The sequence below is a fragment of the Halopseudomonas sp. genome, from assembly GCF_041579695.1.
Lineage (GTDB): Bacteria > Pseudomonadota > Gammaproteobacteria > Pseudomonadales > Pseudomonadaceae > Halopseudomonas.
The window spans coordinates 1-56682 of the sequence record NZ_JBFGFI010000005.1; the positions used below are offsets into that span (position 1 = coordinate 1).

A 56682-nucleotide genomic window follows, 5' to 3' on the forward strand; every position below is an offset into this window, starting at 1 on the left:
TACAGAAATACCCTGGAAATTGCGCGGTCACCGTAGACCTGCAACGCCCCGACGCAGCCGCCGAGCTGCGCCTGGGCGAGACCTGGCGGGTCGAGCCGGCTGATGACCTGGTGCAAGGATTGCGTGACCAGCTGGGTAAAAGCAGCGTCTCACTGCACTACAGATAATAAGCCTGAACGGGGCGTGGCTCGACGTCGGGCCGCCAATCCCTTAAGGTAATGAAAAAAATCGTACGCCCTGTCGCGGGGCCCACGTGGATGATGGATGCTTATGAGCAAGAGCCAGAAATACTTGGAGTTCGAACAGCCGATAGCCGATCTGCAGGCCAAGATCGAGGAGCTGCGGCTGGTTGGCAGCGACAACTCCCTGAATATTACAGACGAGATCGCCCGTCTGCAGGACAAGAGCCGGTCATTGACCGAGAGTATTTTCGGCAACCTGAGCAGCTGGCAGATCGCCCAGATGGCGCGTCATCCCCAGCGCCCCTACACCCTGGACTATATCAGTCATATTTTCACCGATTTCGAAGAGTTGCATGGTGACCGGCATTTTGCCGACGATGCCGCTATTGTCGGCGGCATAGCACGCCTGGATGGCCGGCCGGTGATGGTGATCGGCCACCAAAAGGGGCGCGACGTAAAGGAGAAGGTACGCCGCAACTTCGGCATGCCCAAGCCCGAGGGCTATCGCAAGGCCTGCCGGCTGATGCAGATGGCCGAGCGCTTCAAGATCCCGCTGCTGACCTTTATCGACACCCCTGGCGCCTATCCGGGAATCGATGCCGAGGAGCGCGGACAGAGCGAAGCCATCGCCTGGAATCTGCAGATCATGGCGCGTCTGAAGACCCCTATCATTGCTACCGTGATTGGCGAGGGTGGCTCAGGCGGCGCATTGGCCATCGGCGTCTGCGATCGCTTGATGATGCTGCAGTATTCAACCTATGCGGTTATCTCCCCCGAGGGTTGCGCTTCGATCCTGTGGAAAAAGTCCGAGAAGGCAGCCGATGCAGCCGAAGCCATGGGCATCACCGCGGAGCGTCTGAAGGAACTCAAGCTGGTCGATAATCTGATAGCCGAGCCGCTGGGTGGCGCGCATCGCAAGCCGGAAGAAATGGCTGCACGGGTAAAGGCGCAGTTGCTGGTCGAGCTGGATGCGCTTGAAAAATTGCCTGCCGATCAGTTGCTTGAGCGGCGCTATGATCGCCTGATGGCCTTTGGTCTGAAGTAGATGTTTACCCCGCAGGAACTGCTCAGGCAGTTGCTGTCCTGCGCGGACGCCCCTACTTGGTGGTTGGGGCTGTCTGGCGGCCTGGACTCGATTGTTCTGCTCGACGCCCTGGTCGAACTGCGAAGCACGCATTCATTGCCCCCCCTGTACGCGATTCACGTTCATCATGGCTTGCACCCGGATGCTGACCGCTGGGCAGAGCATTGCGCGCGCGAGGCCCGTGCGCGCAATGTGCCGCTAGTAATTGAGCGTGTGCAGCTGGAACCTGGCGCCAGTATCGAGGCGCAGGCACGTGACGCACGCTATGCTGCGTTTGCCCGGCACATGGGCCGGGATGACTGTCTGTTGCTGGCCCATCACCGCGATGATCAACTCGAAACCCTGTTGTTCCGCATCCTGCGCGGTACCGGGCTGCGTGGTCTGGCGGGTATGCCGGTCAGCCGGCGACTGTCAAAGGGGCTTCTTCTCAGACCTTTGCTCGAGCAACCGCGTAGCGCGCTGCTGGAGCGGGCACGCACACGCCGGCTCGAGTGGATTGAAGATCCGGCTAACTGTGATGCCCGCTTTGCCCGCACGGCTCTGCGCCATGACCTGCTACCACGGCTCAGGAATGACTGGCCCGCGGTGGATGACAGCCTCTTGTCCCTGAGTCGGCATGCCAGGCAAGCGAACGAGCTGCTTGATGAGCGCGCCGCGGAGGATCTCCAGCTATTGAGCGCTGGCACCGAGGATCCCTGGCTCTCGGCCTGGCCAAGCCTTGCGGTTACCGGCATGCTGGGGCTGTCCTCGGCGCGGCGCAACAACCTGCTGCGATACTGGTTGCGCGCGCACGATTGCCGTTTGCCGCAGCGTCGCCTGCAGGCACTTGAAGACCAGCTGTGCAGTGCCGGTGACAGCCAGCCTGTTATCGAACTGGATGGAGGGCAGCTGCACCGTTCGTCGGGCCGGCTCTGGCTTTTGCGCGCGGCAGATCTGACCCCCGGCACAGGACAGTCAGTCCGCACGCAGGGCGAGATCCCCCTTGTCGGAACCAGCGGCAGTCTGGTGCTTCATCTGCCCCGTGTGGGGGTAGGCGCCTTGTCCGAATGGATCGTGCAATACCGAAGGGGAGGGGAGCAGATCAGCTTGCCCGACCGGCGAACCCGGTCGTTGAAGAGCCTGCTGCAGGAAAACGCCATACCGGTGTGGTTGCGGCCGAAAATTCCGTTGCTCTACCATGCCGGCCAGCTGGTTTCGGTGGGTGGCCGCTGGAACGCGACCACTTATCTGGATGCCCATGCCGGCGCGGGCTGGCAGATTCACTGGTCTCCTGTTGCAGGGCCGGCCCTTCAGGGCTATCCGCAGTCCGGTGATTAACGCGGTTAATGCTCGAGGGGTCCAGTCAAAGCCCCTTACCCGGCTCTGTTCTCCGATCTTGCGGATTGAGCAATCGGGGGGGCTCTGGTATCCTGACTTCCCATCTTGACGAGACTTTGGGAAACAGCAATTGCTTCCCCCGGCCTCCCTTCGATTCCCTGCGGCAAGGCCGCTTAACAGATCAATCAACGGGTTTTTCATGACGCGCTACATCTTCGTCACGGGTGGTGTTGTTTCTTCTTTGGGCAAAGGCATCGCCTCTGCTTCCCTGGCCGCCATCCTCGAGGCTCGGGGCCTGAAAGTCACCATGCTCAAGCTCGATCCTTACATCAACGTGGATCCGGGCACCATGAGTCCGTTCCAGCATGGGGAAGTATTCGTCACCCATGATGGCGCCGAGACCGATCTGGATCTGGGCCATTACGAGCGTTTCATTTCAGCCACCATGGGCCGCGCAAATAATTTCACCACGGGCCGGGTCTACGAGGAAGTGCTGCGCAAGGAACGCCGGGGTGACTATCTGGGCGCTACCATCCAGGTGATCCCGCACATTACCGACGAGATCAAGAGCCGCATCATCAAGGGCGCCGGCGACGCCGACGTTGCGATGGTAGAGATTGGCGGCACCGTGGGTGACATCGAGTCCCAGCCTTTTCTGGAAGCAATCCGCCAGCTGCGGATCGAAGTCGGCGCCAAGCGCGCGATGCTGATGCACCTGACCCTGGTTCCCTACATTGCCACTGCCGGCGAGACCAAGACCAAGCCGACCCAGCATTCGGTCAAGGAGCTGCGCTCCATCGGTCTGCAGCCGGATGTGCTGATCTGCCGCTCCGACCATCCTATCGACCTGTCCTCGCGCCGCAAGATTGCGTTGTTCACCAACGTTGAGGAGCGCGCGGTCATCGGTCTGGAAGACGTCGATACGATCTACCGTATACCTGCCGTACTGCATGCACAGGGCCTGGATGATTTCGTCATCGAGCGCTTCGGCATCGAATGCGCGCCGGCTGACCTGTCCGAATGGGACCGTGTGGTAGCGGGCAAGCTGTATCCCAACAAGGAAGTCACCATTGCGATGGTCGGCAAATACATGGAACTGCTGGAGGCCTACAAGTCTCTTATTGAGGCATTGAGCCACGCCGGCATCCAGAGCCAGACCAAGGTCACCATGCGTTACATCGACTCCGAAGAAATCGAGTTCAAGGGCGTTGGCCTGCTGGACGGTGTGGATGCCATTCTGGTTCCGGGTGGCTTCGGTCTGCGCGGCGTCGAGGGCAAGATCGCGGCGGTGCGCCATGCACGTGAAAACAAGATTCCGTACCTGGGTATCTGCCTGGGTATGCAGGTAGCAGTGATCGAGTATGCCCGCAGCGTCCTTGGCTGGGCTGATGCCAACTCGACCGAGTTCGACAAGACCAGTACGCACCCGGTGGTGGGTCTGATCACCGAATGGCAGAACGCCGCCGGTGATCGTCAGTTACGCACCGAGCAGTCGGACCTTGGCGGCACCATGCGTCTGGGCGGGCAGGAATGCAACCTGACGCCAGGTTCCACAGCCCATGCCTGCTACGGCAAGGATGTGATTGTTGAGCGGCACCGTCACCGCTATGAGGTCAACAACAATCTGTTGCCCGACCTCGAAGCGGGCGGCTTGAAGGTAACCGGTCGCTCCGTCGATGGTGCATTGGTGGAGGTCATCGAAGTGGGTGATCATCCCTGGTTCGTTGCGTGTCAGTTCCATCCGGAGTTCACTTCGACGCCGCGTTACGGCCACCCTTTGTTCAGTGGCTTTATCCAGGCGGCACTTGCCCAGCACAAACTCAAGAGCTGAGGAATGCAGATGCAACACAAGACGATCCAGGTCGGCGCTATCGAGATTGCCAACGACAAGCCCTTCGTGCTGTTCGGCGGGATGAACGTGCTCGAATCCCGCGACATGGCCATGCAGATCTGCGAGGCCTATGTCAGCGTGACCGAGAAGCTGGATATCCCCTATGTGTTCAAGGCCAGTTTCGACAAGGCCAATCGCTCCTCGATCAACTCCTACCGTGGCCCCGGCCTGGACGAGGGCCTGAAGATCTTTGAAGAGATCAAGCAGACGTTCAAGGTGCCCGTCATCACCGACGTGCACGAGCCCCATCAGGCTGCGCCGGTGGCAGAGGTCTGCGACATTATCCAGTTGCCGGCTTTTCTCTCTCGGCAGACCGATCTGGTGGTGGCTATGGCCAAAACCGGCGCGGTGATCAATATCAAGAAGGCGCAGTTTCTGGCGCCCCAGGAAATGCGGCACATCCTGGCCAAGTGCGAAGAAGCAGGCAACGATCAGTTGATTCTCTGCGAGCGCGGCTCCAGCTTCGGCTACAACAATCTGGTGGTCGATATGCTCGGCTTCGGCGTGATGAAGCAGTTTGGTTATCCGGTGTTCTTCGATGTGACCCACGCATTGCAGATGCCAGGTGGCCGCAGCGACTCAGCTGGCGGTCGGCGGGCCCAGGTCACTGATCTGGCCAAGGCTGGCATGAGCCAGGGTCTCGGCGGACTTTTCCTTGAAGCGCACCCTGATCCTGATAACGCCAAGTGCGATGGGCCCTGCGCATTACGGCTGGACCGTCTGGAGCCGTTCCTGACCCAGCTCAAGGCGCTGGATAATCTGGTCAAGGGTTTCCCGGAGCTGGAAACCGCCTGATCATTCGATCCGAATACATACATCAGTCTTTCAGTTAGATGGAGCAAGCAGCAACCATGGCAAAGATCATTGATATCAAGGGTCGTGAAGTTCTCGATTCGCGCGGCAATCCCACTGTCGAAGCCGACGTTACCCTGGATGGTGGCGCGTTTGGCAGTGCCTGCGCACCTTCGGGCGCTTCCACCGGTTCACGTGAAGCACTGGAACTGCGTGATGGCGACAAGAGCCGCTACATGGGCAAGGGCGTGCTCAAGGCTGTGGCCAATATCAATGGTCCGATTCGTGAGCTGCTGGTAGGCCGGGATGCCACCGATCAGGCCGGCCTGGACCGGGCGATGATCGATCTCGACGGGACCGAGAACAAGGCTACTCTGGGCGCCAACGCCATTCTTGCGGTATCCCTGGCCGCCGCCAAGGCTGCTGCCAAGGCCAAGGGTGTTCCACTGTATGCACATATCGCCGATCTGAACGGCACCCCGGGCGAGTACTCGATGCCAGTACCGATGATGAATATCATCAACGGTGGCGAGCATGCGGACAATAACGTCGATATTCAGGAGTTCATGGTCCAGCCGGTTGGCGCCAAGAGCTTCGCCGAGGCGTTGCGCATGGGTGCCGAGATTTTCCACCACCTCAAAGCCGTGCTCAAGGCCCGTGGCCTGAGTACGTCGGTAGGGGATGAAGGCGGCTTCGCGCCAAACCTGGCCTCCAACGAAGACGCTCTGGCCGCGATTGCCGAAGCTGTCGCCAATGCCGGATACACCCTGGGTGATGATGTGACCCTGGCGCTTGATTGCGCCTCCAGCGAATTCTACAAGGATGGCAAATACGATCTGGCCGGAGAGGGTCAGGTATTCGATGCCGCGGGTTTTGCCGACTACCTTGCCGGCCTGACCGAGCGGTTCCCGATCATCTCCATTGAAGATGGCATGGATGAGTCCGACTGGGCGGGCTGGAAGATTCTGACCCAGAAGATCGGCGACAAGGTCCAATTGGTCGGTGATGATCTGTTTGTGACCAACACCAAGATTCTCAAGCGCGGTATTGACGAGTCCATCGGTAATTCGATCCTGATCAAGTTCAACCAGATCGGCTCGCTGACCGAAACCCTGGAAGCCATCCAGATGGCCAAGGCAGCTGGCTTCACCGCGGTGATCTCGCACCGCTCGGGTGAGACCGAAGACAGCACCATCGCCGACCTGGCCGTGGGCACCTCGGCCGGGCAGATCAAGACCGGCTCGCTGTGCCGTTCTGACCGCGTAGCCAAGTACAACCAGCTGCTGCGTATTGAAGAGCAGTTGCAGGGCAAGGCCAGGTACAACGGCCGTGCCGAATTCCGTAGCTGAGTGATGCTGCCCATGGCCACACTCACAGCGCAACTCGCCAGTTTTAAACCGCAGACAACCCTGGCGGGGCTGTCACGGCTGAGTGCTGACTGTGGGGATGAGCTCCTGTGAAGTGGCTATGGGTCGTCGCGTTGCTGTTGCTCGCCGGGCTTCAATACCGCCTCTGGGTAGGCGAGGGCAGTCTCGCCCAAGTGACCCAGCTAAAGCAGGAAATTGCCGAGCAGTCGCGGGTCAATGAACAGCTGCTCGAACGGAACCGCGTCCTTACAGCGGAAGTCAGAGAGCTGAAACAGGGGCTGGAAACAGTTGAAGAGCGTGCCCGGCACGAGCTGGGCATGATCCGTGAGGGCGAGACGCTTTTCCAACTGAGCACCGACTGATGACTTCGCCAGTGGCTTACTGGGTGGTCATTCCCGCAGCGGGTATCGGTTCGCGTATGCAGTCCGATCGGCCCAAGCAGTATCTGCCCTTAGGCGACCGTGCACTGATAGAACACACCCTTGATTGCTTCCTTGGTCAGCCTGGCCTTAACGGCATTGTCGTTTCGTTGGCAGCGGATGATCCCTGGTGGGATCAGTTGGCGTGCGCCCGGGACCCGCGCATCATGCGCGCCACCGGCGGACGTGAACGTGCCGATTCGGTACTGGCTGGTCTTCAGCAGTTGCTGAGTCAAGGGGCTTGCGTAAACGATTGGGTATTGGTGCACGACGCAGCACGCCCTAATCTGGCAGAAGCGGATCTGCATAACCTGCTGGGTACATTGGTTGGTGATCCCGTCGGCGGCCTTCTGGCCGTGCCTGTGCGCGATACACTCAAATGTGCTGATGCCAGGGGTAGAGTGACTTCCACCCCTGACCGCTCGCTGTTCTGGCAAGCCTATACCCCCCAGATGTTCCGTCTCGGTGCGCTGCATGACGCGCTCACACAGGCACTTGCCGCTGGAGCGGCGATAACCGACGAAGCATCGGCCATGGAATATGCAGGTCAAGCGCCACGGCTGGTGGAAGGCCGGGCGGATAATATCAAGGTCACTCGGCCGGAAGATCTGGAATGGCTGGCAAGGCTGAGCCATTCACTCCCCTGACGCTATCTCCACGCCAGTCCTGCCTATCGTACTGAAAGCCCCTTTTACCGTCCCTCATTGAAACTTTGTCTCCCTTCTTTTCGCACCAAGGGTCCGCCCATCCGGCTGCTAAAAAATCCCGTTGACCGACTTCTGCTCGATGATATGCTGTACATATATACAGTATCAATTGGAGTGAAGATCATGGGTGCAGTCGTCGCTCTTGAGACCCTTTTACAGCAACGTCAAGTCTGGAGAGGGCAGTCCACTGGCTTGCCCGACAGGATTCAGCCCACCGGTCATGTATCCCTGGACGCTGTGTTGCCAGCCGGAGGCTGGCCCGATGCGGCGTTGAGCGAGATTTTGCTTGCCCGTGAAGGTATGGGTGAATTGCAGTTGCTCTGGCCCACTCTGGCCCGGCTGAGTAGCGCCGGTGAGCGTATTGCCCTGGTAGCGCCACCCTTCATTCCCTACGTGCCGTCCTGGCATGCCGCGGGGGTGGATCAACAGCAACTGGTGATGATCAATGCCAGCGCTGATCAGGCAATGTGGGCAGCCGAGCAGTGTCTGCGTTCAAGCTGTTTTGGTGCGGTATTGTGCTGGCCGCAGCGTGCCGATGACCGTGCATTACGGCGCCTTCAGGTGGCGGCTGAAACCGGGGGAACCCTGGCCTTTGCTTACCGCGCTTTGACTGAAGCCGCCAATCCTTCGCCTGCGGCATTGCGTCTGGTGCTTGATGGAGAGCCCGGAGAGGTCCGAATTCACAAATGTCGAGGTGGCCGAGCATCCCCGGCCGTCATACAACTTCAGCGCGGGCGTTGAGCACATGCGTTGGGCCTGCATTCTTTTTCCTCAACTGGCGCTCGATGGTGTCATGCGTGCCAGGGACGAGCCGGAAGCTCCGCTGGCGCTGGTCGCTGGCCCTGCGCAGCGGCGCGTTTTACAGACGCTCAACCCCGCTGCCCGTGGGCTTGGCCTGCGTCCCGGTATGACCCTGACGGCAGCGAAAGCACTGGCAGATGGCTTTGCCATGGCAGAGTACGACCATCAGCAGATTGAACGCTGGCATACCCTGCTTGCCGCCTGGGCCTATCGTTTCAGCTCCCATGTCAGCATGCATTATCCACGCGCTTTGTTGTTGGAGGTACAGTCGAGCATGGGCCTGTTTGGTCCATGGCAGCAGTTTGAACAACGCTTGCGGGGGGAGCTTGAGGCGATGGGGTTTTGTCACCGTATTGCCCTGGCCCCCAATCCTGCAGCCGCCCGGGTGTTGGCGAACAGTCATGATGGTATTGCTGTAGCGAATACGGAAAATTTACGCCAAGCGCTGGGTCAGATGTCAGTCGACAGGGTCGGATGGGACGCCGAATCGGCTTCGGCGCTATCGAGAATGGGTTTGCGCCGTGTGCATCAGGTGCTTGCCCTGCCACGCGCCACCCTGGCTCGTCGTTTCCCTGAAGGGCTTTTGCAGCATCTTGATACCTTGCTCGGGACGCGTTCTCTGGTGCTGGACTGCTATGTGCCACCGGACTTTTTCGATGTTCGACTTGAGCTCAATTTCGACGTGGAATCCAATCAGGCGCTGTTTTTTCCGGTCAAGCGACTGGTCTCGGACCTTGCAGCCTTTCTTGCCGGCCGCGATAGCGGCGTGCAACGTTTTATCCTGCATCTGGAGCACCGCAGTCAGCAAGATACCCTGGTGCCGGTCGGTCTGCTGGCTGCCGAGCGGGCTGCCGACATGCTGTTCGAATTGACCCGCGGGCGACTAGACTCCCTGCAGATACCCGCGCCAGTGCAGGCGGTGCGCCTGGTGGCGCGGGATCTGCCGCGGTTTGTGCCGCAATCATCTCAGCTGTTCGAAGAGCGACCCCAGCAAACCTTGCCCTGGGAGCAGCTGCGCGAAAGACTGCGGGCCCGGCTGGGTGATGAGGCTGTTCTGGATATATGCAGCCACCCTGACCACCGACCCGAAAAGGCTTGGCGATATCAGACGGCTGACAAATCTGTTCCGCTGGTCGATCAACCACGGCGCCCCGGCTGGCTATTATCCGAGCCGGTGGCTTTGACCGATACCGCAGCGCAGATACTGGCGGGCCCGGAACGTATCGAGTCCGGCTGGTGGGATGGCGCAGACGTGCGCCGTGATTATTACCTGATCAAAACCGGGCAGGGTCAGTTGGCCTGGGTGTTTCGTCCTGTTGGCCAGACCGGGCCATTCTGGTTGCATGGCTGGTTTGCATGACCCGGTACGTCGAGCTGCATTGCCTGTCCAATTTCTCCTTTCAGCGCGGCGCCTCAAGCGCAGCAGAGTTGTTCGAGCGTGCCGCGCAACAGGGTTACACAGCCCTGGCAGTCACCGATGAATGCACCATGGCCGGTATTGTGCGGGCCTGGCAGGCAGCACAGGAAAATCAGATGCGCCTGATCGTCGGCAGTGAAATGCGTATTGAATCCGGACCCAAACTCGTACTGTTGGCTGAAAACCTTGCCGGTTACCAGGTGCTCTGCCGGCTGATTACCCTGGCTCGACGGCGGGCAGCGAAGGGCGAATATCGTTTGTTGGCTGAGGATTTCCAGGAACCTCTCCAGGGGGTGCTGGCGCTCTGGGTGCCTGACGAACAGATTGATGAGGCCCAGGGTCGCTGGCTCAAGCAGCACTTTGGTGAGCGCGTCTGGCTGGCGGTTGAATTGCATTGCGGTGCAGACGACGCAGCTCGCTTGCAGGCCTTGCTGCGCTGTGCCGAGCGCCTGGCGATACGTCCCGTTGCGGCGGGCGACGTGCATATGCATGCCCGGGGTCGCCGAGCCTTGCAGGATACGATGACGTCGATTCGTCATCACTGCACCCTTGCCGAAGCTGGTCTGCGATTGTTTAGCAACGGCGAGCGGCACCTTCGCAGCACTCAGTTGCTGGCGCAGACCTATCCCCCCGAGCTTCTGGCAGAAACCCTGCTCATCGCCGAGCGATGTCAATTCGATCTTGGCCAACTACGTTATCAGTATCCACGGGAACTGGTCCCTGAAGGCTATTGCGCGCGCGGCTGGCTGCGGCAGTTGACCGAGGAAGGTATCGCCTGGCGCTGGCCTCGGGGCATCACACCCAAGGTACGGCAACAGATAGATAATGAGCTGGAGTTGATCAGCGAACTGGAATACGAAAGCTACTTTCTGACCGTACATGACATCGTCCGATTTGCCCGTAGCCGCCATATTCTGTGCCAGGGTCGCGGCTCGGCAGCTAACTCCGCTGTGTGTTTTGCGCTGGGGGTTACCGAAATTGATCCGGCGCGAATGAACATGCTGTTCGAGCGCTTTCTGTCACGCGAACGTAATGAACCGCCGGATATCGATGTGGATTTCGAGCACGATCGCCGTGAGGAGGTTATCCAGTATGTGTTCCAGCGTTACGGGCGCAACCGGGCGGCACTGACAGCGGTAGCCAGTTCCTATCGCGGCGCTGGCGCCGTGCGGGACGTGGCCAGAGCGCTGGGCTTGCCTGCCGATCAGGTGAGCGCCCTGGCCGAGTGCTGTGGCCGCTGGAGCAGCAAGATACCTGGCCCCGAACGGCTGCGCGAGGCGGGCTTCGATCCGGACAACGCCATCTTGCACCGAGTGCTGGCGCTGACAGAACAGCTGATCGGTTTTCCCCGGCATCTGTCGCAACATCCAGGGGGGTTCGTGATCTCCGAGCATCCTCTGCAGACCCTGGTTCCGGTTGAGAATGCCGCCATGGATGATCGCACCATCATTCAATGGGACAAGGACGATCTGGATATGGTCGGTCTGCTCAAGGTGGATATTCTGGCGTTGGGCATGCTCAGCGCCCTGCGTCGCAGCTTCGATCTGCTGCGCGACTATCGCCACCTGGATCTGACCCTGGCCACTATCCCGGCTGAGGATCCAGCTACCTACGACATGTTGGGGCGTGCCGACACGGTAGGAGTCTTCCAGATTGAATCCCGCGCGCAAATGGCGATGTTGCCACGCCTCAAACCCCGAACTTTCTATGATCTGGTGATCGAGGTGGCGATTGTGCGGCCGGGTCCTATCCAGGGCGACATGGTGCATCCCTATCTGCGTCGGCGTAATGGTGAAGAGCCTGTGGTCTATCCCTCCGAGGCGTTGAAGGCAGTATTTGAACGCACCCTGGGCGTCCCCTTGTTCCAGGAGCAGGTAATGGAGATGGCCATCGTCGCCGCAGGGTATTCGGCGGGGGAGGCTGATCAGTTGCGCCGGTCCATGGCGGCCTGGAAGCGTCGCGGCGGTCTGGAGCCCCATCAGGAGCGGTTGGCCAAGGGAATGCTGGAGCGCGGGTATACCGCGGAGTTTGCCGCGCAGATATTCGAGCAGATCAAGGGGTTTGGCAGCTATGGCTTTCCCGAATCCCACGCAGCCAGTTTTGCGTTGTTGACCTATGCCAGCAGTTGGCTTAAGTGCAATGAACCTGCAGCCTTTGCCTGTGCCCTGATCAACAGTTGGCCAATGGGATTTTATAGTCCCGACCAGATACTGCAGGATGCCCGCAGGCACCGGATCGAGATATTGCCGGTCGATATACAGTGCAGTGACTGGGACTGCACACTTGAAGCTGTCCCCGGCAAACAGTCCTCTGCGAGTGGGCAGCAAGTCCAGACGGTAGATCAGCCCGCCATCCGCCTGGGCCTGCGCATGGTCCGGGGCCTGCATGAAGAAGTGGGCCAGCGTATTGCCCTGGCCAGACAGCAAAGACTCTTCGGTGATGTGAGTGATCTGAGCGTGCGCGCTGGCTTGAATCATCGCGACCGCGAATTGCTGGCCGATGCCGGCGCACTGCTGGAGCTCGCCGGTGACCGGCACAATGCTCGCTGGGCGGTAGCCGGAGTCGAGCCGCAGTTGCCCCTGTTCGCCGGCCAGCCTTCAGACAAGGAAGAAGAAGTGGTCTTACCGACACCGACGGTAGCCGAAAACCTGTTTGCCGATTATGCAGCAGTCGGCACCACGCTGGGTCCGCATCCGCTGAAACTGTTGCGCGAGGAACTCAAGGGCCGCCGTTGCCGTAGCTCTCGTGACCTGCTGGCAGCCGAAAGCGGTCGACCCATTTCGGTTGCAGGACTGGTCACCGGTCGCCAGCGACCCGGTACGGCCAACGGCGTTACCTTCGTCACCCTCGAGGACGAGTTCGGTATGATCAATGTGATCGTCTGGCAGGATCTGGGCGAGAGGCAGCGCAAGGAGCTTGTTGGATCGCGCTTGTTGCGGGTAGACGGCCGGTTCGAGTCCGAAAAGGGGGTCAGGCATGTTATTGCCGGTCGACTTCAGGATCTCACTGCTCTGTTATCCGGTCTGGATGTGCGCAGCCGCGATTTTCACTAGCCGCTGCGCGCATCGCAGGTTCACAGGCTGTAATGCCTCAGTTCCCGGGAGATCAGCAAACGCTGGATCTCGCTGGTGCCCTCGTAGATCTGGGTAATCCGCGCATCACGATATAACCGTTCAACCGGGTAATCCTCCAGATACCCATAGCCCCCATGGATCTGAATGGCTTTCGAGCACACGTCCTCGGCCATTTCGCTGGCGAACAGCTTGGCCTGCGATGCTTCCGACAGGCAGGGTTGCCCCGCGGTGCGTAGACGCGCGGCATGCAATATCAGCAGCCGTGTGGCATTGAGTTTCATATGCATGTCGGCCAGCATATTGGCAATGCTCTGATGCTCGGTCAGCGCCTGGCCGAACTGCGTGCGCTCCCGGGCATAGACCAGCGCAGCCTCGAACGCCGCACGGGCTATGCCTAATGCCTGGGCGGCGATGCCGATACGCCCGCCCTCCAGGTTGGACAGGGCAATCGACAATCCCTTGCCGCGGGTTCCCAGTAAACCGCTTTCAGGAATCCGACAATTGTCCAGGGTGATCGCACAGGTATCCGAGCCGCGAATACCCAGCTTGTGCTCCATGCGTTCGACGCGAAATCCCGGGTTATCGGTGGGCACCAGAAAGGCCGAGAGGCCCCTCTTGCCCAGGTCCGGATCGGTGACCGCAAATACCACCGCCATGCCGGCGCGTTTGCCGTTGGTGACGAACTGCTTGGCGCCATTGATCACCCATTCCCCATTTTCCAGCACGGCTCGGGTGCGTAGGTTATGCGCCTCTGATCCCGCATGGGGCTCGGTAAGGCAAAAGCAGCCAATCGTCTGACCGGTGGCCAGCTTCTGTAACCAGGTGTCCTGCTGCTCTGTCGAGCCATAATTGAGTACGGGTCCGCAGCCCACCGAGTTGTGCACACTCATCAGCGCGCCCGTGGCCCCGCAACCAGCGGAGATTTCCTCTACTGCCAGGGCGTAGGCGCTATAGTCGGTGAAGCTGCCGCCCTGGTCTTCAGGCACGACCATGCCCAGCAGGCCCAATTCGCCCATTTGCCGTACTACCGCATCATCAATCCAGCCATCGCGATCAAACTGCGCCGCTCTGGGGGCAAGCTCGGCACGGGCAAACTCGCGCGCCATGTCACGCACCATTCGCTGGTCTTCAGTGAGCTCCAGGTCGTTCATTCACAGCCCCTTGAAAAAAGTAGCGACCCTGTGCGGGTCCAATTGCGCAATGCTGGGTGGATTCCACTGTGGATTCTTGTCCTTGTCGACCAGCAGGGCGCGGACACCTTCGACTATGTCGCCATGCTCGAACCACTGGCGATCAAGATGCAGCTCCATGGCGAAGCATTCCGGGAGGTCGAGTTTGCGGCCGCGGCGCAGTAACTCCAGCGTCACGGCCAGGGCCAGGGGCGAGCGCTGATCCAGAGTCTTCACCGTGGCCTGCGCCCACTCCTTGAATTCGCTGCGATGTTCTTCCAGCAGAGACTGGCGGATCGCCGGGATGTCGCGTTCGGCAAAGTGGTGATCGATCGCCGGCTGCAGCCTTGCCAGTTCGCTGCCAGGCAGTTCGGTCACGGCTATGTCGCGCACCAGTTGCTCCGATGTCTTGAGGGACCAGTCCAGATTGTCGAAATGCTGGTCCAGCTTCGCCATGCGTTCGCTGGGCAGGTGCGCATCGGCCAGTCCCGCATACAACGCGTCGGCGGCGGAGGCGACATGATTGCCGGTCAGGCCCAGGTAAATGCCCAATTCGCCGGGCAGGCGCGGGAGAAAGTAGCTGCCGCCCACGTCCGGGAAATAGCCGATGCCGGTCTCCGGCATGCCCAGCCGGGCGCGCTCGCTGACCAGCCTGAGCCCGCAGCCCTGGGCCAGGCCCATGCCTCCTCCAAGCACAAAGCCATCCATCAGCACAATGATGGGTTTGGCGTAGTCATGAATGTACTGATCCAGCAGATACTCATGACGGAAGAACTCCTCGATACCGTGTTCGCCTGCCTTGTGCAGATCGTAGAGGCCACGGATATCGCCGCCGGCGCAGAAGGCGCGTTCACCCGCACCGCGTAATATCACGGCCCGTATCGACTCGTCGCTGGCCCAGGCCTTGAGCTGTTTGTGCAGCAGTCTCACCATCTCCAAAGTCAGCGCATTCAGCCCTTCCGGACGGTTCAGGGTCAGGTGACCTATATGATTGCGCGTCTCGGCCACTACGACCGCTTGCGGCTCTGTCATTGCTCCTCTCCTGAATACATTTTGATTATTGCGGAAAAATCCAGGGTGCCGTGGCCCTGGTTACTGAATGTCTGATACAGCTGTTGAGCGAGGGCCCCAAGCATCACCGGCTGTTTTTGCTGTTTTGCCGCTTCAGTGGCCAGCCCCAGGTCCTTGAGCATCAGGTCGGCGCCAAAGCCACCACTGTAGCCCCTGGTTGCGGGTGCAGCCTCGATTACACCGGGGTAGGGGTTATAGGTGTCCGAACTCCAGCAGCGTCCGCTTGAGGTGTTGATGATGCCGGCCAGTGTTTTCGGGTCCATCCCCAGCGAGACGCCCAGGCTCATGGCTTCAGACACGCCAATCATGGATATGGCCAGCAGCATGTTGTTGGCCACCTTGGCGACTTGCCCGTTGCCGGCAGGGCCGCAATGCACGATGTTCTTGCCCATGGTTCGCAGCACCGGCAGCGCCGCGTCATGGTCGGCAGCCGCCCCTCCGACCATGAAGGTCAGGGTTCCGGCCTCGGCGCCGCCGGTGCCACCTGATACGGGCGCATCGAGCATCGGGTTGCCTTGCTGGATTGCCGCAGCAGCTACTTCGCGCGCAGTCATGGGATCAATGGTCGAGCTGTCGATAAGGCGAACGCCTGGTGCAACGGCAGCCAGCAATCCGTTTTCACCGAGATAGACCTGTCTGACGTGGGATGCCGCCGGCAACATCGTGATGATCAGTTCGGCATCGCTGGCTCCGAGTTCAGCAACAGAACCGACTGCCCCGGCGCCGGCCTCTACCAGTCCTTCAATTGCCTCAAGGGAGAGATCATGAACACTCAGACGATGGCCTGCTGCAAGCAGATTTCGCGCCATGGGCCCGCCCATGTTGCCGAGACCGATAAAACCAATATGCATGCTGGCTGCTCCATTGTGTTTGAAGTTACGTCGTTCTTCCATGGTAGTAGGCCTGGCACCGTTGATACAGCGGGATAATGGACGCGGACAGGACTGGAGTCAGTCGGTCACCAGCGGTGGTAGCTGCAGCGCGTTTCGAAATATGGAGTCCAGCTCACCGCTGTCGCGCATCTCCTCCAGAGCAGCCTGAATGGCAGGCAAATGAATTGCTGTGGTGTTATCCCTGGACGCATACAGGTAGGCCACGTGACCGCGGGTCAGTACACGGCTGCGGAAGGCCTGGGGGTCCAGCTGCATCTGCCTGAGGGTGTGATGCAGCAATATATCGCTGGTAATCAGCGCATCCAGGCGACCCAGCTCCAGCATGCGTATCGCCTGATCAAGACTCGACAGGGGCAACTTGATGATACCCCGATCCGCGCTGAAGGCTTCCCCGTAATAGGTGCCACCGATATAGCCCAGTCTCTTTCCGGAGAGGCCTGCCAATGTCAGCTTCTGCCGGGAGTCGCGGGGAGTAATCAGCAGGATATCGCTAATCTGAGCCAGGCCGACCCTCTCGGCAAAGCTGTCGACGACGGGATTCTGGAACAACATCGTGTAATCGCCGTCGTGGCCACGGAAGTTTGCCAGAACCCGCTGGTGCGGTAGCACGCGATAGTGCATTTCGATTCCTGCACGCGAGCTGAGACGGGACGCAAATTCGGTTATCAGTCCTGCGGGCTGGTTGTTTTCATCGAGATAACCCCAGGGCCAGACCTCGGCGATCAGAAAAACAGGGGCATTAGCGCTGTTATTGCCGTGGCTGCCCATTGCGCTGCAGGAGGCAAGCAGAAGAAATATCACAAGCAGGCGCAAGAGGTGCATATGGCGGTCTGGATAGCCTCGTTGGATTGCACTGACAGTATAAGGCTGCCGGCTCCGACCGCAATGCTCTGAATTCCTGAAATCCGGGCAAAAAAAACCGCCGAAGGAGATTTTCCATTCGACGGTTTTCAATGTGGTTGCGGGGGCAGGATTTGAACCTACGACCTTCGGGTTATGAGCCCGACGAGCTACCAGACTGCTCCACCCCGCGTCTGAGGGCGCCATTCTACTCATTAGCGCTGAGCTGTCAAGCAATTGAACAGAAAAGATTTTTTAGCCGGGCGAGTGGTGTGAAAACATTATCCGAACGCTGTATGTCCAAGATGTCCCGAGCCAGCGGTTTGTTTGATGTATGTCACAACGCCACTATAGCTTCTTGGCTAAAGTGTGGGCACTGGCGTATGCTGAAGGTCGTAGATATTAAAATAACAAATTGCGTCCTCGTGGCGTCGGGGTCCACAGTGGCTAAAGAAAAAGACCGTTATGCGTTGTCTGCCTGGCGCGGCGAGTTCCTGCATCAGGATGTCGAGGGCGCCTATCGAGAGCACGTCAAGGAAGGGACTGCCAGGCATCTTATCGTCGCGCTGCGCGTCTGGGCCTTTCTGCTGGTCTCTTTTGGCTGGCTGGACTACATCGGCTTGGGTCTGAGCGAAGGCTTTTACCACTTGCTCGCGATGAGGCTCTTTTCCGCGCTTCTGCTGCTCGGCTTGTCCGTGATCGTCCGGCATCGGCCCGAGCTGGCCAAGGACGGTGGGGCTGTTTCCATTCTTGAGGCGATCGGGTTTCTGCTGTTTTTCATTATCTATTTTGTTCGGCCGGATATCGTCATCTGGAATATCGGCGTAACCGTCATAATACTGATCAGCTTGTATATCTTTATCCCCAACCGGCTTGTCAATTCCAATGTCACAGCACTCTTCGGTATCCTCGGCACGTTGTATTGCCTGTCTTTGGGTGGCACGGAACCGCGGTTGCTGGTCGGCATATTCTTTCTGCTCAGTTTTCCAGCCATTGTCGGCTACTTTGCCTCTAGGCGTCTGAACCTGAGCAGTCGCCAGCAATATGCCCTGTTCATGGAGACGGTGCAGGTCAATCAATCGCTGCAGGCCGAGATAAAACGGCGGGAGGAGCTGGAAGTCGAGCTCAAGCTGCAGGCCACCACCGATCCCTTGACCGGGCTGCTCAATCGCAGGCAATACGAGACCCTGTTTCGCCGAGAACAGGAGCGGGTGCGCCGGCATGCCGGCAAGCTCTCGCTGTGCGTCACAGACCTGGATCATTTCAAGAAAATCAACGACGACCACGGCCACGATGTCGGCGATCAAGTGCTCAAACACATTTCCGACCTGTTTGTTGAAACGCTGAGACATACCGACATCGTCGGGCGGTTCGGTGGAGAGGAGTTCATCCTGCTGCTTCCCGATACCGATCTGGACAATGCGATGGTGGTGATTGATCGCCTGCGCGAGAAGCTCCAGGCCAGTCCGGTTGAGGCCGATGACAAGGAAATTCGCATAACAGCTACTTTCGCCGTCACAGAGGTCAACGCTGAAGACGTGACCATTGAGGATGTGATTCGCCGGGCCGACAAGGCGCTATATCGAGGCAAAGAGGCAGGAAGGAATCAGGTGGTGGCCAGTTAGCTGATGTCTCTGCCGCTCTGGATGACCAGCGGCAAGCCATTCAGGCAGGTCTGATCGGGTACAATAGGTCTTCAAACGACTTCCCTGTGCCACCAGAGTCAGCCTGCCGTGCGCAAGATCATCCATGTCGACTGCGACTGTTTCTACGCTGCAATTGAAATGCGTGACGATCCGCGTTTGCGTGGCCGTCCGCTGGCCGTGGGCGGTGACCCGGGCAAGCGGGGCGTGATCGCGACCTGCAACTACGAGGCGCGCGCCTTCGGTGTTCGTTCGGCCATGGCCTCCGCCTATGCGCGCAAGCTTTGTCCGGATCTGCTGATCGTGCCACCGCGGATGGCAGCCTACCGGGAAGCATCCCAGGCAATTCTTGCCATTTTTGCTCAGTTTACCCAGCTGATTCAGCCGCTTTCCCTGGACGAAGCCTATCTTGATGTGACTGCCAGTGAAGCCTGCCGCGGCAGTGCGACCCTGATGGCGCGGGAGATAAGGCGTCTGGTGGAGGCGGACCAGGGAATAACAGTTTCGGCCGGAGTGGCGCCGAACAAGTTCCTGGCCAAGATTGCCAGTGACTGGAACAAGCCCGACGGCCTGATGGTGATACTGCCTGATGAGGTGGAGGCGTTTGTCAAGAAGCTGCCGGTCGAGCGCCTGCATGGGGTCGGCCGGGTGACCGCCGCGCGCCTGAAGAGTCTTGGGATTGATGTTTGTGCGGAGCTCCTGCCCTGGCGCAAACAGGATCTGGCGAAGGAGTTCGGCAGTTTTGGTGAGCGATTATGGCAACTGGCCAGAGGGATCGACGATCGGCCGTTGACGGTGGAAAGCAAGCGTCAGTCGGTCAGTGTAGAGAATACCTACGACCAGGATCTCCCCGACCTGCAAGCCTGTCTGAATGCGCTCGCGCCACTGCTCGAAAAGCTGGCCCAGCGCCTGGGGCGGCTGGAGGGTGAATATCGCGTCAGCAAGCCATTCATCAAGCTCAAGTTCCACGACTTCACCCAGACCACCCTGGAGCAGGCGGGCGCACCGGTGACGCCCGAAGGCTATCGCGAGTTATGCATCCAGGCCTTTGCCCGGGGCGGCCGCGCAGTCCGCCTGATTGGCGTGGGTGTGCGACTGGATCATGCACACAGCCTGCTCGGCGAGCAGCTCGATCTGTTCTGAATCGCTTCAGTCCTGCTGTTTGGCGCATGCTGGGCACAGGTGGTTCTCACCCTTGGGTATCCAGCCCAATTCCGCGATGCGCAGAACCGCTTTTGCCGTGCGCGCTGGCAGATCGTCGGCGTCGAGCGCCAGAAACTCGAAGGCCTGCTCCCTGGCGCAGTTGTCGCAGCGGATTGACCAGCCAAGCACGGCATGCCCGCGCAGATCAGGACCTTTCGCGGTTGCGGTCCACTGGCCCGGCGGATTGATCAGATAGCGTACCTTGTCGACCAGCAGGGACATCGGCAGCTCGCGGCTGCCTTTCACCGTGCATATCAGGGTGTCGCCCGGCTGCACGCCGCCGCCCTGGCCGGTAACCTGGTAGAGACCCGCGGCCAGGGTACGGCACTCGATCAGCGTGTGTGCCGGACTGAAAAGGCTGTGCCTGAAGTCGTGTTGAGCCATGAAAATCACCGGGAAGAGGGAGTTGGCATGATAACACCCGAGGCGGGTGGTATATCACCCACATCACTGATGGTCGGTGGGTTCGCCCGGACCAGCTATGATGTAGCCACACTCGTACCATAGTCACAGCAAAGAGGATATTCCATGAGCGTCAAGCAACTGTTCGATCTGACCGGCAAGGTTGCCCTGATCACTGGCGGAACCAAAGGGCTTGGCCTGCAGATGGCCGAAGCGCTGGGCGAGCAGGGCGCGAAAGTGTTCATCAGCGCGCGTAATGGCGCCGAAGTCGATGAAGTCGTTGCCCAATTAAATGCCCAGGGCGTGGAAGCCGGCGGTATCGCCTGCGATCTGGGCAAGCTGGATACTCAGCCGGTTCAGACCCTGGTCGATGCGGTCGAAGCCAAGTTCGGTACGGTTGATATCTTGATCAACAATGCCGGCACCAGCTGGGGCCAGCCCGCCGAAGAGCATAGCTACGAAGGCTGGCAGAAGGTAATGACCCTGAATGTCGACGTCTGTTTCCTTATGGCGCAGGAAGTGGGTCGCCGATTCATGATTCCGCGCCGCTCGGGCAAGATTATCAATATTGCATCGATAGCCGGCTTCAAGGGTAACCGCGCCAACTCCGGCATTCATACTGTCGCCTACAACACCAGCAAGGCCGCAGCGATCAATCTGACCCGTGCGTTAGCGGGCGAATGGGGCGCCTACAACATCAACGTCAATGCCATCTGCCCGGGTTACTTCCCGACCAAGATGGCCAAGGGGCTGGAGAAGGTGACGGACCTGATCAAGCAAGGCACTCCGCTGGGTCGTATTGGCGGTGAAGAAGACATCAAGGGGCCAGCAGTATTCCTGGCATCCGAGGCTTCTCGCCATGTAACCGGTCAGGCCATCGCGGTAGATGGTGGTAATTCCGTAGTCTGATACAGGCACTGCCGGGCCAGGCGCCCGGCATTCTGGCAGCGTGCGCGGTCGATCGACTCAGCGGACGCTGGCCAGACCTCTGCTCAATTCCGTTGCGACATTTTCCAGGCGCGACTTGTGGCTTTGCTCGATCGTCGCCATTAACTCTTCATGCTCCTTGCGCTGTGCCCGCGGCAGGTCTTTCCAAGCCTGATGGGTGGGTATATGAGCAGTGGCATCGTAAACCGTCTCGAACACGGTGAGATCGAGAGCCTCGCGGCGGGGCCCCGTGTAGTTGTCCAGCAATACCTTGATGCGGATGGCCCCTTCAATCGGCGGGAGCTGGCCGCTTGCCAGGCTCTGCGCCAGGAACTCTATATCCGCGGCCAGCCGCTGCTCGCGTTCGCGACGCAGCGACTGCTCGGTTTGCGTCCTGCGACGCACCTGTAGCCAGAGAAAGGCTGCATAGAGTGCCAGTGCAAGAATGATTGCCAGCCCTGCGAGGGTCAGCCAGTTCAATATCGTCATTATTCAGAAACTCAGGTCGGCGGGATCCAGCGTGCCCTCTTCGCGGAGCTTGAGCGTGGGCGAGAAGAACAGACCGGTACGGATATGGCCTTCTATCCGGTAATCCACGGCTTGTTGATTTTCAATCAGTCTGACGATGTCGCCAACGTGACGCCAGAGGTTGGAGCGCACATTCAATTCAAAATATTCCGAGCCGTAGGCCGGAACATTGAACCTGCTGTCGCTGAGGCCGGTTGCCAGGCGAGCATCGTTGAGATAGATCTCGTATCGCATGCCGCGGATGGGCAGGCTGCGGTCGTTGGGATTGTCCACCCGCAGGCGCAGCCGGAAGGACTGCTCCCACAGATTGGCCTTGAGCATCTCGACATTGGCCAGGGCGATGTCGGGCTTGGTGTAGGAGTGTCCGAACATGGCGCATCCGGTCAACAGCGACAGGCCAGCCACCAGAACGATAGTCGAAACGATTCTGCGCATGGGTTCCCTCCTGGAGTGGGGCAGGCTGCCTGATACAAGTTGCTGGAGCGCCTGCGTCTGTCCATACTAATCAAATGGCGTACAGGGTGCAGGACTAATCATTGCAAGGGAGAGACACGATGCCTCTTTTCGAAATCGCTTTTCAGGGAAAGGTCCGCGCTGGCGTGACGCAGGAGCAGGCCAGGGCGCGTATCGGCCAGCTGTTCCAGGTCGGCGGACAACAGCTCGATGTGCTTTTTTCCGGGCGTCGGGTGGTGATCAAGCAGGGCCTGGACGAGACCGCCGCGGAGAAATATCGGCAGGCCATTGAGCGGGCCGGTGCGCTCTGCAGTATCGATCCGATGGACGCAGGGCCGGCTTCCGACTCGGCACCGGTCGAGACGCCAGCGCAACCGGCGACTGCTGCATCCGTCACGCCAGCGGCGCCCCGGTCCGGAGGCGCCTCGGTCGAGCCGCGTGATGCCTATATGGCCGCCTTCAAGGATGTCGAGGCACCCGACTTCGATATCGCCCCGGTGGGTAGCGATATACAGGACGAATACGATGCCTTTACGCCGCTGCCAATCGACCTGTCGGCATTGAGCCTGGCACCGCCTGGTGCCGACCTGGACGAGCTCAAGCGCTCCAGCGACGCCAGGGTGCCTAATACGGACCATCTGAAACTGCAAGATTGAGCTGAGCTGTTCAGGCAGCCGACCGCCTGGAAGATTGCGTTGCTCAGACCGCGCAGCAGCGTTTGAACTTTAACCCCGAGCCGCAAGGGCAGGGCGTATTGCGGCCGATCGCGGGCTGATGGTTCGGGTCGATGAAATACCAGCGCCGATCTTTTCTGACGAAGTCCGAACATTCGCGGTGCTGGCGTCGACTGCCGTCCGGGTCTGCCCAGTGCGCGGTAAAAGTGACCTGCGCACGATCGGCGCCGATCTCGGCGGTCCTTTCGATTTCCAGGCCAAGCCACTCGCTTTCCTGGCTCCATTGCGTCATCGCTGTTATATCAAGCTGCGCCTGTTGGGCGGGAAGAGTCGTCGCGATCAGATAGTCGATCAGTCCCAGGCAATAGGCGCAATAGCGCGAGCGCATGAGTAATTCTGCGCTTGCTGCCGGCAACCCGTGGTGAAACGGCCCGCAGCAATTGGCATAAGGCTGGTGACTGCCACAGGGGCAGAGCGCCATTGGACCTATAGGCTGCATGGTTACCACCAGTATCGGTCGAAGTTCTCCGGATTAGCCCAGTACTTGGCATTCAGCCAGTCAGGGACCGTCTTGTATTCCTTCAGATCGTAGGTAAACAGGGTCAGGCAGCGCTGGTCCTTCTCGAATCGGGCATCGCGCTGCATCGCCAGGCCATAGAAGTCACTGGCCTGCCATTCGGGCGCCTCAGCAAGCTCTACCAGCACCGCCATGCGGCTGACCGAGAGATTGCGCAGGCCCGCCAGCAGCTCGACCCCTTGACGCTTGTCCAGTCGTTCCAGTTGATCGGCTACTATGGCCAGGTCGTAGCGCTGATTCGCCAGATCATCCGGCAGCGGTGCCTGGCTGGTCTCGATCAGTTCACACTCCGGGTGTTCCTTTCTGTATGCCGCTACTGCCGGAATCGAATCGCTGCTGATGCAGAGCAGGCGTTTGGGCTGAAACTGGTCAAGAATGCCCAGCAGGGCATGGGTTGGCGTGGCGGACATTGGGTTTCCGGATGGCTGTTCGGTGGATGGAGAGTAATCATTGAATCGAGCTTACCCAGGATGTCCAGAATCTGGCCTGGAGCCTGAAGTGGCAACCCTTAACTGCAACCGGAGGTTACCTGCCGCCCACCAGCGGCGGCAAGCCCGCATTGGCGCGAAGTGGTATGATGCCGCCCTTGCCTGGAGCCCGCATGCTGAATGATGAACTGAAAAGCCAGATCCAGACGGCCTACCGCACCTTCCTCGAAAACAAGTCGCTGAAGCCACGCTATGGCCAGCGGGTGATGATCGCCGAGGTGGCCAAGCTGTTCGGCGGAATCAAGCTGGATGACGAAGGTCGACGCGACGGCGAGCCGGCGGTGGCCGTGGTCGAGGCCGGCACCGGTACCGGCAAGACGGTTGCGTATTGCCTGGCAGCGATTCCGATTGCCCGTCACCTGGGTAAACCCCTGGTTATTTCGACAGCTACAGTGGCGCTGCAGGAGCAGATTGTCCTCAAGGATCTGCCGGATATTCAGCGCAATGCCGGGCTGAATTTCCAGTTCTCTCTGGCCAAGGGGCGTGGGCGCTACGTCTGCCTGTCCAAGCTCGATCAGTTGCTCAGTGAAAACCAGTCCGTCGCCAGCCGGCAGCAGGGCTTTGCCGATGAGGGCTTCAACCTGGAAGTCGACGAGGCGGGGTTAAAGCTCTATACCAGCATGGTTGAATCCCTGGCTACCAGCAAATGGGACGGCGAGCGGGACTCCTGGCCCACGGCGCTGGCGGACCAGGACTGGTCGCGGCTGACTACCGATCATATCCAGTGCACCAATCGCCGCTGTGGCCACTTCAACCAGTGCGTGTTCTACAAGGCGCGCGAGGGCGTGCAAAAGGTCGATGTGATCGTGACCAATCATGATCTGGTGCTCTCTGATCTGGCGCTTGGCGGAGGTGCAATACTGCCCGACCCGCGTGACTGCCTGTACATCTTCGACGAAGGCCATCACCTGCCCGACAAGGCCATTGCGCACTTCGCGCATCACACGCGGATGGCTGCTACCGCCGACTGGCTCGATCAGCTGGACAAGAACCTGACCAAGCTGCTGGCGCAGAATCCGTTGCCGGGGGATTTCGGTCGTACGCTGGAGCAGGTACCGCAGATCGCGCGGGATCTGAAACCGCATCAGCAATTCATGGCCCAGGCCCTGACCGAAGTGTCCGACTTTGCCAGCGCCGAAGACCTGAGTGGTCAGGTACGCCCACAGCACCGGTTCAAGGATGGAGTTGTGCCGGAGCACCTGTGCGATATGGGTGTGGAGCTCAAGGCCGGGTTCGGCCGGATAACCGACCTGCTGCAGCGCCTGGTGGATCAGCTCAAGGAGGCGATGGATGGAGAGGCCGTTGGCGTCACCTCGCACCAGGCCGAAGAGTGGTATCCGCTGTTCGGTGCCTTGCTGGCGCGTTCGGAAGGTAACTGGACCCTGTGGACGCAGTTCTGTCTGGTCGATCCGCCGGACAAGCCGCCGACCGCGCGCTGGCTGACGCTGACCGAGCAAAACGATATAGAAGTGCACGTGAGTCCGATCCTGGCGGCCGACACGCTGCGTCAATTTCTCTGGCACAGCGCGTTCGGTTGTCTGGTGACTTCGGCCACGCTGACCGCACTGGGACGCTTTGACCGCTTCAGTCAGCGCGCCGGGCTGCCGCGCAGCGCGGTTTGCACCATGGCGCCGAGCCCGTTCAAATACGCCGAGAAGGGCGTGCTGCGGATTCCCGATATGGGCGCCGACCCGCGTGACAGTGCCGGCCACAGTGCCGCGATCATCCAGCATCTGCCGGCAATACTCGAGGAGGCGCTCGGCAGCCTGGTATTGTTTTCGTCGCGCCGGCAGATGCTCGAGGTTTACGCCGGACTGGGCGGAGCCTTTCGTGAGCGGATATTTGTACAGGGCGATTTGTCCAAACAGGAGCTGATCCGCCAGCACCGTTCCCGTGTGGATGACAAGCAGCAGAGCGTGATTTTCGGTCTTGCCAGTTTCGCCGAGGGCGTCGATCTGCCGGGCCGTTATTGCGAGCACGTGGTCATTGCCAAGATACCCTTTGCGGTGCCTGATGACCCGGTGGAAGCGGCGCTATCGGAGTGGATCGAGCGCAACGGCGGCAACCCCTTCATGGAGATCGCGGTGCCTGACGCCTGTCTGCGGCTGATCCAGGCCTGTGGCCGGTTGCTGCGCAATGAAGAGGACAGCGGTACGGTGACGCTACTCGATCGGCGCCTGGTGACTCAGCGCTACGGCAAGGCAATTCTCAATGCGCTGCCTCCCTTCCGCCGCGAAATCCAGTAGTACCTGCTTTAATGCTGAATTGCTTTTGAATCTGCGATTAAATGTGGGCCGTAAACAAAAATGACAACGGAGTTTCCATGAGCAACGTTCAGGGCTATTTCGATCCCCGTTTCGAGTCCGTGCGCGAGATCTTCGCGCAGCAGCAACAGGACCCTCAGGCACGCGGCAGTGCCCTGTGTGTGACCGTTGGCGGCGAGACCGTACTCGATCTCTGGCAGGGCGTGGTCGACAAGGACAATCAGCAGGTCTGGGAGCAGGACACCCTGGTCAATGTGTTTTCCTGCACCAAACCGCTGGGTGCCATTGCGGTGCTGCAGCAGGTGGAAGCCGGCAAGCTTGGCCTGGATGCGCCGCTGGCCGAGGTATGGCCCGAATTTGCCCAGGCCGCGAAGGAGCAGATCACTCTGCGCCAGATACTCAGCCACCAGTCCGGACTCTCCGCGATCACCGAGACCCTGCCGCCCGAAGCACTGTTCGACTGGGAAGCGATGAGCAATGCGCTGGCGGCCCAGCATCCCTGGTGGATGCCGGGGCAGGCTCATGGCTACGCCCCCGTGACATACGCCTGGCTGGTTGGCGAGCCGCTGCGCCGGGTCACTGATACTCGGCCGGGGCGCTATATCCAGGAGCACATCTGTCAGCCGCTGGGCATGGACTTCTTCGTAGGTGTACCGGATCAGGCATTGCCCCGGCTGGCCCATGTGTCGCGCCTGCGTAACCAGTTCGGCGACGAATATGCCCGCGCGCTCTTTGCCTCGATGGGTCAGCCCGAAGGGTTGGGGTTCAAGGCATTCGGGAACCCATCAAGCATGATGGTGAGTACCAACGAGCGTCAGTGGCAGCAGGCCGAGATACTGTCGGCCAACGGTACCGGCAATGCCCGGTCGCTGGCGCGCTTCTGGCAGGTCATGGCCCACGGCGGCAGCCTGGAGAGTACCCACCTGCTGGACCCGGAGTTGGTTGCGCAGATGCGCCGCGAGCATTCGCAGGGTATGGACCGCACGCTGCTGGCGCCGACCCGTTTCGGTCTGGGCGTAATGCTGGAGCAGGACTACGAGGGCGGTGGCTTTGGCATGGGGCCGCAGGCCTACGGTCATCCCGGTGCAGGCGGCTGTCTGGGATTCTGTGACCCTGACGCGCAGGTCGGGTTTGGCTATGTGACCAACGCGATGGGTCCCTATGTGTTAATGGATCCACGGGCTCTTGCCCTCAGCCGTGAAGTCTACAGATGCCTGCAGCGCGGTGATTGATACAAGCCTTGTCCAGGATCAATGCAGGCTGCGTCGGTAGTGCTAGGATTGGGTCACTGATCCTTGGGAGAACCTTCAATGAAGCCTGATATTGCCGACCTGCGCCGCAACTATACCCGTGACGGATTGCTTGAGGACAAGACGCCGACCGATCCTCTGAGCCTGTTCGCCACCTGGTTCGAGCAGGCGGTGGAGATCGAGTCCACCGAAGCCAATGCCATGATGCTGGCCAGCGTCGATGCTGACCATCAGCCACACCTGCGTACGCTGCTGTTAAAGGGTGCGGATGAGCGCGGCTTTGTGTTCTTTACCAATTATCAGAGCGCGAAAGGCCGCCAGTTGATCAGTCAGCCGAAGGCAGCCATGACTTTCTGGTGGCACGATCTGGAGCGTCAGGTGCGTATCGAGGGAGAGGTCGAGCGCATCAGCGATGAAGAGTCCGATGCCTATTATCACAGCCGTCCGGTGGGCAGCCGGCTCGGCGCCTGGGCTTCGCCGCAGAGTGAAGTTATTGCCAGTCGGCAGGTACTGGAGGACAAGCTTGCCGAGCTGGAAGTACGCTACGCACAAGAGGCTCCGCCGCGTCCGGAGCATTGGGGTGGTATGCGTCTGAAGCCCAGTATGATCGAATTCTGGCAGGGCCGGCCGAGTCGTCTGCATGATCGCCTTTGCTATCGTCTGGTCGACGGCCAATGGCTACGCGAGCGTCTGGCTCCCTAGCAGCTACCTTGCAGCCTGCCTCTTTTTGGCCCACTCTTTGAAGCAATAGCAGAGGGAGGACGGTGATGGCCAGAGGCATGTTTCAGCAGAAGGTGGTGGTAGTGACCGGCGGCTGTGCCGGGATCGGACGTGCCCTGGCGCTGCGTTTCGCCCAGGCTGGCGCGCGGATCGCGATACTCGATGTGCAGGATGAGCCGTTGGTCGCGTTTCGCGAACAGCTGATGACCAAGGTCAATGCCGAGGTTCTGGCCATTCACTGCGACGTCGCCGACGACGATGCCTGCCAGCAGGCGATCTGCCAGGTGATCGAGCATTTTGGCGGTATCGATGTGCTGATCAATAATGCCGGCATCACCCATCGCAGCGAGTTCAACGATACCGACCTGGAGGTCTTCCAGCGGATCATGGCGGTGAATTACTTCGGCGCCCTGCACTGTACCCGCCATGCGCTGGACAGCCTGATCGAGCGCAAGGGGCAGATTATTGTACTCAGCTCCATTTCCGGTTTTGCTCCCCTGCTGTATCGCAGCGCGTACAACGCCAGCAAGCACGCTTTGCACGGTCTGTTCGAGACGTTGCGGTTGGAGGTGCGCGAGCAGGGCGTCAATGTGATGCTGGTCAGCCCGGGCTATACTGCCACCGACATCCGCAAGAACGCGCTGGTGGGCGACGGCTCGATCAATCAGGCGAGCATAACGGCGCCATTCAAGGTGGCGTCGCCCAACGATGTGGCGGACGAAATCTATCTTGGTGCGGTGAAACGTAAACGTCTGCTGGTATTGTCCAATGTTGACTGGCGCGCACGCTTTCTGTCGCGGTTCTTTCCGCGATTGTTCGAACGTTGGATGCTGCCGCGGCTTTCTGGCGTCAAGATCGAGCGCTGAGCCAGTCCGCAGCGCCATTGCCGGCGGCCCGGCCGCTGGCGAAGCAGGCGGTCAGCAGGTATCCGCCCGTGGGCGCTTCCCAGTCGAGCATTTCCCCCGCACAGAATGTGCCCGGCAGGTTCCTGAGCATCAATCGTTGATCCACCGCTTCACGCATCACGCCGCCAGCCGTACTGATCGCTTCGTCCATTGGGCGGGTTGCATGCAGTCTGACCGTTACGCTCTTGATCCCCTGGGCGAGCCTGTGTGGATCGGCCATAGCGTCTGGCTCCAGGCACTCATGCAGCAGGGCGATTTTCAGCGGATCGAGTCCGGCGCGCTTGCGTAGTACCGATGAGAGTGACTGCCCGCGGCGCGGCTTCGCCAGTGCGTCGGTCAGTTCATGCTCGCTGCGATCCGGCGCCAGATCCAGTAGCAGTCGGGCACTGCCGGTGTTCATCTGCTCATCACGCAGCGGAGCGGATAGCGCATAGATCAGACTGCCCTCCAGTCCGTCATGGGTGACGACGCACTCGCCGCGCCGGCTCAGCGTGGAACCGTCGGCCAGGGTCACCGAGGCGATTACCTGTTTAAGTGGCGCGCCGGCGAAACGCTCGCTTAGATAGGTGCTCCAGTTGCCGGTGAAGCCGCAGTTGGCCGGCAACAGTTTGGCTATCGCTACGTTCTGATGACTCAGGGTCGCCACCCAGGCGCCGTCCGAGCCCAGGCGCGACCAGCTGCCCCCGCCCAGGGCGAGTATCGTGGCCGCATGCGTTTTCAGTGTTGGGCCGGAAGCTGTATCGAAGTGCAATTGCTGTTGCTCGTTCCAGCCGGTCCAGCGGTGTCGGGTATGCAGGCGGACCCCCGCCTCGCGCAGGCGCCGTAGCCAGGCCCGCAGCAGCGGTGCCGCTTTCATCTCGACCGGGAAAACCCGGCCCGAGGAGCCAACAAAGGTTTCTACCCCCTGCTCGTGCACCCATTCGCGCAACTGCCCGGCATCCATTTGCTGCAGCCAGGTCTCCACCCAGGGGGCGGCTTCCCGGTAACGGGCAACGAAGCGATCAGCTGCCTCGGAGTGGGTGATGTTCATGCCGCCAACGCCAGCGAGCAGGAACTTGCGTCCCGGCGACGGCATCGCGTCATAGATATCCACCTGGAACCCACGGTTGATCAGCGTTTCGGCGGCCATCAGTCCGGCCGGACCGGCGCCGATGACGGCGACACTGGAGGATAAGGGGGGGCTGACTGGCATGAGTGATCCGGTAGAACAGTGGCAGTGACCAGTCAGTCTAACCCAAAGCGCGCTCGCGCCAAATCTGCGCGGCGCTGTGGTGCAGCAACCCGTGACGACGGGCAAGGGCTTCACGGTCATTACTGTAGCCGCCGCCGATCACCGCGCATACGGGGATGCCCCGGCCCAGGCAATGCTCGATTACCATGCGGTCACGGCTGGCGATTCCGTTATCGGTCAGCCGCAGATAGCCGAGGGCGTCCTCCTGGTGCACATCCACACCGGCGTCATACAGCACGATGTCGGGCTGGTAAATCGGCAGCAGATAACCCAGTACATCGTCGACTACCTTCAGATAGCCGCGGTCATCCAGCCGACGGGGTAACGGGATGTCCCAGTCGCTGGCGGCCTTGCGCGCCGGGAAGTTGTTTTCGCAGTGCAGGGACACGGTGATGGCATCGATGTCGTCCTCGAGGATCCGGGCAGTGCCGTCACCCTGGTGCACATCGCAGTCAAAAATCAGCACTCGGCCAACCTTGCCGCTGGCCAGCAGGTAGCGGCTGATTATCGCAAGGTCGTTGAAGATGCAAAAACCCGAAGCAAAATCGTAATGGGCATGGTGGGTCCCGCCGGCCAGATGGCAGGCCAGGCCATATTGCAATGCCAGCTCGGCGGTCAGCAACGAGCCACCCACGGCGCGGGTCGTGCGCTGCACCAGCGCATCGCTCCAGGGTAGCCCCATGCGGCGGAGTTCCGAAACCTCCAGCCCGTTGCTGCAAAAGCGGTTTACATAACCCGGATCATGCGCCAGGCAGAGCAGTTCACGGCTGGCCGGCTGCGGCTGGTGCAGGTTGTCGTCATGCAGTGCGCCGGTGGCGCGCAGATGGTCATGCAGCCGGACGAACTTGTCCATCGGAAAGCGATGGCCCGTGGGAAACACGAAGCTGTAATCGGAGTGATATACCAGGGGTAGATCCATGCATCAGTGCCATTGAGCGGGTAGGCTGGCAGTATGAGTGCCCGGAGCACCGGGCAACAAGCGCGCAGCCATTACCAAAAGCTGCAGGTTAGCGGTTAGAATGTCCCGCTTTGCGACACTCGGTCGCACCCCTATCTGTTTGCCGGTTCTGCGGGGCCGCTGTTGTCGAGGAACTCATTGCCATGACCGAAATGCTGGATGATCTGGTTAGCCTGCTGGCGCTGGAGAAAATCGAGGAAAACCTGTTTCGCGGCAGGAGCCAGGACCTGGGCTTCAAGCAGCTGTTTGGTGGCCAGGTACTGGGCCAGTCCCTCTCTGCCGCGAGTCAGACTGTAGATGCCGAACGTCACGTGCATTCGGTGCATGGCTATTTTCTGCGCGCTGGCGATGCCACCCTGCCTATTGTCTATCAGGTCGATCCCCTGCGCGATGGCGGCAGTTTCACCACCCGACGGGTGCAGGCGATCCAGAAGGGCAAGCCGATCTTCACGATGATCTCGTCTTTTCAGGGTGACGAGGAGGGCTACAGCCATCAGGCGCAGATGCCCGATGTGCCGCCGCCGGAGGAGCTGCGCAACGAAACCGAGCTGACCCGTGATCATCAGCACCTGATACACGAGAAGGTGCGTGACAAGGTTCTGGTCGACAAGCCGATCGAAATCCGGCCAGTGGGCGTATTCAATCCCTTCGATCCGCAGCCATCGGCTCCGGTGCGGCATATGTGGTTCCGCGCTGATGGTCGCCTGCCGGACGACCCGCAATTGCATCGTTACCTGCTGGCCTATGCATCGGATTTCCACCTGCTCGGCACTGCGATGCTGCCCCACGGTATTTCTTCCTGGTCGCGGGATATGCAGGTAGCCAGTCTGGATCATTCGCTCTGGTTCCATCAGGCGCTGCGCATGGATGACTGGTTGCTCTATGCCATGGACAGCCCCTCGGCGAGCGGATCCCGCGGTCTTTCCCGTGGGCAGATATTTACCCGCGACGGCCTGCTCGTGGCTTCTGTTACCCAGGAGTCACTGATGCGCGAGCGGGAGCGCTGAACAATGCATGAGATCAAGGCCTGGATATTCGATCTGGATGGTACCTTGACGCTGGCCCAGCACGACTTTCCGGCCATCCGGCGAGAACTTGGCATTCCTGCCGAGGAGGATATTCTCGGTTATCTGGCACGCTTGCCGGAAAAGCAGGCCCGTGAACTGAGCGAGCGGCTCGATGCCATCGAGCTGCGTCTGGCGCGTGAAGTGACCCCGGCCCCCGGCGCCGCCAGACTGATCCGGTATCTGTGCGCGCGCGGTAATCACGTGGGCATCCTCACCCGCAACCTTCATGGGGTGGCCGTATCGTCGCTCGATGTGCTGGGTATTGCCGACTGCTTTGCGCCCGAGCATGTTCTCGGCCGCGCCGAAGCCCTGCCCAAGCCCGATCCGGCGGGTATCCAGCATCTTCTCGACCTCTGGTCGGTGTCTCCGCAAGAGGCTGTGATGGTGGGTGATTTTCGTTTCGACCTGGAGGCAGGGCGCGCCGCGGGGTGTCGAACCTGCCTGTTGCATGAACACAACGGTTGGCCCGAGCTGGCTGACTGGCACCTGCCCGACTGCGAGGGGCTGCTTGTATACCTGGAGCGCCCGGCGAACAGCCGTTGATAGCTGCGCAGGGGCGCAAGCAGAGACCTCTTCGCACGCAGTCACAAAACGCTATCATGTGCCAGCATGGCGCCATCGCCTAGTTACACGGACTGTTACGAATGTGGATCAAGATAAAATCGTTTGTTTGCTCCTTCCGACGAATCCTGCTGGCAGTCGGGGGGGAGGCGGTCTCGATTCCGCCTTCGCCGGTCGGCGCTGATGTGAAATCGGCTAGCGATCAACCTGTTGACGAGCGCATTGAACAGGCATTCATGGGAATGGTACTGGGTGTGCATTCGCCACAGAATAAGCCGCTGAACGATTTTGAACGCAGGGCGCTGAAGGCCTTTAGTGCGCTGTTGGACAGCGACCTGGCAGATAATCGCCTGATTCCGCGTCTGCCCTCAGTGCTGCCGCGCCTGATGAGCTACTTCCGCGACCCATCTACAACCTCCAAGGAGCTGGCTCAGCTGATCGAGCAGGATATCGTTTCGGTAAGTGAGGTCATCCGCCTGGCTAACAGCCCCTTCTATCGCAGGGCCAGCGAAGCGCGCAGTCTTGAACAGGCCGTGTTGGTGCTGGGCGAGAGGGGGTTGCGGCAGATGGTCGCGAACCTGCTCGTGCGGCCTATTTTCAGTGAGCGGCAGGGCCATTTCAGTGCCATTGCCGGCTTGCTGCTCTGGGAACAGTCGGGGAAAACCGCCCTGATTGCCTCGGCTCTGGCTCGTCAGGAGCAGGGCGACGAGTTCAATGCCTACCTGGCAGGCATTTCCAGCAATCTTGGTCTGCTCATCGGTTGCCGGGTGCTGGACAGGCTTTTCGACGGCAGCCAGACACCCAGTAGCCTGGCGTTTCGTGCGCAGTGGCTGGGTGTTGCCCGGCAGCTGACCGCAAGGGTCGCTCGGGCATGGGAGTTCCCCGCTGCGACCTGCGCCGTTCTGACCCAGCTGGGCAGGCTGGAGCCGTCCCGGTTGCCACCTGAGGCTATGCGGCTATACAGTGCGCAGCGCCTCAGCCAGTTTCAGGGATTGCAGAGTAGCGGTCGCCTGCCGGCAGCCGATCCGACACAGTCCGGATTGAATATCGCCGATGACCGGGTCTACGATCTGGCCATGGACATTCTCGCCCGTCTGGATGGCCGCAAGGGCTGAAGGGCGCAAGCTGAACCAACCGACAACATTTTTTCAGGAGCCTGCTATGGGCTGGTTACGATCTCGCCGCCTGCATTATTTTCTCGGCGCAGTAGTGATTCTCTTTGTACTGCTGGTCGCCCTGCGGGCGGTTTTTCTGTTCGGCTTCTCCTCAGTCAACCCGGGTGATGATCAGCCTTGGGGCCTGGTTCTGGAAACGCTCGGGATCGGTGTGCGCTTCGATCTGAGGCTGGCCATACTGCTGATGCTGCCCGCGATGCTCCTGGCCTGGCTGCCGGTATGGAATAGCCTGCGATCACCCTTGCTGCGCTGGGTCGGTCGTGCGTATCTGCTGATCGCACTGGCGATCGTACTGTTCATGTACATCATCGATTTCGGGCATTACGCCTATCTGGGCGTGCGTTTGAACGCCTCGGCACTGAAATTCCTTGAGGACGCGGGCATTTCCCGGCAGATGGTCTGGGAAAGCTACCCGGTTATCTGGATTGCGCTCGGCTGGCTGGTGATGCTGGTCGGGAGTTTCTGGGCGTTGTTGCGGCTTGAGCGCGAAACCCTTGATCGTCCCAGGACACACATCGGTCTGGGCTCGCGGATATGGGGCAGCTGTCTGATGGTGGTCGTTGTCTTTATGGCGATTCTTGGTCGCTTCAGTAATATCAATCTGGAAAATCCCGTGCCGTTACGCTGGAGCGATGCGTTCTTCTCCGGGGATAGCCAGTTGGGGGCTCTGGGGATCAACCCGGTCATCTTCTTCTACGACACCATTGCTATTCCTCAGGAACGCTACGATCTGGCCGAGGTGCGCAAGCACTACCCTGCGGTCAGCCAGTATCTCGGGGTCGAAGAGCCTGATCTGGAGGCCCTGACGCTGAACAGAAGCGTATCGGTGCAGCCGCACCGGCTCGCTACTTCTCAGCGTCCCAACGTGGTTTTCATCATGCTCGAATCGCTGGGCACCACCGCAATGGGTGCCTACGGCAATCCAATCAATCCGACCCCCAATCTCGACCGGATGGCCTCGGAGAGCTGGTTCTTCCGTCACTTCTACGTGCCGGTCACCGGTACCGCGAAGACGGTCTGGGCCAGTATTACCGGTATACCGGATGTCTCGCGGTCGGAGACTGCGACGCGCAACCCGCTCATTACCAATCAGCACACCCTGGTCAATGCGCTGGAAGGTTACAACAAGATATACACCATTGGCGGCAGCGCTGGATGGGCCAACATGAACGGTCTTATCCGCCAGAGCATCGACGACGTCACGCTCTACGAAGAGGGTTTCTGGCAGGCAGGTAACGCCGATGTCTGGGGTATCTCCGACCTGGATTTGTTCAGGGAAACCGACCAGCTGTTGCGTGGGCTTCCCCGCGATGAGCCCTTCTTCGCTTATATACAGACCGCCGGCAATCATCGACCCTTTACCATACCTCCCGAAAACGATGGTTTCGAAGTGCTTGAACCGAGCCTGGAAGAGGTTCAGGCGGCCGGCTCACGCAGCGTTGCCCAGTACAACGCGGTAAGGCTTCTGGATTTCAATATTGGTCGGTTGATGGAGATGGCGAAGGAGGGTGGTTACTTCGATAACACCATTTTTGTGATGTTCGGTGATCACAATACCCGCATCGCCAACATCGACTTCATGAAGCCGGCGTTCGATCAGTTGGGGCTTGAGAGCAACAATACGCCGTTGCTGATTTATGCGCCAAAACTGCTGCCGCCACGCGAGTTCGAGGGGGCTGTGGGGTTGGCGGATCTGTTGCCGACCATCGCGGGCCTGGTGGGTTACGAATATGACAACCGCACCATGGGCCGGGATATTCTGCAGCCCGCCCCGGAAGGCGAGCGCATAGTACCGCTGGTGTTGCGCGAAGGGACGTTCCCGTTGATCGGTGCAGTGAGCAAGGATTTCCTGTTGCAGATGAATTACGACGGCAGCGAGCCGAGTCTGCATGATCTGCACTCTGCCACGCCGCTGGACAACGTGGCAGACCGTTACCCGGACGAGTATCAGCGTCTCCTGCCATTGACCCGGGGGCTGTACGAGACCTCACGTTACATGCTGTACGAGAATGTGCGGGACTGATTGAACAGAAGGAAAGGAAAAACCGGCCAAGGCCGGTTTTTTTACATGCTCAGACGCATGGACAGGTCCACGGCCCTGATATCCTTGGTCAGACTGCCAATCGAGATGAAGTCCACGCCGGTGTCGGCAACGCTGCGCAGGGTAGCTTCGGTAATGCCACCTGAGGCTTCCAGTGCGGCCCGTCCTGCGGCCAGGCGAACTGCCTCGCGCATGTCGTCGTGGCTGAGCTCGTCAAGCATGATGATGTCGGCGCCGGCCTCGAGTGCCTGACGCAGTTCATCCAGGCTTTCTACTTCGACCTCGACCGGCTTGCCTGGTGCCAGATTGCGTGCCTGCGCGACCGCCTCGGCAATGCCGCCACAGGCCGCAATGTGGTTCTCCTTGATAAGGAAGGCGTCGAACAGACCGATGCGGTGGTTGTGGCAGCCGCCACAGGTCACCGCGTACTTCTGCGCCATGCGCAGACCAGGCAGGGTCTTGCGGGTGTCGAGTAGACGCACGCCGCTGCCTGCGACCAGATCGGCAAAGTGCCGGCTTCGGGTGGCGGTAGCCGACAGGGTCTGGATGAAGTTCATTGCGCTTCGCTCGGCGGTAAGCAGTCCACGGGCGGGTCCGGTCAGGTGACAGAAGACCTGATCCGGCTGCATGCGCTCACCATCGCGCACAAGCCATCGGGCCTGTATCTGCGGATCGACCTGACGAAATACTTCATCTGCCCAGGCGGTGCCGCACAGGATCGCCGACTCTCGGGTGAGTATGCTGGCGCTGGCATGGCGATCAGCGGGAATAAGCGCGGCGGTAATGTCGCCGGAACCGACATCCTCGGCAAGGGCCCGTCGCACGTCATCGACGATGATCGGTTGCAGGCTGTCCAGGGTCAGGTTAGGCATCTATGGGGCTCCGTCTGCATTGGCGTCAGCCGGAGAGTATACCTTATCAGGGACAGAACACCCGCCCGGGGAGGGCGGGTGAGGTAGCCGGCTTACTTGTCCTGCAGCTGGTTTGCGGGGTCGTTGAAGTAGTCTCTGGTCAGCTTGAACACCACTGGGCTGAGTAGCAGCAGGGCGATCAGGTTGGGGATTGCCATCAACGCATTCAAGGTGTCTGCTACCAGCCACAGGCTCCCCAGATCGACAATTGGGAGCGTACCCAGCGGAATCGCCAACACCCAGATTACCCGGAACGGAATGTTGGATTTTTCACCAAACAGGAACTGGGTGCATTTCTCGCCGTAGAAGCTCCAGCCAATGATGGTCGTGAAGGCAAAAATGGCCAGACCGATACTGACGATGTACTGTCCCCAGCCGCCGGGCAGGCCCAGATTGAATGCATGTGCCGACAGGGACGCACCGTTTTCGCCGCTTTGCCATGCGCCTGTGACCATGATGACCAGGCCGGTGATGGAGCATATAACGATGGTGTCGATAAAGGTGCCGAGCATGGCTACAGTGCCCTGCCGGACCGGGTTGCTGGTCTTCGCCGCAGCGTGGGCGATAGGCGCGCTGCCCAGGCCGGCTTCGTTGGAGAAAACACCGCGGGCAATACCGAATCGCATCGCAGCCCAGATTGTTGCTCCGGCAAAACCGCCAGCGGCTGCGGCCGGATTGAACGCATGGTAGAAAATCAGGCCGAAGGCTTCCGGCAGCTCTGCCGCATGCGTGATCAGGATGATCAGTCCGCCGCCGACATAGAACAGCGCCATGATCGGCACCAGCTTGCCGGCCACTTCGCCAATCCGCTTGATGCCGCCGATCAGTACCAGCGCAACCAGCACAGCGATAACAATCCCGGTGATCAGAGGTGAGACACCAAAGGTGCTTTGCAGGGCATCGGCCACCGAGTTGGACTGGATGGTGTTACCGATACCGAAACCTGCAAGCATGCCGAAGACTGCGAACAGCACGCCCAGCCACTTCCAGTTTTTGCCAAGCCCGTTCTTGATGTAGTACATCGGCCCGCCGACATGGTGACCAAGGGCGTCCTTTTCACGGAAGTGCACGGCCAGGGCCGCTTCGCAGAACTTGGTGGCCATACCTACTACTGCAATGGCCCACATCCAGAACAGCGCGCCCGGGCCGCCAAAGAACAGTGCCGTTGCCACGCCGGCAATGTTACCGGTCCCGACGGTGGCAGACAGTGCGGTCATCAGTGCATTGAAGGGGCTGATATCGCCTTCGGCGGTGCTTTTACGACCGCGCCAGAGCATCTTGAAACCGAATCCGAGCTTGCGCTGGGGGATCAGCTTCAGGCCCAGGGTAAGATACAGGCCAGTGCCTGCGAGCAGAGCAAGCATTGCCGGTCCCCAGACAATGCCGTTGATAGTGCCTACATACGCAATTAGTGCATCCATTGAAATGGCTCTCCATGGGTCTGTACTGTTATTTTAAGTTTTACCAGCCGGCACAGGATAGCCGGAGTTCGCCAAGGGGGTCTGCCCGCTGGCGTCCATTTGTGTCAGCAATGCGTCGGCGGTGTCCCGCTGACGTCGTCTCGATCTAATGCGCGGTTTATTAATGTGAACCCGTTCAAGGAACAGACAGTATGCGAAGGACATTCTGAAAAAGACTGTATACTTGGCTTAAATTTGACGCCAAATCCATGTCACATGGAAAATGGTGCGAGAGAATCATTTGCAGTAGAAGGGAACTCCGCTGGCGTTGGTCACGACGATCGCAGATCGTCCGGAGAATACATATGGCGCGCGATCCCAAAATTATCAGTATCGGCAACGCTGGCGCGACCAGCGAAGCCGATCTCGAACGGTCTTCGACCTTGCCCGCGCCTCTCAGGGCGGTGCGCAAGGAAGCCGTAGCCTTCATCAAGGCGCGGTTGTCAGCGCTTTTCGATAATGCTGACGACAGCCTTTTTGAGATGGCGGACCGGGCCGCGAGCAACACCGAGCAGGCGCTTTTTTTTGAGGCTATGCGAGCGGTACGCCTGCAGCGTCATGCACTCACTACTCGTTGCTGCCAGCGTATAGGCAAGGAGCTGGAGGCGCTGAACGATACGGGCTCCGCCGCCAGGCCCAAGCCTGTGACCAATTTTGCACTGGACACCCTGTCGCTGGTCCAGCCCGACGATCTGGAACAGACCGTGGCGCTGGACAGCATGGTTGGTCGTGTCGTAGAGCGTAACAAGCAGGCGCTTTCGCATCTGGCTATCAGGCTCAACAGTTTGGTCAAGGCGCCGGTGGATGAAGCTAGCAATCCCCTTGGTCCTGCGGTACTGGCGCAGATCTTCGTCGACGCTCTGGGCGAGATGACGCTGGATATCAAGGTGCGGTTGATTGTCCTCAAGCTATTCGAGCGTTATGTGTTCAATCCGATCGACCCGTTTTATGCCGCTGCCAATGCGCAACTGGTCAATGCCGGCGTACTGCCCGACCTCAAAAGTGCCAGTGCCCCACGGCGGCCACAGTTGTATTCCGGGCATGAAAGCCGCTCGACGATAGCGCAACCCGAAATGTCGGAGAGTGATGATCAGCAGCGCGTGCTGTCGCTGTTCAGCGAGCTGATCGGCAACTGGCGGCATGCCAGTGGCGATGCAGCGCTGTCACGCGTAGCCGGCCCAACTGCGGCGCCGCTGCAAAGCAGTGAACTGCTTAACGTATTGGCGCAGGTGCCGGTGGATGAACTGGCCGAAGGCGGCTTTCAGCGACAGGATCTGCGCATTCATATCAACCAGCTGTTGCAGGGGCAGCGCGATCACCAGGGCCAGCGGCGTTCGGTTGATCGCGTCGACGAAGACGTCATCAGTCTGGTTTCGATGCTGTTCGATTTTATTCTGGATGATCCCCAACTGCCCGCTGCCTTGAAGGTAATGATAGGACGTTTGCAGTTGCCGATTCTGCGTCTGGCGATTTCCGACAAACGTTTCTTCGGTCAGGCCAGTCACCCGGCGAGAAGGCTGCTGAACGAACTTGCCCGCGCCACTATGGGCTGGAACGACCAGGATGATCTGCGGCGTGATCAGTTGCATGTGTTGCTGGAGAGTATAGTCCAGCGCCTGCTTGCCGAGCCGGAGCCCCAGCCCGAGATGTTTGCCGCCATGCATGGTGAGCTGACCAGCTTCATCAATTCCGAGAAGCGCCGCTCCGATCGGCTGGAACAGCGCACCCGTGATGCCGAGGAGGGCAGGGCGCGCGTAGATGCTGCCCGTGGCGAAGTGGCCACGCGGCTAAACGGAATGCTGCTGGGCAAGACACTGCCGGTCTTTGTGGTAGATCTGCTGCGTGATACCTGGAGCCAGGTAATGCAGATGACCTGTCTGCGCGAAGGGGCTGATTCTGCTGCCATGCAGTCGGCTGAAGAGACCGCACGCAAACTGCTCTCGAGTGTCGAGCCTGTGGACGCAGGCGATGAGGGCGCACGCGAGACGCTCAATCAGCAAGTGCGCGCGGCCTTTGCCGATGGTTTGAGTCTGCTTGGCATGCATGCCGAGCAAGGCGCGCCGTTGCTGGTCCGGCTCAAGCAGTTGCAGCAGTCGATGCTGCTGGAGGCAAATGTTCGTCCCCAGGATGCTGACACAGCGCAGGCGCCTGCGAACGATGCCGATGCGACTGGCAATAACGCACCGCGGCCTCCTGTTAATGACAGCAGCGATTCAGTCGCTGTGCAAGATTCCGTGTCTGCGGTGCCTGAAGCGCCTGAGCTCATAGCGCCGCCGCAGGCCATTGCCGATGAAGAGCAAGCGCCGGCCCCGTCTCCGGTAGCGGAAATGCGGGAACCGCAGCGCAAGCAACCTGGGCCGGCCCGGATGCCGGTCATGGAAGTGCGAGAGCCGGTAATGGAAGAAGTAGCGTTGCCAGCTGCGGAGCCAGACGCCGAGGACCTGGATCCGCGGGCGAGCGCCTGGGTCGAACAACTGCACACCGGCAGCTGGTTCGAGTTTCGGCCCGATAGCCAGGCGCCGACCCAGCGCTGCAAGCTGGCTGCGGTAATCAGCTTCAGCGGCAAGTACATCTTCGTCAACCGTGGGGGTATGAAAGTCGCGGAATTTTCCCGGATCGAGCTGGGCCGACACCAAGCACTGGGGCTGATCAGGCTGCTCAATGACAATCAGCTTTTCGATCGGGCGCTGGAGTCAGTCATAGGTAATCTACGTCAATTGCAGTCCGGCAGGAACGCCTGATACAAGTTGTGCTATCCGTTGCACAGCCTGCTAGCATAGAGTTTTTGCCGGACATCCGAGGTCATGCAGATACGCATCGAAGACGGCTGGGTCAGTGGCGTGCAAACCTGCCCCTCGCCCCATTGCAACAGTCGCCCGCCAGCGGCCAGCATATCGCTGCTGGTCATCCATAACATCAGTCTGCCCCCCGGTCAGTATGGCGGAGGGTTCGTCCAGGAGTTCTTCACCGGCACCCTCGATCCGCATGCGCATCCCTATTTTGCAGAAATCGCATCGCTGCGCGTCTCGGCGCATTTTCTCATCGAGCGTCACGGAGAGATCACCCAGTTCGTTTCCTGTCTGCAGCGGGCCTGGCATGCGGGTGCCTCCTGCTTTGGCGGTTGTACTGACTGCAACGATTTTTCCATAGGTATTGAGCTTGAGGGCACGGATACTCAGCCTTACAGTGATGCCCAGTACCACAGCCTGGTGCTGCTGACCCAGGGACTGCAGGCCGCCTACCCCGAGATAACCTCCCGGCGTATTACCGGTCATGAATTCATTGCGCCGCAACGTAAGACCGATCCAGGTCCGGCCTTTGACTGGCAGCGTTATCTGGCAGGGCTGGCGGTCAAGGATGGGGGGCAGATCGCATGAGTTTTCTGGTTCTGCTACTGGTGGTACTGATACTGCGTTTTACCCCCTGGCGACAGGGTTTCCCGTTCGACGCGCTCGGACGCTGGGCGCGTGTGGTGCAGGAGAAATCCCGCCTGAGCCCGGTGTGGCAGACGCTGATATTGCTTGCTCTGCCATTGCTTTTGGCCGGTATCGTGCTCTGGGTTCTGCGCGGTCATGTATATGGACTGCTAACCCTGATTGCCCACGTGGCTCTGGTCCTGGTGGCGGTGGGGCGCAACGACCCGCTGGGGTCCATGGCGCTTGCCTTCGAGGAGGCCTGGCAGCGCGGCGACCAGGAGGCGGCCTATCATGTCGCCCGCCGCGATCTGCAGCTCGACAGCGCTGGCCCGAATGATTTGCTGCGCGGCGTCGATGCCAGCCTTGCCCGCGCGACCTTCAGAGACTACGTGACACCGGTATTTTGGTATCTGCTGCTCGGGCCCCTCGGGCCTCTGGGATACCGTCTGCTTGATCGATTTGAACAACAGCAGGAGCACTTTGACCAGGAACACCCGGCCCTGCCGGCCGTGATGCGCATCAGTCACGCACTCGAGTGGCTCCCATCACGCCTTTTCGCGTTGAGCCTGGCTCTGGTGGGCGACTTCGAGCGTACGCTTGGCCTGCTCAGGGGATGGCTGTTGCGCTGGGAAGTCAGTGCTGATCGGGTGGTGTCGGGCTGTGTTGCCGCCGCCCTGGGTGACGAGCAGCAAGCTGCCGGTGCGACCGCGTCAATCCTGCACCCGGTTCGTACGCTGCTCGCTCGTAGCCTGATGGTGTGGGCTGCTTGTATAGCATTCTTCAGCCTGTTTGGTTAAAGATGTCCGCAACCTTGCCGATAGCCCAGGGTGAGACAATCGAAGCAGGTTGGGTTCTGCCCGAGCGGTGGTATACAGGAAGAAACACGGTGGCGTCAGACCAGCCAGTATAATAAATCAAAGACCTGATATCAGGTCTTTGCCAGATGGGCTTCTTCCGTGCTTGGCGGGAGATGTATTTGAGGAGAAGCATGCGTGAATAGTCTTATGGCTCCTGCCATAGCGTTGATGAATCGTTTGAGTTATGGCATGAAGTTCTGCCTGATCAGCGTTCTGTTCTTTGTTCCCCTGGGTATCGTCAGCAGCATGCTGGTACAGCAGGCGTACGAGCGAGTGCAGATTACCCAGCGGGCACTCGACGGCATGACATTGGTCGAACAGAACGTGTCAATCATGCGCGATGCGGAAATGCTCCGTGATCTGGATGTGATTCTCGGGCAGCTCGGGCAGGGCGAATACGCTGCTGACCTGGAGCAACGTACGGAGGTCCTGCGCAACCAGGTGGTCAATGCGCTGAGAGGCCTGGATCTGGATCCTGAGGATCCACAAGCCAGCGAGCTGCTGGCCAAGCGCGATGAATTGGTGGAAGCCTATCAGCAAGCTGCCAAGGAGTCGGTCCGCAACCGGGGCGCGCTGACCAGTCTGGCTCTTGGCGAGCTGTCTTCACTACTCAACTTCAGCGCCGCCTACGCTGGCTTGCCACAGGATTATGACCGCAATATTCGTCAGCTTTCCGATCTGGTGATCAATGTCACCCCACCGATTACCCAGGCCCTGGGTAGCGGGCGGTCGGTAGGCGCCTACTCGATCGGTCTCGGCTATCTGAATTCCGACGCCAGCCGCGACATGGACGACCTGTTTGAAAGCATGCAGAAGCTGCGCAGCGACTATGAACAGACCCTCGGGCTGGTTCTGGCAAGCGAAGAGCTTGGCGGCTTGCGCAGTGCCGGGCAGGTAAGCCTGGAGAGTCTCGACGTGGCAGCGCGCATTTTCGAGGACGATATCATCCTTGCCAGTTCCCTCAGTGGAGGCTGGCTGGACTATTTCAATCAGATCACCGCCGAGATCGATAAAACCTACGCCTTCAATCAGGCGGTGCTCGAGACACTTGGTCAGGTTCTGACCGAGCGGCTGGGCGAGAACATGCGGGCGATGACTATTCTGATCATCTCGCTATCGGCTGTCGGCCTTCTGATCATCTATCTCTACGCCGGTTTCTACATGGCGACGCGGCGCACGCTCAAGCGTCTGTCCGAGCTGATGGGACAGGTGGCCGATGGCGACATGACGGTGCATGTCGAGGTGGAAAGTCGCGACGAGCTGGGTGCTCTGGCCTCCGATTTCAATGACACGGTGCGGCGTATTCGCGACCTGATTACTCGCGTGAGCCAGACCGCTGGACAGGTGGATCAGCAGTCGCAGCAGGTCGAGACTATCTCGGGTGAGAGCAGCCGCGCGGTCGCCTCACAGCGCTCGCAGATCGAGCAGGTAGCAACAGCGATGAACGAAATGTCCGCCACTTCGCAGGAAGTGGCGCGCAGTGCGGCAAGCGCGGTAACCAGCGCCGGTCTGGTTAACAAGGAAACATTGGCCGGTCGTCAACTGGTGGAGTCCTCAGTCGATGGCATTGAGAAGCTGGCCGGGGAAATCGAAAATTCGGTCAAGGCGATAAACCAGCTGGCCGATGACAGCTCTTCCATCAGTCGGGTGCTGGAAGTGATCAAGGGTGTTGCCGAACAAACCAATCTGCTGGCGCTAAACGCCGCCATCGAGGCGGCCAGAGCTGGTGAGCAGGGTCGCGGCTTTGCCGTGGTAGCCGATGAAGTACGCACGCTGGCGCGGCGCACGCAGCAATCTACCGAGGAGATCGAACAGATGATTGCCCGTCTGCAGAGCGGGGTCAATGGAGCGGTCAAGGCCATGGGCGCCAGCCACGGCATGACCGGAGCTACTGTTGACTCCTCGCTCAAGGTGCAGGATGCGCTGGGCAATATCCTCAAGGCAGTCAATCAGATTGTCGACCAGAGCGAGCAGATCGCGGCCGCGGCCGAAGAGCAGACCGCGGTTAGTCACGATATCGATCAGAACATCGTCGAGATAAACCAGGTCAGCGATCGGACCGCCGAAGGCGCACGTCAGACCGAAGAGTCGAGCAACCGCATGGGCCAGCTGGTTAAGGAGCTACAGCAAATAATCAGCGCATTCAGGGTTTAACCGCGCAAAGGCGGGGAGGCGCGACATTCGGCGCCCCTGCCGGGTTTGATTCAGCTTTGCGGTTTGGGTTTGGATTGCCAGAGCACTTCGGGTGTCCCTTCCAGTCTTGCGATGGTGCGGGCCAGCACGAAGAGCAGGTCCGACAGCCTGTTCAGATAAATTCTCGCCTGGGTATTCACCGCCTCTTCACTTGCCAGTGAGAGGTATCGCCGTTCTGCTCTCCGACATATGCTGCGCGCCAGATGGGCGCTGGCAATACAACGCGAGCCGCCCGGCAAGATGAAGTTCTTCAGCGGCTCGAGATCGGCGTTATAGTGGTCGATCAACTCTTCCAGATCCTTCACGTCAGCCTCGCCGATGATATCGTGACCCGGTACCGCCAGCTCGCCTCCGAGATCGAAGAGGCGGTGCTGGACGGGCGCCAGCGCCGCGCACAGTGAGGTCAAGTCCTGCGCCTGCAGATCGGCAATCAGGACGCCGAGCGAACTGTTGAGTTCGTCAACGCTGCCCATAGCTTCGATACGCGGATGGTCCTTGTCGATTCTGCGGCCGTCGGCCAGGCCGGTCTGACCCTTGTCGCCGGTACGGGTATAGAGTTTGCTCAAGCGAAAGCCCATGATGCGAGTGCCCTTTGGATAGTCGAAATGCTGCGCAGCGTTAAAGCCTAGCCGGTCTGTCCGGCGGCGCAAAGCACGCTTTCAATTGTTCGCCAGTCCATGCATTGCCAGATGTGTCTTCAGGCGGGCGTACAGTCCCGTCATCACCGGCGCCCCTATTCCCTCCCGGACAGCCGTGCGGCAGGCATAGCCGATAATGTAGTCGATCTCGGTCTGCCGGCCGGCGTGCACGTCCTGGCGCATCGAAGAGCTGTTCAGGGCGGTTCGCCGGATGACATCGGCGACCACCTGGGCAAGCTCTGCGGCTTGCGGCGCGAAACCCTGGCTGTGCAAAAGTGCCTTCAGCTCGCGGATCAGTGCATCCAGCTCGCTTCCGGCCCGGGCGGGCACCTCCCCGTTGCGGCAGTCATGCAGCACCGTAAACGGGTTGATTGCGCAGTTGATCGCCAGTTTCTGCCAGAGCACCTGGGCAATGTCCTGTTCCCAAACCCAGTCGAGGGCTGGCGGTGCCAGTGCAGCAAGCCAGGGAGGGCAAGGGCCGCCTGCTTCGTCACCAATGCGGGTCAGCCCTTTCCCTGCCCATACTACGTGGCCGGGCGCGCGCAGCCAGGCGCCGTCCGTGACGCTGGCGCACAGCACTTGACTGTCCTTGCACAGCTCCCGGGCATATTGCTGACTGCCGATCCCGTTCTGCAACATGACCAGCGTGCTGTCGGGGCCGAGAAGATGCGCCAGGGGATTCAGCGCCGAAGGCACTGCGTAGGCCTTGGTGGCGACGACGAGGCGGTGCAGCGGCTCGGTTCCGGGGTCCAGGCAGATTTCTATTTCAAGTTCTTCGCGGATGTTGTCATGCTCGAAGATCAGCCTGCCGCCAATGGCTTGCCAGTGCTCGAACGCTTCGGGGGTGCGCACAAGCAGCCTCACGCTGTGTCCCGCGCTCGCCAGCCGGGCTGCCCAGAGAAGACCGAGACTGCCCGGGCCGAGAATGTCGAAGCGCACAGGGATCAGCTGGCCTTTGGCCAGCGCACATCGGTAATCAGGCTGGTTTCGTAGGCGGCGCCAAGGTGTGTTTCCACCAGATCGAGCAGCTGGCCGGCAGCGGGCACTGCCTGTTTGTCGTTCACGGCACACAGCGCCATGCCGGCGCGCAGGGTAAGGTAGCCTTCACTGGTCTTGAACGCTTTGAGGTTCAAGCCGTCATGCAGTCGCTTGAAGCTGGCCGGTTTGCAGTCGGCCGGGTCTTCGGCCAGCGTGACAATAGCAAAAGTGCTGGCTCCCACCCGGGCAATTACATCGGTAGGCCGGACTAGCTGCTGCAGGCGCCGGGCGATGCCTTTGAGTAACTCCTGCTGAACGCTTTGTCCCAGTCGGCCGGTCAGCTCTTCCAGGTTTTGCACGCCGAGTACCAGGGTGCAGCAGATACCGCCGCGGGATTCGACATTGCGCAGAATATCGTTGAGGCGCTGCAGGGCATAGCGACGATTGCCCAATGCGGTGACGCTGTCGACCAGATTGTGCTCTTCTAGCTGACTGTTGTTGGTGGCCAGAAGCTGGTTCTCATCAAGCAGACGGTTGATCAGCTGCGATGTGCGGTCGGCGGCGTAGATACGGGGCAGGAGCTGTTCGTTCATCGACGATTTGCTGATGAAGTCATCTACGCCGCGGTCAAATGCCTCACTCAGCACGTTATCGCCTTCCCGCGCGGTCAGCAGCACCACGTAGGTGTAGTGATCGGTCTGCTCGTCGGTCTGACGAATTCTGGTGGTCAACTCCAGCCCATCCATTTCCGGCATCAGCCAGTCAGCGACCATCACGCTGGCTGGGCGTTCTTCGTGCATTGCCAGCGCGTCCATCGCGGAGCTGGCAAATCGGATATCGGCATAACCTGCGCGTGTGAGGTTATGGCCAATGACCGCACTGCTGAACTTGGTGTCATCCACCACCATGATGCTGAGTTGCGGGTTGGGCATGACGAGACTCCCAGTCTGTTGTTATGTTCAGGTTATAATGCCACGAACCTATGCTGTTGTTTTGCAATATATGTCATAAATATCCTGTTTAGTTGAGGTAAATGCATGCCTTCTTTTGATGTTGTCTCGGAACTGGACAAGCATGAAGTCACCAATGCCGTGGAAAACGCGATGAAGGACCTCGATCGTCGCTATGACCTACGGGGCAAGGGCAGCTTCGAATTCAAGGATAAGGAATTGCTTGTACACATGACTGGCGATGCGGAGTTTCAACTGGAGCAGATGCTCGAGATTCTCAGGCTCAATCTGGTCAAGCGCAAGATCGACATCCAGTGTCTGGAAGTCAAGCCGGCCTTTGCATCAGGCAAGCAGGTCAAGCAGGATGTACAGCTCAGGGAGGGCATAGACAAGGAGCTGGCGAAGAAAATCGTTTCCCTGATCAAGGAATCTAAGGCCAAGGTGCAGGCTGCGATCCAGGGTGAGCAGGTGCGCGTCACCGGCAAGAAACGTGACGATCTGCAGGAGGTCATGGCGCTGCTGCGCGGCGCAGATATGGAGATGCCCCTGCAATTCAATAATTTCCGCGACTAGGACGAATGACAGAGAGAGGTAGTACGGATGGATGATGTAATGACGCAGCTGGAGGAGCTCCAGGAAGCCTGGCTGCCAATGGTGATGCAGTACGGCAGTCAGGTGCTGCTGGCCATAGTGACACTGCTGATTGGCTGGTGGCTGATCGGCCGGTTGGTCGGCGGTGTACATGTGCTGATGGAGAAGCGCAACATAGATCGGACCCTACACGGGTTCATTGGCGCGCTGGTCGGTATTGGGCTGAAAGTCATTCTGCTGGTCAGCGTTGCCGGCATGGTCGGCGTGGAAACCACGTCCTTTATCGCCCTGATCGGTGCGGCTGGTCTGGCGATCGGTCTGGCGCTGCAGGGCAGCCTGGCCAACTTTGCTGGTGGCATGCTTATCCTGATCGTGCGTCCTATCCGGGCCGGTGAATACATCGAGGCCCAGGGTGTGGGCGGAACCGTCGACAGTATTCAGATTTTCAATACCGTTTTGAAAACGCCAGATAACAAGACCATCATCATCCCCAACGGCGCATTGTCCAATGGCAATATCATTAACTATTCTCGCCAACCGACCCGTCGTGTGGACTTGAATATCGGGATCGATTATGGCGATGACGTGAAAAAGGCGCGCGAGCTCCTTCTTGAGCTGGCCAATGCTGACGAGCGCGTATTCAAGGATCCTGAAGCCGTCGTCTGGCTGGTGTCACTCGGCGACAACTCGGTCAACCTGTCGCTGCGCATGTGGGCCAAGACCGACGATTACTGGGGCGTATTCTGGGGCCTGCAGGAACTGGTCAAGGAACGCTTTGATCAGGAAGGCATTACTATCCCCTTCCCCCAGCGCACTGTGCATATGGTTGCGCAAGCGTCGCAGTGATCGAAGGCAGAATGACCATGGCCCGGCAATGCCGGGCTTTTTTTTGTCTGTTTTTCGTACAATAGTGTGAACGTCTGCGAAAACCTTCTGTCAAGAGCATTGATGGCGTGCCTCGGGCACGTCCAAGTCAACCAGGCCGGAGGTATATTTCCATGAATCGACTTTTTAAAACTTCCCTGATCATGGCCGCAATGATTCCGGTCATGGCCGGAGCAGCGCCTACCACGGGCGAAAGGGAAATCACATTGAGCGGAGCTGGCACGAGTGACAAGGACTTCGATCAGAACACCCTTGCTTTGCAGGGCAGCTGGGGGCAATACCTGAGCCCGTCTTCGCTTTGGGGTATCCGTCAGAGCATCAGTGTCAGCGACACCGAAGGGGAGGAAACCAATTTCGATGGCTCAACACGGATTTTCTATGATTATCACTTCGGTACCGGGGCTACCCGTCCCTTCATCGGAGCCAGCATCGGCGGCGTTTACGGTGAACAGGTCGAGGAAAGTTTTATCGCGGGCCCCGAGATCGGTATCAAGCATTGGGTCAAGGAAGATGTCTTTATCGCTGGCCTGGTGGAATATCAGTTTCTGTTTGATAGTGCCAGCGATGCCGATGACCGTTACGACGATGGAGCGCTCTTCTACAGCGTGGGGGTTGGCTACAATTTCTGATAGCGAGACTCTCATTAGCTCCTTTAACGGCGCCGCGTCTCTGCAGGCGCCGTTTTTTGTTCTGACAGGATGGTTCAGTCGATGCCCGGGCGTTTCAATCTGTCGGGGTGAGCGACTTTGATTAGCATAAAGGCTAGAACGATTGCTGGCAGGCCTGTCAGCGCAGTGAGCATGAAGAAAGTCACCCAGCCGGTGTTGGCAGCCAGCATGCCGGTGAATCCTGCAGCGAATTGCCCCGGCAGGGTCATGATCGAACTGAACAGCGCGTACTGCGTCGCGGTGTAGGCGGTATTGGTCAGGCTCGACAGATAGGCGATGAAGACCGAAATGGCCAGCCCGCCGGTTATGTTGTCGGCAACGATGGCAAGAATAAGCCCGTATTGTTCCGGTCCGATGTGCGCCAACCAGGCAAAGGTCAGGTTGGTTGCTGGCGCCATGAAGGCGGTGAGCAGCAGTATCGGCGCGATACCGAAACGGGCGACCAGCAGCCCACCCAGAGCTGCCCCCAGCAATGTCATGCCCAGACCGAAGGCGGCGGCGATGTTGGCAATCTCGGCCTTGCTGAATCCCAGATCCAGATAGAATGGATTGGCCATCACGCCCATGAAGATGTCGCTGATGCGAAAGGTGGCAATAAACAGCAGGATCACCAGCGCGGCCTTGCCATAACGCTGGAAAAATTCGGCGAATGGGCAGACCATCGCGCCGATGAACCAGGCCGTCAGGTCCTTGCGCCATCCCGCGTGGTGCGTGTGCGCCAGATAATCACTGACTCGTTGCTCAAGACGCAGGGTCGATTGCGTGACGTGCACCGCGGGTTCGGCGATTACCAGCGTGGTGATGATGCCTACCCCCATCAGGACCGCCATCGCAGCATAGGCTACGGTCCAACTGTCCAGAGAAGCCAGATGCAGCGCGCCGGCCCCTGCCGCGAGAATGGCAACCCTATAGCCTGTCACGTAGGTGGCGGCCATCGCGCCCTGGCGATGCTTGGCTTCGGCCTCAACTCGATACGCGTCAATCGCCACGTCCTGGGTTGCCGAGCCGAAGGCTGCCAGTACTGCCCAGAGCGCGACCAGCGTGAGGTTTTCCTTGGGATCGGTAAAAGCCATGCCGAGCAGAGCAATTGAAATCACCACCTGGGCGAGCAACATCCAGGCTCGACGACGGCCAAGCCAGCGGCTGAGCAACGGTAGTGGCGCGCGGTCGATCAACGGCGCCCAGAGCACCTTGATTGAATGCGCCATGCCGACCCAACTCAGGAAACCGATGGCCGTCAGCTCGACGCCCAGGTCTCGCAGCCATGCACTGAAGGTGCCGCCGACCAGCAACAGCGGCAGGCCTGCGGAAAAGCCCAGAAACAGCATGCCGAGTACACGTGGCTTGAGATAGACCCGCAAGCCCTCGTGTTCCTCCCTTGCCGAGGGTTGTGTTGCAGTTTTTTCAGCGTCGTTCATGCAGCTCCCGTGGGTTCTGTTCAGTCCGGCCAGCCATAGCGTTTCATGTCGACGCGGCGGTTGGTGACGATAATACCTTCGGCCAGCAGTCGTTGATATTGCTCTTGGCCGGCAGGCTGATTCGCCGGTAATGACAGTTGCCCCTGGCTGTTGAGTACACGATGCCAGGGCAGGCTGGTATCTTCTGGAAGTTGTCCCAGCCAACGCCCGGCCAGTCGGGCGCCCCGGCCCATGCCGGCCAGTTTCGCCAGTCGGCCGTAACTCGTTACTTGCCCCGGCGGAATGCTTGCCAGCACCTGCCAGAACCTCTCGCGAATGGTTGGCGTCGCGGGATTCGCGTCATATTGGGTGACTGCTGGCTTTCGGTTTTCAATCATGGATAATGGCGCCTCGCTGTTGCCCGCCCCCCCATCATATAGGTTTCACATGCTGCGTTGTCGCCCGTTGCTGGCCCTTTTTACCTTGTTGTTCTTACCTGCTTCAGCAACCGCTGACACTCTCTGGCTGAATAACGGGGATCGTATCAGCGGCACTATTGAATTGCTGGAAGGCGGGAAGCTGGTGATGGATACCGAGTTGGCGGGTCGTATCCGGGTAGCCGTGGAGGATATCAGCACCTTTGAATCAGAACATGCTCTGCTGATAAAAACGCCGGGCGAGGCAGAACGGGCCCTCGCCGTGTCGGCGTCGGAAACGGTCGGCGTGATCAATGTCATCAATGGCGGCCCGGAACCCGTGCCGTTGAGGATAAGCCAGATCCAGCAGATGCTCGAGCCGAAACCCGTTATCGAGGACTGGGTGTGGTCGGCAGATGCTACCGCTGCACTGGATATCAAGAACACCACTACCGATCAGCGCGATCTTGATCTGGCGTTCGATACCCGTGCCCGGCACGGCGACTGGCGTCATGTGCTGGGTGGTGAATTCGAGCGCGATTACCGCGACAAGGTGAAAAGCCGTCATCTGTGGCAGGCCGATTATGATCTGAGCTGGTTCTTTGAAGAAAAGTGGTTCTGGCAAACCGCCCTTGGCTACCAGCGAGATCACCTCAGTGAAATTGCCCGGCGCAAGCAGTTCGGTATGGGGCCAGGCTACGAATGGTGGAACGACGCCCTTGGACGCTTCGAGACGTCGGCGCGGCTGGACCGGGTAGAGCTGGAAAACCGCGATGGCAGTATTAACGCCTTCAATGCGCTGGGCTTGCAGTGGGAGCTACGCCGCTATCTGTTCAGCAAACGCTTTGAAGCGATTCACAACGCCGAGGCGCTGATTCCCGATGATCCGGCAATTAATTTCGGGCTTGATGCCGAGCTGGGCGTACGCTATCTGGTCAACAATTGGGCTTCGCTCAGCCTGCTTACCGAATGGGATTACGTGGATGGAGATGCGCAGAACAGCATCAACCATACCCGTTACCGATTAGGTTTCGGAGTGGGTTGGTAAGCACCTGGTAAACCTTGGCTGGCTCGACTAACAGGGCCGCTTTGGGGGCGGCCCTGACAAGCGGCTTTTTCAGAGGCGAATGCCGCCGTCGAGCTCCAGAATACGGCCGGTGTAATACTCGTTCTCGAACAGGTAGGCGGCCGAGTGAGCAATTTCCTCGGGCTTGCCCATGCGCTTGAGCGGGATGCCGGAAGTCATCTTTTCCAGCGCCTCGGGCTTCATCCCTGCTGTCATGTCGGTCTCGATGAACCCAGGGGCGATGCCGGCGACGCGGATGCCGTAGCGCGCCAGTTCCTTGGCCCAGGTAACAGTCAAGGCTGCCACGCCGGCCTTGGCTGCCGAATAATTCGACTGGCCCATATTGCCCGCGCGCGATATGGAGGAAATGTTGATGATCAGGCCGGTGCTGCCAAGCTCGACCATTTTGGCGGCCACTTCCCGCGTGCCGAGAAACACGCCGGTCAGATTAACATCGATGACCGATTGCCATTGCGCCAGACTCATTTTCTGGATCTCGCCATCGCGTGATTTGATCAACAGACCATCGCGCAGAATGCCGGCGTTGTTGATCAGGCCATTGATGGTGCCGAAGTCGGCAGCTACCTGGCTGACCATATCAACCACTTGCGCCTCGTCCGCCACATTGCAGATGTAGGGGCGCGCGTCGCCACCCGCCTGCTTGCAAGCCTCGGCGGCCTCATCCAGGCGCTCCTGGTTGAGATCGACCAGCGCCAGACGCGCGCCGCGGGCGGCAAGGTACTCTGCCATCGAGCGCCCAAGGCCCTGACCGCCGCCGGTAATAATGATCACACTGTTTTTCAGTTGCATGCTTGGCACTCCTCATAGCCAATGGGAACTTGTGCGGCGCAAGCATGCCCGAGTCACATGCATTTTAGAATACCGGCAAGCGATTTTTAGTCACCGTTTGACCTGTATCGCGTCTGAAGACAGCTCCTGTGTCGGGTTGAAAGCAGCCTGTGTTGCACCCATATACATAGTTAACGGAACAATTGCTCGAGGTTCGCATGCCCTTATTGCGTTTTTTATTGCTGGCCATCCCATTGATCGAGCTGGCAGGTCTGATCCTGCTCGGGCAGGCCATTGGTGTCGGGTTGACCCTGTTATGGGTCCTGGCCAGCGGTGTTCTCGGTGTGGCGGTGATACAAACCCAGGGCTGGAGCATGCTGCAGCGACTGCAGGCCCGCATGGCCCACGACAGTTCCCCCTTTGGCGTACTCAAGTCGGGCATGTGGGGCGTGCTTGCCGGCCTGTTGCTGGTATTCCCCGGGGTGCTGACCGACGGCGCAGCGCTGGTATGTCTACTGTTGGCTTGGCGCCACCGGGGGCAGCCACAGCCGGGGGATCCTGATGGCCCCGGCGTCTGGCGCGAGGGCGAGCATAATATCATCGAAGGCGAATGGGAGTCGGGCCGGGAAGAGAAGGTCGAGGACAAAAAACCGGCTGATCGGGAATGAAAAAAATTGCGTTGAGCCCTTGAAATCGCTTCGCCGGGCCCCATTAACGCATCACAAGTTCTACAGGTTTCAGCAGTGGAACCTTACCGCACAGTGACGTTGCCTCTGGCGCGTCCCTCGGGCCGCAAGGCCTGATTAACTTGAGAGGCCGGTTCGCCGGCAATTGACATCAATATTGGGAGAGATACAACGATGAAAATCCGTCCGTTACACGACCGCGTAGTGGTTCGTCGCAGTGAAGAAGAGACAAAGACCGCTGGTGGTATCGTTCTGCCTGGCTCCGCCGCAGAAAAGCCGAACACGGGCGTTGTGCTGGCCGTCGGTACTGGCCGCATCCTGGATAGCGGCGATGTCCGTGCTCCAGCTCTTAAAGAAGGCGACAAGGTTGTCTTCGGCCCTTACTCAGGCAGCAACACCATCAAGATCGACGGCGAAGACCTGTTGATCATGAGCGAGTCCGAAATCTACGGCGTGCTGGAAAGCTGAGTTAAGCATTTCCCGGCATTCTCTGAACGACATTACTGAAGGAAAGTAAAAATGGCTGCTAAAGAAGTTAAATTCGGTATCTCCGGCCGCAACAAAATGCTGGCTGGCGTCAACATCCTGGCCGACGCGGTCAAGGCAACTCTGGGGCCAAAGGGCCGCAACGTCCTGATCGAGCGCAGCTACGGCGCGCCGATCATCACCAAGGACGGTGTAACCGTCGCCAAGGAAATCGAACTCAAAGACAAGTTCGAGAACATGGGCGCCCAGTTGGTCAAGGACGTCGCTTCGCGCGCCAATGATGATGCTGGTGACGGCACTACCACTGCCACCGTACTCGCCCAGGCCATCGTGACCGAAGGTCTGAAGTCCGTTGCTGCCGGCATGAACCCGATGGATCTCAAGCGTGGTATCGACAAGGCGACTATCGCTATCGTTGCCGAGCTGAAGAATCTGGCCAAGCCCTGCGCCGATTCCCGCGCCATCGCTCAGGTAGGCACCATCTCTGCCAACTCCGACGAGTCCATCGGCAAGATCATCGCCGAAGCCATGGATCGTGTAGGTAAAGAAGGTGTTATCACTGTTGAAGAAGGCTCCGGTCTGGACAACGAGCTGTCGGTTGTTGAAGGTATGCAGTTTGACCGCGGATACCTGTCTCCGTACTTCGTCAACAAGCCAGAGACCATGTCTGCCGAGCTGGATAACCCGTACATCCTGCTGGTCGACAAGAAGATTTCCAACATCCGTGAAATGCTCCCGACTCTGGAAGCCGTAGCCAAGGCTGGTCGTCCGCTGATGATCGTTGCCGAAGACGTTGAAGGCGAAGCCCTGGCGACTCTGGTAGTCAACAACATGCGCGGTATCGTCAAGGTTGCCGCGGTCAAGGCGCCTGGCTTTGGCGATCGTCGCAAGGCCATGCTGCAGGATATCGCCATTCTCACCGGCGGTACTGTGATCAGTGAAGAAGTGGGTCTGAGCCTGGAAAATACCGGTCTCGAGCACCTGGGTCAGGCCAAGAGCATTCAGATCAACAAGGACAACACCACCGTTATCGATGGTGCTGGCTCCAAGACAGATATTGAAGCTCGCGTTGGTCAGATCCGCAAGCAGGTTGAAGATACAACCTCCGACTACGACAAAGAGAAGCTGCAAGAGCGTCTGGCCAAGCTGGCCGGCGGTGTTGCCGTGATCAAGGTCGGTGCTGCTACCGAAGTCGAGATGAAAGAGAAGAAGCACCGCGTTGAAGATGCGCTGCATGCAACCCGTGCTGCCGTCGAAGAAGGCGTGGTACCTGGCGGTGGTGTAGCTCTGGTTCGCGCTCTGCAGGCGATCGAAGGCATGATAGGCGACAACGAAGATCAGACTGTTGGTGTTAACCTGCTGCGTCGCGCAGTAGAAGCTCCTTTCCGTCAGATCGTGTTGAATGCCGGTGACGAAGCCTCCGTGGTGCTGAACAACGTCAAGGCGGGTACCGGCAACTACGGTTACAACGCCTCTACTGGCGAGTACGGCGATATGATCGAGATGGGCATCCTGGACCCGGCCAAGGTAACCCGCAGTGCGCTGCAGGCTGCTGCCTCCGTAGCCAGTCTGATGATCACCACCGAAGCCATGATTGCCGAGCTGCCGGAAGACGACAAGCCCGCAATGCCTGACATGGGCGGTATGGGTGGAATGGGTGGCATGGGCGGCATGATGTAAGCCGACTGCTCCCTGTAGTAATTGAACCCGGTACCGCAAGGTACCGGGTTTTTTTTGAGCTCTTTTTGCCGGCCAATACCTCCTGTGTTTTGCAGCGGCCGGGCTCAGACTTCAGTACTGTTTGATTGTTCCCCCATGAATTCATTCACCGTGTAAGCGTTTACCTACAAGGCGCGTAAGTCAAATCTGTCATCTGCTGTCAGATCTTGGTCGAAAAAGCGCTAGTAAAAAAAGTAAGAGCCTGAAAAATAAGAGTTTTAATCCGAGCGGTGAGGTGGCAGGTGGTCTTTTTTACGCTTGCTTACATTCTGGCTGGCGGTACTATGTAGCCATGTGTGACGGATCACGCAGCCAGGCAGGATGCCGGGCAGGATCATCAGGGTGATGAAGTCAGGACGACTGGAAACGGATTTCACATAGGGAATGAAAGAGTGGGCGGGTTATCCCGCCCCTTTTTTTGTCTGCGATTTGTGCCCGAGAGGACATGGCAGGCACAAAAAAGCCGGCACACCGGCCGGCTTCCA

Annotated in this window: 53 protein-coding genes and 1 tRNA gene; 34 read left to right on the forward strand and 20 right to left on the reverse strand. The window is 59.5% G+C overall.

Annotated features, from left to right (window positions below; all coding sequences use genetic code 11):
* From ABYA88_RS02300 to ABYA88_RS02350, 11 genes are all read left to right on the forward strand, one after another.
* Window positions 1-167 (forward strand): hypothetical protein (locus ABYA88_RS02300; RefSeq protein ID WP_373185268.1); only part of this gene is annotated, 167 nt, incomplete at its 5' end.
* A gap of 103 nt (window positions 168-270) precedes the next feature.
* Window positions 271-1227 carry an acetyl-CoA carboxylase carboxyl transferase subunit alpha gene (accA, locus tag ABYA88_RS02305; RefSeq protein WP_373185122.1) on the forward strand — a complete coding sequence of 319 codons (957 nt, stop codon included), beginning with the start codon at window positions 271-273 and terminating at the stop codon, window positions 1225-1227.
* Window positions 1228-2583: a tRNA lysidine(34) synthetase TilS gene (gene tilS, locus ABYA88_RS02310; protein WP_373185124.1), complete on the forward strand. Its 1356-nt coding sequence runs from the start codon at window positions 1228-1230 to the stop codon at window positions 2581-2583.
* 199 nt (window positions 2584-2782) lie between these two features.
* On the forward strand, window positions 2783-4414 hold the full coding sequence (locus ABYA88_RS02315; protein ID WP_373185126.1) for a CTP synthase: 1632 nt from the start codon (window positions 2783-2785) through the stop codon (window positions 4412-4414).
* A gap of 9 nt (window positions 4415-4423) precedes the next feature.
* Window positions 4424-5269 carry a 3-deoxy-8-phosphooctulonate synthase gene (kdsA, locus tag ABYA88_RS02320; RefSeq protein ID WP_373185270.1) on the forward strand — a complete coding sequence of 282 codons (846 nt, stop codon included), beginning with the start codon at window positions 4424-4426 and terminating at the stop codon, window positions 5267-5269.
* A 56-nt stretch (window positions 5270-5325) separates the two neighbouring features.
* On the forward strand, window positions 5326-6615 hold the full coding sequence (eno, locus tag ABYA88_RS02325) for a phosphopyruvate hydratase (RefSeq protein WP_373185128.1): 1290 nt from the start codon (window positions 5326-5328) through the stop codon (window positions 6613-6615).
* A gap of 107 nt (window positions 6616-6722) precedes the next feature.
* Window positions 6723-6995 (forward strand): cell division protein FtsB, encoded by a 273-nt coding sequence (gene ftsB, locus ABYA88_RS02330; RefSeq protein WP_373185130.1) that lies wholly within the window; start codon window positions 6723-6725, stop codon window positions 6993-6995.
* Window positions 6995-7699 carry a 2-C-methyl-D-erythritol 4-phosphate cytidylyltransferase gene (gene ispD, locus ABYA88_RS02335; RefSeq protein ID WP_373185132.1) on the forward strand — a complete coding sequence of 235 codons (705 nt, stop codon included), beginning with the start codon at window positions 6995-6997 and terminating at the stop codon, window positions 7697-7699. The genes ftsB and ispD overlap by 1 nt, the downstream gene beginning before the upstream one ends.
* Window positions 7700-7882: 183 nt before the next feature.
* Window positions 7883-8500: a translesion DNA synthesis-associated protein ImuA gene (gene imuA / locus ABYA88_RS02340; protein ID WP_373185134.1), complete on the forward strand. Its 618-nt coding sequence runs from the start codon at window positions 7883-7885 to the stop codon at window positions 8498-8500.
* Window positions 8501-8504: 4 nt separating this feature from the next.
* The gene (locus ABYA88_RS02345; RefSeq protein WP_373185136.1) at window positions 8505-9920 is read left to right on the forward strand and encodes a DNA polymerase Y family protein; all 1416 of its coding nucleotides are present in this window, start codon (window positions 8505-8507) and stop codon (window positions 9918-9920) included.
* On the forward strand, window positions 9896-13030 hold the full coding sequence (locus ABYA88_RS02350; RefSeq protein WP_373185272.1) for an error-prone DNA polymerase: 3135 nt from the start codon (window positions 9896-9898) through the stop codon (window positions 13028-13030). Before ABYA88_RS02345 ends, ABYA88_RS02350 begins: the two co-directional genes overlap by 25 nt.
* Window positions 13031-13050: 20 nt before the next feature.
* Here ABYA88_RS02350 and ABYA88_RS02355 read toward each other — a convergent pair whose 3' ends face one another.
* The 5 genes from ABYA88_RS02355 to ABYA88_RS02375 form a co-directional block, all read right to left on the reverse strand.
* Entirely contained in the window at window positions 13051-14202 is a 1152-nt protein-coding gene (locus ABYA88_RS02355) for an acyl-CoA dehydrogenase family protein (protein WP_373185138.1), read from the reverse strand.
* A complete protein-coding gene (locus ABYA88_RS02360; protein WP_373185140.1) occupies window positions 14203-15252 on the reverse strand; it encodes an enoyl-CoA hydratase/isomerase family protein in 1050 nt (349 codons plus the stop codon).
* Window positions 15249-16142 carry a 3-hydroxyisobutyrate dehydrogenase gene (gene mmsB, locus ABYA88_RS02365; RefSeq protein ID WP_373185142.1) on the reverse strand — a complete coding sequence of 298 codons (894 nt, stop codon included), beginning with the start codon at window positions 16140-16142 and terminating at the stop codon, window positions 15249-15251. Before mmsB ends, ABYA88_RS02360 begins: the two co-directional genes overlap by 4 nt.
* Window positions 16143-16241: 99 nt before the next feature.
* Entirely contained in the window at window positions 16242-17006 is a 765-nt protein-coding gene (locus ABYA88_RS02370) for a substrate-binding periplasmic protein (RefSeq protein ID WP_373185144.1), read from the reverse strand.
* A 134-nt stretch (window positions 17007-17140) separates the two neighbouring features.
* Window positions 17141-17217: transfer RNA gene (locus tag ABYA88_RS02375), tRNA-Met, on the reverse strand.
* 250 nt (window positions 17218-17467) lie between these two features.
* On the opposite strand from ABYA88_RS02375, the gene ABYA88_RS02380 reads away from it, so the two are divergent.
* Window positions 17468-18649 (forward strand): GGDEF domain-containing protein, encoded by a 1182-nt coding sequence (locus ABYA88_RS02380; protein ID WP_373185146.1) that lies wholly within the window; start codon window positions 17468-17470, stop codon window positions 18647-18649.
* A gap of 108 nt (window positions 18650-18757) precedes the next feature.
* Window positions 18758-19810 (forward strand): DNA polymerase IV, encoded by a 1053-nt coding sequence (dinB, locus tag ABYA88_RS02385; protein WP_373185149.1) that lies wholly within the window; start codon window positions 18758-18760, stop codon window positions 19808-19810.
* Window positions 19811-19816: 6 nt separating this feature from the next.
* Here dinB and ABYA88_RS02390 read toward each other — a convergent pair whose 3' ends face one another.
* Window positions 19817-20254: a hypothetical protein gene (locus ABYA88_RS02390; protein WP_373185151.1), complete on the reverse strand. Its 438-nt coding sequence runs from the start codon at window positions 20252-20254 to the stop codon at window positions 19817-19819.
* Between the two features lie 144 nt (window positions 20255-20398).
* Between ABYA88_RS02390 and ABYA88_RS02395 the strand changes: the two genes are divergently transcribed.
* On the forward strand, window positions 20399-21181 hold the full coding sequence (locus ABYA88_RS02395) for an SDR family oxidoreductase (RefSeq protein ID WP_373185153.1): 783 nt from the start codon (window positions 20399-20401) through the stop codon (window positions 21179-21181).
* A 57-nt stretch (window positions 21182-21238) separates the two neighbouring features.
* On the opposite strand, the gene ABYA88_RS02400 is transcribed toward ABYA88_RS02395, so the two are convergent.
* Both ABYA88_RS02400 and ABYA88_RS02405 read right to left on the reverse strand, forming a co-directional pair.
* On the reverse strand, window positions 21239-21688 hold the full coding sequence (locus ABYA88_RS02400; RefSeq protein ID WP_373185155.1) for a DUF2489 domain-containing protein: 450 nt from the start codon (window positions 21686-21688) through the stop codon (window positions 21239-21241).
* 3 nt (window positions 21689-21691) lie between these two features.
* Window positions 21692-22162: an LEA type 2 family protein gene (locus ABYA88_RS02405; RefSeq protein WP_373185157.1), complete on the reverse strand. Its 471-nt coding sequence runs from the start codon at window positions 22160-22162 to the stop codon at window positions 21692-21694.
* Between the two features lie 119 nt (window positions 22163-22281).
* Between ABYA88_RS02405 and ABYA88_RS02410 the strand changes: the two genes are divergently transcribed.
* On the forward strand, window positions 22282-22836 hold the full coding sequence (locus ABYA88_RS02410) for a hypothetical protein (RefSeq protein WP_373185159.1): 555 nt from the start codon (window positions 22282-22284) through the stop codon (window positions 22834-22836).
* Between the two features lie 43 nt (window positions 22837-22879).
* Here ABYA88_RS02410 and ABYA88_RS02415 read toward each other — a convergent pair whose 3' ends face one another.
* A complete protein-coding gene (locus tag ABYA88_RS02415) occupies window positions 22880-23353 on the reverse strand; it encodes a YchJ family protein (RefSeq protein ID WP_373185161.1) in 474 nt (157 codons plus the stop codon).
* A 2-nt stretch (window positions 23354-23355) separates the two neighbouring features.
* Window positions 23356-23841 carry a DUF6231 family protein gene (locus tag ABYA88_RS02420; RefSeq protein WP_373185163.1) on the reverse strand — a complete coding sequence of 162 codons (486 nt, stop codon included), beginning with the start codon at window positions 23839-23841 and terminating at the stop codon, window positions 23356-23358.
* Between the two features lie 191 nt (window positions 23842-24032).
* Between ABYA88_RS02420 and dinG the strand changes: the two genes are divergently transcribed.
* From dinG to ABYA88_RS02440, 4 genes are all read left to right on the forward strand, one after another.
* Window positions 24033-26165 carry an ATP-dependent DNA helicase DinG gene (gene dinG / locus ABYA88_RS02425; protein ID WP_373185164.1) on the forward strand — a complete coding sequence of 711 codons (2133 nt, stop codon included), beginning with the start codon at window positions 24033-24035 and terminating at the stop codon, window positions 26163-26165.
* A gap of 77 nt (window positions 26166-26242) precedes the next feature.
* Window positions 26243-27415, forward strand: a complete 1173-nt coding sequence (locus ABYA88_RS02430) for a serine hydrolase domain-containing protein (protein WP_373185166.1) — start codon at window positions 26243-26245, stop codon at window positions 27413-27415.
* Between the two features lie 78 nt (window positions 27416-27493).
* A complete protein-coding gene (gene pdxH / locus ABYA88_RS02435) occupies window positions 27494-28135 on the forward strand; it encodes a pyridoxamine 5'-phosphate oxidase (RefSeq protein WP_373185168.1) in 642 nt (213 codons plus the stop codon).
* Between the two features lie 65 nt (window positions 28136-28200).
* On the forward strand, window positions 28201-29019 hold the full coding sequence (locus ABYA88_RS02440; RefSeq protein WP_373185170.1) for an SDR family oxidoreductase: 819 nt from the start codon (window positions 28201-28203) through the stop codon (window positions 29017-29019).
* On the opposite strand, the gene ABYA88_RS02445 is transcribed toward ABYA88_RS02440, so the two are convergent.
* The gene (locus ABYA88_RS02445) at window positions 29003-30250 is read right to left on the reverse strand and encodes a TIGR03862 family flavoprotein (RefSeq protein ID WP_373185172.1); all 1248 of its coding nucleotides are present in this window, start codon (window positions 30248-30250) and stop codon (window positions 29003-29005) included. The two genes, ABYA88_RS02440 and ABYA88_RS02445, sit on opposite strands and share 17 nt — an antisense overlap.
* A gap of 37 nt (window positions 30251-30287) precedes the next feature.
* Window positions 30288-31208 (reverse strand): histone deacetylase, encoded by a 921-nt coding sequence (locus ABYA88_RS02450; protein WP_373185174.1) that lies wholly within the window; start codon window positions 31206-31208, stop codon window positions 30288-30290.
* A gap of 182 nt (window positions 31209-31390) precedes the next feature.
* Here ABYA88_RS02450 and tesB point away from each other — a divergent pair, with 182 nt between their 5' ends.
* From tesB to ABYA88_RS02470, 4 genes are all read left to right on the forward strand, one after another.
* Complete coding sequence (gene tesB, locus ABYA88_RS02455; RefSeq protein ID WP_373185177.1) at window positions 31391-32254, forward strand: acyl-CoA thioesterase II; 864 nt, start codon at window positions 31391-31393, stop codon at window positions 32252-32254.
* Between the two features lie 3 nt (window positions 32255-32257).
* Entirely contained in the window at window positions 32258-32857 is a 600-nt protein-coding gene (locus tag ABYA88_RS02460) for an HAD family hydrolase (RefSeq protein ID WP_373185179.1), read from the forward strand.
* Window positions 32858-33060: 203 nt separating this feature from the next.
* Window positions 33061-33990, forward strand: a complete 930-nt coding sequence (locus tag ABYA88_RS02465) for an HDOD domain-containing protein (protein WP_373185181.1) — start codon at window positions 33061-33063, stop codon at window positions 33988-33990.
* A gap of 46 nt (window positions 33991-34036) precedes the next feature.
* Window positions 34037-36073, forward strand: a complete 2037-nt coding sequence (locus ABYA88_RS02470; RefSeq protein WP_373185183.1) for an LTA synthase family protein — start codon at window positions 34037-34039, stop codon at window positions 36071-36073.
* A gap of 41 nt (window positions 36074-36114) precedes the next feature.
* Here ABYA88_RS02470 and nadC read toward each other — a convergent pair whose 3' ends face one another.
* Together nadC and ABYA88_RS02480 are read right to left on the reverse strand one after the other, a co-directional pair.
* Window positions 36115-36963: a carboxylating nicotinate-nucleotide diphosphorylase gene (gene nadC / locus ABYA88_RS02475; RefSeq protein WP_373185186.1), complete on the reverse strand. Its 849-nt coding sequence runs from the start codon at window positions 36961-36963 to the stop codon at window positions 36115-36117.
* Window positions 36964-37055: 92 nt separating this feature from the next.
* A complete protein-coding gene (locus ABYA88_RS02480; RefSeq protein WP_373185188.1) occupies window positions 37056-38423 on the reverse strand; it encodes an alanine/glycine:cation symporter family protein in 1368 nt (455 codons plus the stop codon).
* 344 nt (window positions 38424-38767) lie between these two features.
* Here ABYA88_RS02480 and ABYA88_RS02485 point away from each other — a divergent pair, with 344 nt between their 5' ends.
* From ABYA88_RS02485 to ABYA88_RS02500, 4 genes are all read left to right on the forward strand, one after another.
* On the forward strand, window positions 38768-41203 hold the full coding sequence (locus ABYA88_RS02485) for a DUF1631 domain-containing protein (RefSeq protein WP_373185190.1): 2436 nt from the start codon (window positions 38768-38770) through the stop codon (window positions 41201-41203).
* Between the two features lie 63 nt (window positions 41204-41266).
* A complete protein-coding gene (gene ampD / locus ABYA88_RS02490) occupies window positions 41267-41839 on the forward strand; it encodes a 1,6-anhydro-N-acetylmuramyl-L-alanine amidase AmpD (RefSeq protein WP_373185192.1) in 573 nt (190 codons plus the stop codon).
* Window positions 41836-42675 (forward strand): regulatory signaling modulator protein AmpE, encoded by an 840-nt coding sequence (gene ampE, locus ABYA88_RS02495; protein WP_373185194.1) that lies wholly within the window; start codon window positions 41836-41838, stop codon window positions 42673-42675. Before ampD ends, ampE begins: the two co-directional genes overlap by 4 nt.
* A gap of 195 nt (window positions 42676-42870) precedes the next feature.
* Window positions 42871-44889 carry a methyl-accepting chemotaxis protein gene (locus ABYA88_RS02500; RefSeq protein ID WP_373185196.1) on the forward strand — a complete coding sequence of 673 codons (2019 nt, stop codon included), beginning with the start codon at window positions 42871-42873 and terminating at the stop codon, window positions 44887-44889.
* A 50-nt stretch (window positions 44890-44939) separates the two neighbouring features.
* On the opposite strand, the gene ABYA88_RS02505 is transcribed toward ABYA88_RS02500, so the two are convergent.
* From ABYA88_RS02505 to ABYA88_RS02515, 3 genes are all read right to left on the reverse strand, one after another.
* The gene (locus ABYA88_RS02505) at window positions 44940-45506 is read right to left on the reverse strand and encodes a cob(I)yrinic acid a,c-diamide adenosyltransferase (RefSeq protein WP_373185199.1); all 567 of its coding nucleotides are present in this window, start codon (window positions 45504-45506) and stop codon (window positions 44940-44942) included.
* An 81-nt stretch (window positions 45507-45587) separates the two neighbouring features.
* Window positions 45588-46505: a 2-dehydropantoate 2-reductase gene (locus tag ABYA88_RS02510; RefSeq protein ID WP_373185201.1), complete on the reverse strand. Its 918-nt coding sequence runs from the start codon at window positions 46503-46505 to the stop codon at window positions 45588-45590.
* Window positions 46506-46510: 5 nt separating this feature from the next.
* Entirely contained in the window at window positions 46511-47476 is a 966-nt protein-coding gene (locus ABYA88_RS02515) for a response regulator (RefSeq protein WP_373185203.1), read from the reverse strand.
* Between the two features lie 105 nt (window positions 47477-47581).
* Here ABYA88_RS02515 and ABYA88_RS02520 point away from each other — a divergent pair, with 105 nt between their 5' ends.
* The 3 genes from ABYA88_RS02520 (at window position 47582) to ABYA88_RS02530 (ending at window position 49599) form a co-directional block, all read left to right on the forward strand.
* A complete protein-coding gene (locus tag ABYA88_RS02520) occupies window positions 47582-48067 on the forward strand; it encodes a YajQ family cyclic di-GMP-binding protein (protein WP_373185206.1) in 486 nt (161 codons plus the stop codon).
* A gap of 27 nt (window positions 48068-48094) precedes the next feature.
* Entirely contained in the window at window positions 48095-48931 is an 837-nt protein-coding gene (locus ABYA88_RS02525) for a mechanosensitive ion channel family protein (protein ID WP_373185208.1), read from the forward strand.
* Between the two features lie 152 nt (window positions 48932-49083).
* Window positions 49084-49599 carry a hypothetical protein gene (locus tag ABYA88_RS02530; protein ID WP_373185210.1) on the forward strand — a complete coding sequence of 172 codons (516 nt, stop codon included), beginning with the start codon at window positions 49084-49086 and terminating at the stop codon, window positions 49597-49599.
* Window positions 49600-49673: 74 nt separating this feature from the next.
* Here the strand turns inward: ABYA88_RS02530 and ABYA88_RS02535 are convergent, their stop codons facing one another.
* Both ABYA88_RS02535 and ABYA88_RS02540 read right to left on the reverse strand, forming a co-directional pair.
* Window positions 49674-51056, reverse strand: coding sequence for an MFS transporter (locus ABYA88_RS02535; RefSeq protein ID WP_373185212.1), 1383 nt, complete (start codon window positions 51054-51056; stop codon window positions 49674-49676).
* Between the two features lie 20 nt (window positions 51057-51076).
* Complete coding sequence (locus ABYA88_RS02540) at window positions 51077-51433, reverse strand: MGMT family protein (RefSeq protein ID WP_373185214.1); 357 nt, start codon at window positions 51431-51433, stop codon at window positions 51077-51079.
* A 49-nt stretch (window positions 51434-51482) separates the two neighbouring features.
* On the opposite strand from ABYA88_RS02540, the gene ABYA88_RS02545 reads away from it, so the two are divergent.
* A complete protein-coding gene (locus tag ABYA88_RS02545) occupies window positions 51483-52499 on the forward strand; it encodes a DUF481 domain-containing protein (protein ID WP_373185216.1) in 1017 nt (338 codons plus the stop codon).
* Window positions 52500-52568: 69 nt separating this feature from the next.
* Here ABYA88_RS02545 and ABYA88_RS02550 read toward each other — a convergent pair whose 3' ends face one another.
* Window positions 52569-53327 (reverse strand): SDR family oxidoreductase, encoded by a 759-nt coding sequence (locus ABYA88_RS02550; RefSeq protein ID WP_373185218.1) that lies wholly within the window; start codon window positions 53325-53327, stop codon window positions 52569-52571.
* 197 nt (window positions 53328-53524) lie between these two features.
* Between ABYA88_RS02550 and ABYA88_RS02555 the strand changes: the two genes are divergently transcribed.
* The 3 genes from ABYA88_RS02555 (at window position 53525) to groL (ending at window position 56158) form a co-directional block, all read left to right on the forward strand.
* Window positions 53525-53974: an FxsA family protein gene (locus ABYA88_RS02555; protein ID WP_373185221.1), complete on the forward strand. Its 450-nt coding sequence runs from the start codon at window positions 53525-53527 to the stop codon at window positions 53972-53974.
* Window positions 53975-54166: 192 nt separating this feature from the next.
* Window positions 54167-54460, forward strand: a complete 294-nt coding sequence (locus ABYA88_RS02560; RefSeq protein WP_373185223.1) for a co-chaperone GroES — start codon at window positions 54167-54169, stop codon at window positions 54458-54460.
* A gap of 51 nt (window positions 54461-54511) precedes the next feature.
* Window positions 54512-56158 carry a chaperonin GroEL gene (gene groL / locus ABYA88_RS02565; protein WP_373185225.1) on the forward strand — a complete coding sequence of 549 codons (1647 nt, stop codon included), beginning with the start codon at window positions 54512-54514 and terminating at the stop codon, window positions 56156-56158.
* The last annotated feature ends 524 nt before the right edge of the window (window positions 56159-56682 follow it).

Bases quoted from the DNA above. Each gene is read 5' to 3' on its own strand.
- ABYA88_RS02410 (WP_373185159.1), top strand. From the start codon at position 22,282: ATGCCTCTTTTCGAAATCGCTTTTCAGGGAAAGGTCCGCGCTGGCGTG.
- groL (WP_373185225.1), top strand. From the start codon at position 54,512: ATGGCTGCTAAAGAAGTTAAATTCGGTATCTCCGGCCGCAACAAAATG.
- mmsB (WP_373185142.1), bottom strand. From the start codon at position 16,142: ATGCATATTGGTTTTATCGGTCTCGGCAACATGGGCGGGCCCATGGCG.
- tilS (WP_373185124.1), top strand. From the start codon at position 1,228: ATGTTTACCCCGCAGGAACTGCTCAGGCAGTTGCTGTCCTGCGCGGAC.
- ABYA88_RS02515 (WP_373185203.1), bottom strand. From the start codon at position 47,476: ATGCCCAACCCGCAACTCAGCATCATGGTGGTGGATGACACCAAGTTC.
- ABYA88_RS02395 (WP_373185153.1), top strand. From the start codon at position 20,399: ATGAGCGTCAAGCAACTGTTCGATCTGACCGGCAAGGTTGCCCTGATC.
- ABYA88_RS02505 (WP_373185199.1), bottom strand. From the start codon at position 45,506: ATGGGCTTTCGCTTGAGCAAACTCTATACCCGTACCGGCGACAAGGGT.
- ABYA88_RS02525 (WP_373185208.1), top strand. From the start codon at position 48,095: ATGGATGATGTAATGACGCAGCTGGAGGAGCTCCAGGAAGCCTGGCTG.
- ABYA88_RS02545 (WP_373185216.1), top strand. From the start codon at position 51,483: ATGCTGCGTTGTCGCCCGTTGCTGGCCCTTTTTACCTTGTTGTTCTTA.
- pdxH (WP_373185168.1), top strand. From the start codon at position 27,494: ATGAAGCCTGATATTGCCGACCTGCGCCGCAACTATACCCGTGACGGA.
- ABYA88_RS02450 (WP_373185174.1), bottom strand. From the start codon at position 31,208: ATGGATCTACCCCTGGTATATCACTCCGATTACAGCTTCGTGTTTCCC.
- ABYA88_RS02535 (WP_373185212.1), bottom strand. From the start codon at position 51,056: ATGAACGACGCTGAAAAAACTGCAACACAACCCTCGGCAAGGGAGGAA.
- ampD (WP_373185192.1), top strand. From the start codon at position 41,267: ATGCAGATACGCATCGAAGACGGCTGGGTCAGTGGCGTGCAAACCTGC.
- ABYA88_RS02485 (WP_373185190.1), top strand. From the start codon at position 38,768: ATGGCGCGCGATCCCAAAATTATCAGTATCGGCAACGCTGGCGCGACC.
- ispD (WP_373185132.1), top strand. From the start codon at position 6,995: ATGACTTCGCCAGTGGCTTACTGGGTGGTCATTCCCGCAGCGGGTATC.
- ABYA88_RS02470 (WP_373185183.1), top strand. From the start codon at position 34,037: ATGGGCTGGTTACGATCTCGCCGCCTGCATTATTTTCTCGGCGCAGTA.
- ABYA88_RS02445 (WP_373185172.1), bottom strand. From the start codon at position 30,250: ATGCCAGTCAGCCCCCCCTTATCCTCCAGTGTCGCCGTCATCGGCGCC.
- ABYA88_RS02360 (WP_373185140.1), bottom strand. From the start codon at position 15,252: ATGACAGAGCCGCAAGCGGTCGTAGTGGCCGAGACGCGCAATCATATA.
- ABYA88_RS02315 (WP_373185126.1), top strand. From the start codon at position 2,783: ATGACGCGCTACATCTTCGTCACGGGTGGTGTTGTTTCTTCTTTGGGC.
- ABYA88_RS02480 (WP_373185188.1), bottom strand. From the start codon at position 38,423: ATGGATGCACTAATTGCGTATGTAGGCACTATCAACGGCATTGTCTGG.
- ABYA88_RS02530 (WP_373185210.1), top strand. From the start codon at position 49,084: ATGAATCGACTTTTTAAAACTTCCCTGATCATGGCCGCAATGATTCCG.
- ABYA88_RS02555 (WP_373185221.1), top strand. From the start codon at position 53,525: ATGCCCTTATTGCGTTTTTTATTGCTGGCCATCCCATTGATCGAGCTG.
- ABYA88_RS02560 (WP_373185223.1), top strand. From the start codon at position 54,167: ATGAAAATCCGTCCGTTACACGACCGCGTAGTGGTTCGTCGCAGTGAA.
- ABYA88_RS02405 (WP_373185157.1), bottom strand. From the start codon at position 22,162: ATGCGCAGAATCGTTTCGACTATCGTTCTGGTGGCTGGCCTGTCGCTG.
- ABYA88_RS02550 (WP_373185218.1), bottom strand. From the start codon at position 53,327: ATGCAACTGAAAAACAGTGTGATCATTATTACCGGCGGCGGTCAGGGC.
- ABYA88_RS02400 (WP_373185155.1), bottom strand. From the start codon at position 21,688: ATGACGATATTGAACTGGCTGACCCTCGCAGGGCTGGCAATCATTCTT.
- ABYA88_RS02355 (WP_373185138.1), bottom strand. From the start codon at position 14,202: ATGAACGACCTGGAGCTCACTGAAGACCAGCGAATGGTGCGTGACATG.
- accA (WP_373185122.1), top strand. From the start codon at position 271: ATGAGCAAGAGCCAGAAATACTTGGAGTTCGAACAGCCGATAGCCGAT.
- dinG (WP_373185164.1), top strand. From the start codon at position 24,033: ATGCTGAATGATGAACTGAAAAGCCAGATCCAGACGGCCTACCGCACC.
- ABYA88_RS02415 (WP_373185161.1), bottom strand. From the start codon at position 23,353: ATGCAGCCTATAGGTCCAATGGCGCTCTGCCCCTGTGGCAGTCACCAG.
- tesB (WP_373185177.1), top strand. From the start codon at position 31,391: ATGACCGAAATGCTGGATGATCTGGTTAGCCTGCTGGCGCTGGAGAAA.
- ABYA88_RS02430 (WP_373185166.1), top strand. From the start codon at position 26,243: ATGAGCAACGTTCAGGGCTATTTCGATCCCCGTTTCGAGTCCGTGCGC.
- ampE (WP_373185194.1), top strand. From the start codon at position 41,836: ATGAGTTTTCTGGTTCTGCTACTGGTGGTACTGATACTGCGTTTTACC.
- ABYA88_RS02370 (WP_373185144.1), bottom strand. From the start codon at position 17,006: ATGCACCTCTTGCGCCTGCTTGTGATATTTCTTCTGCTTGCCTCCTGC.
- imuA (WP_373185134.1), top strand. From the start codon at position 7,883: ATGGGTGCAGTCGTCGCTCTTGAGACCCTTTTACAGCAACGTCAAGTC.
- ABYA88_RS02460 (WP_373185179.1), top strand. From the start codon at position 32,258: ATGCATGAGATCAAGGCCTGGATATTCGATCTGGATGGTACCTTGACG.
- ABYA88_RS02440 (WP_373185170.1), top strand. From the start codon at position 28,201: ATGGCCAGAGGCATGTTTCAGCAGAAGGTGGTGGTAGTGACCGGCGGC.
- ABYA88_RS02540 (WP_373185214.1), bottom strand. From the start codon at position 51,433: ATGATTGAAAACCGAAAGCCAGCAGTCACCCAATATGACGCGAATCCC.
- ABYA88_RS02520 (WP_373185206.1), top strand. From the start codon at position 47,582: ATGCCTTCTTTTGATGTTGTCTCGGAACTGGACAAGCATGAAGTCACC.
- nadC (WP_373185186.1), bottom strand. From the start codon at position 36,963: ATGCCTAACCTGACCCTGGACAGCCTGCAACCGATCATCGTCGATGAC.
- ABYA88_RS02345 (WP_373185136.1), top strand. From the start codon at position 8,505: ATGCGTTGGGCCTGCATTCTTTTTCCTCAACTGGCGCTCGATGGTGTC.
- ABYA88_RS02390 (WP_373185151.1), bottom strand. From the start codon at position 20,254: ATGGCTCAACACGACTTCAGGCACAGCCTTTTCAGTCCGGCACACACG.
- ABYA88_RS02420 (WP_373185163.1), bottom strand. From the start codon at position 23,841: ATGTCCGCCACGCCAACCCATGCCCTGCTGGGCATTCTTGACCAGTTT.
- kdsA (WP_373185270.1), top strand. From the start codon at position 4,424: ATGCAACACAAGACGATCCAGGTCGGCGCTATCGAGATTGCCAACGAC.
- eno (WP_373185128.1), top strand. From the start codon at position 5,326: ATGGCAAAGATCATTGATATCAAGGGTCGTGAAGTTCTCGATTCGCGC.